Here is a 57,671-nt window from a genome sequence, read left to right as displayed (position 1 = left end):
GGTTTGCTCGTAGTGCATGCCTTCATTGCGAGGACCTGAAGCATCATCCATTGCCCAACGGTTTTCCCAATCAAAAATGATCGCCACTTCGGCCTGCGTGTTCGTTCCCGCCACATCATTAATTTGTTTAAGATACTCACCAACGGCTGTTACTTCTCGACCAGTGCGAGTATTTGCATGACCAACGTGGTCGATCACCGCACCATGGAACTTCTCTACAGAGCCGCGGCTTTTTCGCCACTGAAAGTACTGAACAGAATCAGAGCCATGAGCGACTGCTTGCAATGAGGAAAGCAGATGGACACCGTCTTTTTTGAGCTTAGTAATTGGCTGCCAGTTAGTTTGGCTTGGGGTTGATTCCATGAGTAAAAATGGCTGGTTTTTCAGTGTGCGCATCAAATCATGGTACATCCCGGTATAGCAAGCGAGCGCAACTTCATCGCCGTCACGGTGCCAAAGCGGATAGCTGTCCCAAGAAACAACATCAATTGACTTTGCCAATTCCCAATAGTTGTAGTCGTAAAAGTACTCCATGAAGTTTGCCGTCGTAGGCAGATCAGGATTAATCGACTTGAGCGGTGCAATCTCGTGCTCACAGAAGTTCGAGACGCGGTCAGTACAGAATCGTTTCCAATCTAACTTCAGTGCGTGAACGGAGTTCTCACCAACGGGAGATGGTGATTCAATTTGTTCCCAACTGGTGTAAGTATGACTCCAGAACGCACTCCACCACAGCTTATTAAGATTGTATAGGGAGCCGTATTTGTTTTTCAGCCACAAACGAAACTCTTCTTGGCAGTAATTACAGTGACAATCGCCGCCATATTCGTTTGAAACGTGCCAGCCTATCACCGCAGGATGTTGACTGTAACGTTCAGCCAATTTAGCGTTCATGATGCTCACTTTCTCACGGTAATTCGGTGAGCTGTAACAATGGTTATGACGTTCTCCATGCAGTTGTTTAATACGTGCGCTGTTGACTCGAAGGACGTCAGGGTATCGTTCAGACAACCAGGCAGGACGCGCGCCACTCGGTGTCGCCAGGAATACAGAAATCCCATTGTCTGCCAAGTTATCCAGTACGTTATCGAGCCATTCAAACTGAAACTCACCTTCAACAGGCTCAAGAGCAGACCAACTGAAGATACCGACAGACATAACGTTACAATTCGTCTGCTTCATCAGTTCAATATCTTTCGCTAAAATATCAGGTCTGTCTAACCATTGCTCAGGGTTGTAATCTGCTCCATGGAGCAAGCCTTTTATCTTTGGAATGATGTGTTCTTTATTGTTCATTATTGACCTTTAAATACTTTCAATGACGGTAGTGCGTTACCTTCAAAATCAAACAGTGCTTGGTTCTCCCATGAATTGCCCATGTCCCATTTGTCCCCGCTATAGTCCATGCCAGCGCCTGTTGACCAGGTTGCCCCATCGATTGGTAACCATGCGGGTTCCCAGTAATAAATCCCTAAACCTAGTTCGTTAGGCAGTTCATTCAACAGCGTCATGATGTCAGCCAGGTATTGCGCCTGGCCCTCAATTGATACACTGTAGCCCTCAATCGGCCCCGCCTCGGAGTAGCTATTACCTAACGAATCACCATTCTCAGTGGTAAACGGGAAAGACGTTTCGACCAAGACAACAGGCTTGTTGTAGCGACTGATGACGTCATTCATATTGGCTTTTACTTTATCAATTGGGCCGTGCCACCACGGGTAGTAAGACATACCAATCACATCAAAATCGACACCACGCTGGGTGATTTCATCAAACCACCAACGGAAAAGACCGTTATCACCGGCTTCAGCGAGGTGCAACATGATTTGAATGTCTTTACCACTGTCGTTGTCGTGAACCGCTTGGATGCCGGTTTTTAAAAGCAGTGACAGGCGGTCGAACTCCTTACCATCTTGACCCCAACTCTTACCCTCCGGCCAAAGCATGCCACCATTCAGTTCGTTACCAACTTGAACCATGTCTGGCACGACACCCGCAGCTTGGTGTGCTTTCATCACCTCTGCTGTATAGTCGTAGACTTTCTGTGTTAGGTTCTCAAACGTAAGTTGCTCCCACTCTTTTGGCTTTTGTTGCTTTTTAGGGTCAGCCCAAAAGTCGCTGTAATGGATATCAAGCAGGAATGACATACCGTTTTCTTGTGCGCGTTTACCAAGCTCAATGGAACGCTCTAACGTGTTATTACCGCCACCAAATACATCACCAGTGGCTGACATTGGGTCTACCCACAAACGTGCGCGAATAGAATTAACTCCACTATCTTTTAATATTTTAATCAGATCTTTTTCATTGCCAACTTGGTAATATTTCCCACCCAATTTTTCTATTTCAGGCAACATGGAGATATCCATACCACGAATAAAATCAGCTCTCAGTGTTGGAGCAGTTATAACAATATTATCCACATCAGCATTAATATCAGAGCTGTTATTATTTGAAGTATTTACAGATTGACAGCCAGCCAAAGCCACTGCCGCACTAATAAGTGCAACCTTAAATTTTGTATTCATATCTTTCTCTCTAGTATTAGCCTTTTGTACTACCTGCTGTTAAGCCAGATACAAAGTATTTTTGTAGTGATAGATAAAGAAGCGCTACAGGTATTGAAATAAGCACAGCACCCGCTGCATATGTAGTATAACTCGCCCCCATTTTTTCTACGACCAAATTATATAAACCGATAGGTAACGTATAATTTTCAGGTGTTCTTAGAATAGTTGTAGCGAGAATAAAATCGCCTAGAGGACCCGTGAAAGAGAATAAGGCTACTACTGCAATAATTGGTTTTGAAATAGGCAGTATGATTTCCAAAAAAATACGGATATTACTCGCACCATCCATTTTTGCTGATTCATCCAGGTCTTTCGGTATCGCGTCCAAGTAACCTTTCATTAAATACGTGTTCATCGGGATCATGCCACCAACATAAACCAGTACTAATGCAAGATGGCTATTAATCAATCCCAACATCTGAGCTAAGACAAATATCGCAATTAGGGCGGAGAATTGCGGGATCATCTGCAACAGAAGGAACAGCATTAGACCATTTTTCCTTCCTTTAAAGCGAAAGCGTGAAAACGCATATGACGTACATGACACACTGATCAGCGTTAGTACCATGGTCAAAAAGCTGATTTTCAAACTATTCCAGAACCAGGTCAGGTAAGCTACTTTGTCATTAGCAAACAAAGTGGCATAGTGACTCAGAGTCGGGTTATCCGGGAATATGGACTCACCCATGATACTGTTACCTGGATAGAATGACGCTCCAACCGTCCACACTAACGGGTAAATAATGATCACTGATACCAGCAAAATTAGGCCGTAACTCAATGTCAATCGGATGCGATTACTACGTTTAATACTCATATTTTTATCTCGCTTCTTCTTTGAATGACTTGGTCATACGGAATTGCCAAAGAGCAATGCCCACAACAAAAATCGACAGTAATAAAGTGATTGCAGATGCAATACCGTATTGCGATGAGGACATCGTCAGTTTATAAATCCATGACACCAAGATATCGGTGCCGCCCGCGTTACTACCAATGACAGCAGGACCACCATTGTTAAACAGATAAATAATATTGAAGTTGTTAAAGTTAAACGTATATTGAGTAATCAAAATTGGAGCGATTGAGTACAGAACCAACGGTAAAGTGATGGTTCTTAACTGCTGGAATTTACTTGCACCGTCCATCGTCGCAGCTTCATAAAGATCATTAGGGATCGCCTGTAGAACCCCCGTTGTCATGGCGAATACAAATGGGAAACCTAACCAGGTTTGGATCATGATGAGCGCGACTTTCGTCCAGAATGGGTCTGTCAGCCAAGCTTTAGGCTCAATACCAAAGAAGTCGAGAATCACGTTGTTGATGACACCAAAGCTGTCGTTAAACATCCCGGTAAAAATAAGGATGGTAACAAAGCCCGGTACCGCCCAAGGAAGAATAAAGATAGTACGGATCAGAGGCTTAAATTTAAGGTCTTTTTGGTTAACCAGAATCGCCAAAAGAACCCCGACTGTACATTGCAATGTTGATGCAACTAATGTCCAAACGACCGTCCACTGCAACACATCGATAAAGGTGTTACGCCACAAGTTAATTTGGAAAATGTTGAAGAAGTTCTTCAATCCAACCCAGTCCACCAGCTTCGCAGGCGGTGAGTTATAAAGGTTGTAGTTAGTAAAACCAATCGCAAAACCAAAGATGATCGGAAACACAACAACAAAGACTAAAAGGATAAAACCCGGACTTATCATCAGATACGGGAAGCCAGCATTGATGACATTGCGATACTGAACACGAAGTGAGTTCAGTGGGCGGCCTTCATCAAGCAGTTGACCGTTTTTGTAGGCGTCATTAATGCTGAGTACATAAACCGCTAAACCAAATACCACCACTAGCGAAGCAATAATGCCTTCTGCGAGTAGGAAAACTGAGTTGTCCTCTGGTAGGTTTTCGCCAAGTGTGACAAGCCCCCACATACCGTGGGAAATAAAATCACGAGTTACTGCATAAAAACTTGTTAGCAAGATGAAGAACATCATGCCTTTTACAAACTGTCGATTATAAAACTGGCCAAAGCCAGGAATTACTGAAAATAAAGAGGCAGTAAACCGTTGGGATCGATACAGCCCCGAGTTATGCTCAAAATGTTCACTCATGTCAGACATCACTTACAACTCCATTTCGGAAAACTTCTGGCGTCTGTCAGCCCCAGCCCAAGATGGTTATATAGGGCCGACAATTGCTTTCGCCAGAACAATATCTTTAAATTATTGGCCCATCATTGCGTGGTTAGCTTCTATTTGCATATTGATGCTGTCTACTGCAGAGTCGAGTGCACTTTTCGCATCTTGTTTATTCGTTGCAATCAACTGAAGTGCGCTGTTCGCAGGGCCCCACACTTCGTTCATTTCTGGAATGGAAGGCATAGAAGTAGCATGAATGGATTGCATCGCTACTGCACTTGCACCTGGGTCATTTTTGATAACAGGATCGTCCACCAATTTTGTCACTGCCGGAACCTCTCCAGTTAGCTCAAAGCGGCGCTTAGCATTATCATAATTATTGACGAACGTAATAAACTCTTGAGCTAAAGGTTTGTTTTTCGAGAAAGTGGAAATGCTGTAGCTCTTCACGCCCATAAATGATCCCATTTGCTCACCAGATGGCAATTTTGGAAGTGGGGCTACACCATAGTTGATCCCTGCTTCTTTGTAAGGCTGGAGCGCCCAAGGACCAGTTTGAACAATCGCTGCTTTGCCCGACGTGAATAGTGAATCGATAGCATTAAGCCCGTTATTGCCAATGATGCCTGTAGGGAATACTTTAGAGTCATAGAACTTCTGAATGAATTTTGCGCCTTCTACTGCCCCTGGAGTATTCAGTAATATTTTATTAGGATCGTACGAGCCGTCTTCTTTTTTAGCGAAAACATCGCCACCCATACCGTTTAAAATTCCGTAGGTGTAATAAAGCTCATCCCATTTAGCCAGCAAACCGTATTTATTTTCTTCGCGAAACTTTTTAGACAGCTCAAATATTTCATCCATAGTTTCAGGCAGCTCAGAAATAAGGTCTTTGTTATAAACCATAAATACCGTTTCAACGGATTTTGGCAAGCCATAGAGCACACCATTGTAAGTCAATGCCTCAATAGAAGATTGACTAAATGTATCGGTAACGGCTTTATCGACCTGAACTGGAGCAAGTAAACCTTGGATAACCGCCCCACCAATCTGATCATGTGGAATCAAGACGACGTCAGGACCAGTGCCCGCCGGGCCGTCCATGCGCAGAGATTCGACCTGACCGCCATATGGCATTTCAAGCACATTCACTTTCACATCGTGTTGTTTTTCAAACGCTGCTACCGCTTCTTCATTACCAAAAGACTTTTGAATGTCTTCCCAGACTAATAAGGACTGCTGCGCCAACACCATTGGCGAACAAAATAGAGCAGTTACTGCGAGAGCAGATAGTTTTTTACTAAATTTATTATTATCCATAAAATTTCACGCCTTTCGTTTTTGGTAAAAAATAAAATTTATGGTGCAAATATGCTCCTTTGTGTTATTTTTTCCATACAGGTTATTCATTGATGTGATTTCAATCACTATAGCTAGCAGTTATTGTGATAAAACAAACAAGTGAAAATAAAATTTACTAAATAAAAGACGAATTAGATCACACACTTTATTATCATTTAAGAGGAATATAAAATGTCTTCGATCCAATTATCCAATGTCGTAAAACGTTTTGACGATACCCAAACCATTCACAACGTAAACTTGTCGATAGAAGAAGGTGAGTTTGTGGTGTTTGTTGGTCCTTCGGGCTGCGGAAAATCAACGCTCTTGCGTATGATTGCCGGCCTGGAAGACATCAGTGATGGAGCCATATCTATTTCGGGAAATGTCGTTAACGACACTCCGCCATCAGAACGAGGGGTTGCGATGGTGTTCCAGTCTTATGCTCTATACCCGCATATGACTGTTGCAGAAAATATGGGTTACTCACTAAAAGTAAACAAAGTTCCAAAAGAAGAGCGAGAGAAAAAAGTGCAGTTGGTCGGTAAAGCACTGCAGTTGGAGCATTTGCTGGATCGTAAGCCTGCCCAACTTTCTGGTGGTCAACGCCAACGCGTTGCTATCGGCCGAGCAATCGTTCGAGATCCAAAAGTGTTTTTATTTGATGAGCCGCTATCAAACCTAGACGCAGAATTACGCGTCGACATGCGACTTCATATTGCAAAGCTACACCAAGAACTTAAGTCAACCATGATCTACGTAACGCACGACCAAGTCGAAGCCATGACATTAGCAGATAAGATCGTCGTGCTTCGTGATGGTAAAGTTGAGCAAGTTGGCTCACCAATGGATCTCTACCATAATCCTATTAACAGATTTGTTGCCGGATTTATTGGCTCGCCTAAAATGAATTTTCTTCCTTGTATCGTTGAAGCTTGGGATGAAACGAGCTTAACAGTGAGTCTGGATGTGGGCCGTTCAATCACGTTACCGATAAAAGCAGCACAGGTTGAAATAGGTAAACAGCTGACGTTAGGCATTAGACCAGAACACCTCACGACAAATCCAGATATGATCACACTCGCGTTCCAATGTGAAGTGGTCGAGAGACTAGGAGGCATGACTTACATCTTTGGCCAATGTGGCGGCGTGGATGACTTCAAATACCTTCATCATGGGGACACACAAGTACAGCCTGGTGAGTCAATTTCGCTATTTACATCACCTACCCATTTACACATTTTTGAACCTGATGGAAACGTCATTAAATTTGATTCTGTACAATCAACACATTAGCGCTTTAGTGCCAAAGAGCATTCAGAATGCTCTTTGGCATGCTAGAACCGTCCGATAAAAACAATATAGGGTAATCTTTTGGCTACACTTAAAGACATTGCACAAAGAGCGAAGATTTCTACTTCCACTATTTCTCGCTTTCTTAACGAAGACCCTACTTTGTCTGTAAGTGAAGACAAAAAACGGGCCATTTTGGAGGCAGTAGAGTCTCTTGGCTATCAATCCCCTAAACGCAGTAAAAAACAGTTTGTTCATCATGAAGTAACCAAAACGAATGAGCCATTTGGCGTACGTGATGTTGTTATGTTGAACTTTTTAACGCCGACACAGGAAATAGACGACCCGTATTTCACTTCTATTCGTGCTGGCATTCAAAATCGATGCTTAGAAAAAGGAGTCGATTTAAGAACACTCCATTTAGACCAGATCGATACTAATATAAATCTACTAGAAAACGCTCCAGCCGTCATTGCAGTCGGACATTTCTCCAAACATATTGTAGATACCTTATATCAAGCTAACCACAATATCATATTTGTTGATTCTAACCCTTTAGGTAGCAAAACCGATGCAGTCTTAATTGACCGGTTGGCGTTGTCCAATGACGTTATGCAAAATGTACTAAAAAGCCGTTGTAAAAGACCTGCTTTTATTGGCAATAACGAGGAGCGGTTACATACTTTTCGTAAAGTCACCAAAGAAAACGGCTTGTATCACGATGCGCTATGTAAAGTGAGTAAAGAGTATTGCATCGAGTCGGGGTATCAAGCAATGAAAGAAATGCTACAACTCGATGAGCTTCCCGACGTGGTCTACGCCGCGACAGACATGGTGGCCGTTGGTGTTTATCGAGCCATTTATGAGGCAGGGTTAACCATTCCAACCGATATACAAGTCATCGGCACCAACGATATCTCGTCAGCCCGACATATGAGTCCAAGCCTTACTACAATGCGACTGTTCCCGTTTGAAATGGGAGAGGTAGCAATAGATATGTTTATTGAAAAAATGGAAGGCAGGAAATACAAAAAAACGGTTTTATTTGGTCATGAGTTTATATGGCGAGACAGTTTTAAAATTAACTAACTGCGCGCTAATTTATGATTCTTCAACATCACGGATGATAAAATTGACTTAATAAATTTGTAGATGGATCATAATCACAATTATCTAAGTAAATTTACTTAGATAATTTACCCACAATCACAACTACATAAATCACCTTATATAAATAATCACTAACACTTTTATACATCACCTCAACACCAAAATTCCTTGCTATATTATTTACGTTTAAAAACAATTAAAACGTGAATATATAAAAACGGTGAAACGATGAACAATACCCTAAAAACACTAGCCATCTTCGGCTCATTAGTGGCCTCAAACTATTCTCACGCTTTTATTAAAGGTGCGGATATTAGTTGGATAACTCAGATGGAAGACAGTGGCTACGAGTTCTACAACGACTGGGGCTATCGACAAGATGTCCTTTCAATATTACGAGACCATGGCATGAACGCAGTGCGTCTTCGTGTCTGGGTTAACCCCAGTGATGGTTATTACAGCTCACTGAATGATGTAATTGTCAAAGCGCAGTGGGCCAAAGACGCGAATATGGATGTGATGATTGACTTCCACTATAGCGACACTTGGGCCGATCCAGGTAACCAGTGGAAACCCGCAGCATGGCAACAACTGAGCTTCGAAGATTTAATGGGACAAGTATGGTCTTACACTAGAGACTCACTCAACACCTTAAAAGCTGCAGGTATCACACCAAAATGGATTCAAGTCGGTAATGAAACCAACAACGGAATGCTATGGAATGAAGGAATGGCTTCAAGCAACATGCGTAACTATGCATGGTTGTTTAATAGCGGACGCAACGCAGCCAAAGAAGTATTCCCAGACGCTAAGGTCATCGTCCATTTAGCCAACTGTCACGACAATGCTAATTTCCGGTGGATTCTTGATGGGTTACAATCCAACAGTGCTTGGTGGGATGTTATTGGCGCATCTTCCTATCCCAAGAATGCTACTGGCCTTACTTGGCAAGAAGCAAACAATCAATGCCTCTCTAATCTCAATGATATGGTCGAGCGCTACGGAACGGAAGTGATGATCACTGAAATTGGTGTGCCTTGGGATGAGCCTCAAGCAAAGACTATCGTTGCCGATATGATCCAAAAAGTACGTAATGTTAATCAAGATAAAGGCATTGGGATTTTCTATTGGGAGCCACAGGCATATAGTTGGCAAGGTTATACGTTGGGTGCATGGGATCCAAATACGCGCCAGCCTACTCAAGCTCTTGATGCCTTTCTTGAATAAGTAAAAACATAAAATATTTTTTAAGCCCCTCTTTGATTAGAGGAGCATATTCGAAAGAACAAACTTAAATTAATAATTGTTTCTATCACACTTTCCATGCTGACAATATCATTTCATCATAAGATGATTTTTTAGTAGATCCAGAATATCTAAAGTCAGTTTTTGATGATGTTGCGGGCTTTGATGTGATGGACGCACCTCCCTTCTAGCACCGTTGTACCAAACTAATGGTGCCCGAATTCAGATAATAAGTGCGACACTTCATGGGTAGGACTGAGGAAGACAGCCAATTGTTGAGATTGGTATGCTCTTCTGACCAAAGAAACAAGCAGTTCCAACATGAAGTATCAACAATTGACTGAAGGGAAAAAATACCAGATTTCAGTTCTTTTAGAACAAGGTGTATCAATAAAAAACATTGCCCTTGCCATCGACTGCCATAGAAGCTCCGTTTATAGAGAACTTAGCCGTAATAGCGAAAAAGCAAACTACTGCCCTCAAACCGCTCATCGAGCTTGCATTGAGAGAAGGCGTCAGGCTCCAAAGTATAAAATACCCTCGGAGCGAGTTGAGTTCATCCGATTGTTGATTGAACACGATTGGAGTCCTGAGCAGGTTTCAGAGGTATTGACGGCTTCAGGGATGCCAGTCAGTCGTGAATGGATTTACCAGCGCATTGCAAATGACAAAGCAATGGGTGGTAAGCTTTATCGGCATTTGAGACAAGGCCATAAGCGATACCGTAAAGGCAAAAGAACCAAGCAGAAGCCATTAAGAATGCTGTCTCGATAGATGACAGGCCTGCCATTGTAGATAGTCGTGAACGCTTCGGTGATTGGGAAATCGATACGGTGTTAGGCAAGCATGGAACTGGTACTATCGTTACCTTACTCGAGCGGAAGAGTCGCTTCTTCTTGATAAAGAAAGTGAAGTCAAAATCAGCAAAAGATGTCACAGCAGCCACGATAGAGTTGCTCATGCCATATAAAACGCATGTATATACAATCACTGCTGACAATGGTAGGGAGTTCGCTAATCATGAAGAAATTGCGGAGGCGTTAGAGGCAGATGTTTACTTTGCCCATCCGTACAGTTCATGGGAGCGTGGAGCAAACGAGAATGCTAACGGTCTACTTCGTCAATATGTACCGAAAGGTTCTGATTTACGTGAAGTTAGTGATGACGTGGTATCCCTCGCCATGGCGAGAATAAATTACAGGCCAAAGAAGTGTTTAGGCTTTAAACAGCCAGCCGTGATATTCAAAGAAATGTGCATGGCTGCTTAAATGTGGAAGTGTCGCACTTCGGACTTGAATTCGGTTAGAGAACCAAACTGCCTGAAATTAAGCAATTCTTATACAACACACTGCGTTTCAGGCATACCAAGCCCTGTAAGTTTGTTCAGCGCATTAATCATAGCGTAAAGCAATGTCGTTTCTCAGGCTTAACCGGCCACCTAACAACTGCTTCACTCGATACATTGCTGTCTCCGATAGTGAGCGTTTATGATAGCCGTACCACTTTTTCCACTTTCTGTTGGATCCGTATGGCATCGTGGCAACCCCTTGTGCCATAAGCGCAATCACCAGATATCTCAATAATTCTTCGGCGTGTTTGCTTGAGCAAGTTAGAAAAGACTTCTACATCGGTAACATTAGATAAACTCAGTTCTGCCGCGACGATTTCGTGAGTGCTGGTGTCTACCGCTAAATGCAACTTTCTCCAGACTCTACGCTTCCCGTCAGTACCTTGTACCTTGACCTTCAATTCACCTTCGCCATAAACCTGAGGCCTGTTGCATCGATGGCTAGATGCTGTGTATTACGACTCTAGTCTTTGGTTTAAATAAAACCTCGACTTGTTTAGTTCTTCGACTGATACAACTGTAATGTGGACAGACTATAGGAACGTTAGCCAATGAAAAAACAGAATCGATAAACCCTTGCAATGCTCTCAACGACATTGAGAAAACTCGTTTCACCATAAGCACAGTGGTAATGGCTAAGTCGCCGAACTGACGAGGTCTACCACGTTTACCTTGTTTACTCTGCTTCCACTTGCGAATGGCTTCTTCATCCATCCAGAATGTCAGAGAACCATTATTAATAAGCGATTGATTGTATTGATTCCAATTAGTGGTTTTGTAGCGAGGTTTCGGAATTAGACTAAATTATGCGTATTCCGGCCCTTCTTGAACACTCATTCCGGCTCAATGTGAACACCTATTCTGGTTTAACGTGAACACCTATTCTGGTTTCAAGATGAACACTTTCCTCTGATTTCCGGAATCACTGTTCACATTCAACCAGAATCTTTTTCAACGTATTGATCTTCAACACTTTTGGTAACCTGTTTTTATTTAAGAACAGGAAAATGCCAGCAAAGAGGATTACAATGCGTAAAATTCGAGATGTACTCAGATTAAAACTTGAGGCAACACTATCCATCAGGCAGATAAGCGCCAGCACGAAATTCAGTGTTGGAGCCGTTTCAAAACTGCTTCATAAAGCCAATGAACTTAATCTTACCTAGCCACTTCCAGAGTCAATGACAGATGAAGATCTTTCTCGTCTGTTTTACGCGGCTTCTGACACGAGAGCCTCCAGCCGAGCCCAGGTGCCGGATTGGTCTTAGATCCATCAAGAACTAAAGCAAAAAGGGATAACGAAGCATTTACTCTGGGAAGAGTATACCGAGCAGTACCCAAACCGTTATCAGCTACTCCCAATTCTGTGACCGCTACCTTCACTTGAATAAAAAACAAAAACGCTCAATGCGGCAGATACATAAGGCGGGTGAAAAAATGCTTTATCGACTACTGTGGTCAGACGATTCCTATTGTCTGCGCCAGCACTGGGGAAGTCCGTTATGCTCAGGTGTTCATCGCTGTACTTGGGGCAGCAAATTACACCTATGCCGAAGCTACGGAGTCTCAGTCACCCCCTGACTGGCTACAAAGCCATGTCAGAATGTTTGAGTTCTTCGGTGGTGTTCCACAACTGCTGTTCCCGGACAACTTAAAAAGTGGAGTAAGCAAAGCATGCCGTTACGATCCTGAACTCAATCCCAGCTGTCATCAGTTGGCTGAGCACTACTGCGTAGCAGTAATGCCAGCCCGTCCAGATAGTCGAGCGTTGAATCTTAGCTAAGCTCCGGCACCATACCTTCTTCTCTCTGGCTGAAGTAAACCAATGCATCAGGATTTTGTTGAAAGATCTCAATCAGAAGCCGTTTAAACAGCTTCCAGGTAACTGGGAAGAAGCTTTCAGGTTATTGGACAAACCAGCATTGTCTCCTTTACCTCCGTACCCATACCGATATGTAGCAATCAAAAAAGCGAAGGTAAATATTGATTATCATGTTCAGTATGAACAACATAATTAACCTGAACTCGGGAAAAAAAGAAAGGGAACTAAATGCTGGTTCTGCGATCAGATCTCTCGAGCAAGATTGACCTATCGCAAAGGAACCAGCTATGCATAAACTAGTGGACTTATTTTGTCATGTCGATAACTTTTGTCAGGCTTTTCTACTTCAATGGAAAATAACTCAGCTTGAAAGTGGTGAGCGAAAACGTAATCACGAAAGACGAATGTCTGAAAGCGAAATCATGACCATTATTATTGCCTTCCACATGTCTCATCAGCGTGATTTCAAAAACTTCTACCTGGGTATCGTACATCGTTATCATAAGAAAGAATTCCCAGCATTACTCAGTTATACCCGTTTTCTGGAAGTCATGCCTTCCGTCTTAGTGCCACTAAGCTCTTTCTTTACTCATGTCAAAGGCGAGCCGTCAGGCATTGAATTCATTGACTCCACAAGTATTAAAGTCTGCCATAGCTTACGTATACTGAGGCATAAAGTTTTCAAAGGGTCGGCGGCAAGAGGTAAAGGAACCATGGCTGGTTTTATGGGTTTAAGCTTCATATCATCACCAACCACCTTGGTGATATCGTCGTAGCCAAACTGACTCTAGCAAATACGAATGATAGAAGCCCAGTTCGAGAGTTATCCAAAGGCTCACTCGATAAGCTTTATGCAGACAAAGGCTATATCAGTAAAGCCCTTACTGAAGATTTAAAAGAGGAAGGTATTACCTTGATCACGACTCATCGTAAGAATATGAAACCGAAAGTATTAGAGGCTTGGGATAGAGCGATGCATTCAAAAAGGTTCATTATTGAAACGATTAATGATCAACTGAAGAATATCTCTCAGATAGAGCATTCTCGCCATCGAAGCTTGCATGGGTTCATGTTGAACCTACTTGGAGGGTTAATCGCTTATTGTCTAAAACCAGAAAAGCCATCGCTCAATATCACCAATACTGAAAGAACAGGCTTGATGGCGATGGCTTAAACCGATATGAGGTTAACTAGTAACTTGCCGTTCTCTCAATGGTCGAATGCGTTCAATGACGATACAACGCTAACGGCAGCACTACTTGATCGACTTCTTCATCACTCACACATCGTTCAGATCAGTGGTGAAAGCTATCGGCTAAGAGGAAAGAAAGCGGCTGGAACCATACCAGCGGTTCTAGAAAGTCTATCTGGAAATAAGAGTTAATAACGTGGGTGGGTCAGTTTTACTTCGGCGATACCGTCGATAAGTGGGTCAAATTTAAACTGGCGTTGACAATAGCAAAGCCTCTAATGTAGTGGTTCAATTCACTTGGCCACTACAGAAGTGCTTCAGACAATACAAACCACTAGTAAAGTGGTTTGTATAATTGTAACAACTTAGTCATCTAGTCCTTTAACTGGGCTCATTGCGTGATAAACGGTGTTCACGTCACCAGTCATCGACAATGAACCCAAAGCATCAATGAAGAAACGGCTGGTCATTGTATGCTTACCGCCATTGATGAAGATCTCGATCACTGACTTATCAACATAAACTTCGATAGTTTGTTTACTGCTTAACCTCGGTGCTTTTCTCACAGAGCCAAACTCTTCCGCGTAAAGTTGAGACATCTTACTGCGATCAAGCATGAACTCCGTTTCCGTGGCACTGAACACGATGTTATTGCCCGCAGCATTAGCGAGCGTTAACTCAAACTCGTCCGTTTCTGTTTCGAGTTGAACCATGAAACTGGTTGTATCCAACTCAAGAACGCCTTCAACCGGAACCGCGTCGCCTTGCAACGCTTTCAATTCAGGTAAAGCCGACTGCACCAGATAGCCATCTTGGATGTGAAGCTCGCGTGGTAACGACAACATACCTGCCCACTGATGCTCATTAGATGGTGTATCAATCTCAGGCAGACCAATCCAAGCTATCAGAATACGGCGGCCTTTATCATCTAAGTAAGTCTGTGGTGCATAAAAATCAAAGCCATAATCTGGCTGTGCAATATCTCGGTGGTTTTCCAGTTCTACCGAATCTAGATTTAGGCGGTCACCGACAATATAAGCCACCGAGTAGATGTTTTTGAAATCGTATGGGTTTTCGCCAGACACACCTTGTGGAGAAAACAGCATCACCGACTGATTCTCTATTTCAAAGAAATCTGGGCATTCCCACATATAGCCAAGGTTGTTGTAACGAGTTTGAATTGGACCTTTGTGTTGCCAATCCATCAGGTCTCTGCTGCGATATAGCGCCATTGAACCAGTCTCTTGAGGCGTTTGAGCACCCACAACCATCAGGTAATCGTCGCCCTGTTTCCACACTTTTGGATCGCGGAAATGTTCGGTGTAGTGATCATTTTCGATAACCACGCCGTACTTTTCTATTTTGCCGTCAGCAGACATCTTAGCAAAACATTGAGTGGGTACTCGCAGCCAATTTTCATCGCGCTTGTTACCCGTAAAGAACAACAATGCATTGTCGTTTTCAACCAATGCACCACCAGAGTAAACACCATGAGAGTCGTAATCTTGGTCTGGGTGCAGGCCAATGCCGTGGTCTTCGAAATGAACGAAGTCTTTAGTAGAAAGGTGGTACCAGTACTTCATACCATGGACTGGGCCAACTGGCGTCCATTGGTAAAATAGATGGTGCTCACCATTAAAGAAACAAAGACCATTCGGGTCATTAAGTAGACCAAACTTAGGCGCAATATGGTAGCTCGGATAGCCAGCGTCTTGTTTGCGAAGATTGACCATCTCATCAATGCTGCCTTGTGAAATCTCTTCTATACGACGATATCTTTGCTCTACTGTCCAGTTCGAGTTCAAACTCATACACTCTCCTCGACGACGTTCGTATTTGAAGAGTCTTTTTGAATAAACTGAGTGAGAGCTTCTTGCGTTGGAAGTGCGGTCATTGCGCCTTTTTGTGTTGTAGCCAATGCACCGCAACCATTCGCCCACAGGATCGCAGAATCAACGACTCGTTGATTATTCCACTCTTCATATTGAGAAAGCTTTGCTAGCAAACCGCCAACAAAAGCATCGCCTGCACCTGTGGTATCCACTGGCGTCACTGAGCGACCTGAAATCAACACACCTTGGTTTTCAAATACTCGCCAAACGCCTTTCGCGCCCTGCGTAACCAGAACAAGCGTGTTGTTAAGATCTGCAATGTTAGCCAAACCTTGTTCCATCGAAGTTGAATCTGTTAAGAAATCCAGTTCTTCTTCTGAGAATTTAACCACATCAGCCAATTCAATCGCTTTCATGACCACAGACTTAATTTCAGATGGGTTTTGCCACACTTCATCACGAAGGTTTGGATCGAAGCTGATGTAACCGCCCGCGGCTTTCATGCGTCGGATCGCTTCAAAGGTACTGCTTCGGCTTGGTTCATTAGCCAAAGAGATTGAGCAGACGTGTAGCCACTCAGTTTTCTTAAATTCGGGAATGTCTTCAACAGACATAAACTGATCGGCACTTGGCTTAACCATAAACGTAAAGCTGCGCTCGCCTTGGTCATCAAGATCAACCACCACGGTTGATGTGCGTTGTTCAGGGTCCTTCACCAAACGCTCGGTATTCACACCTTCCTTTTGCAGAGTCACTTCCATAAAAGTGCCAAACGGATCGTTACCCACTCGGCCGAAAAATGCGCTTTTGCCTAAAAGGCGAGAAATAGCTACCGCGACATTGGCAGGCGCACCGCCCGGACATTTCAATAATGTCGCGTCAGTCTCCGGAATGAGGTCGACGACGGCGTCTCCAGTTACCCAAACTTGATTCATCTTTCTTACCTTAAAACTGAAAATTATGACAACCGAAAGCAAAGTTACACTTCACGCTGTCATGTAAAAATATAAAAAGGCTAGCTAAGCCAAATCACCTAGCTAGCACCCCAAAGCTTAGGAAATGAAGTGAAAAGGGGGGGCTTCACTTCTAGGGAGAAACGTTAAGCTGTTTCTTTAATGTTTTGCTTGCTGCTCTCACGTAGACCTAATACGACGGTCAGCGCAAATGCAGTTACGAACGCGATAATCATACCTACCACGTAGTAGCCAATTTTTTCTGGTGATATTGAGATGATGCCTGGAATACCCGCCGCACCCAGTGCTTGCGCTTTCACATTGAACATCGTGAGAAATGCGCTTGAAACCGCAGCAGCACAAACCGCAGCAATGAACGGGTAGCGAAGCTTCAAGTTCACACCAAACATTGCAGGTTCAGTAATACCAAGCAAACCGGTCACACCAGAAGGAATCGCGATACCTTTCATTTTCTTATCTTTACTCATGAAACCAACCGCCAGTGCCGCTGCACCTTGAGACACGTTAGACATCGCCGCGATAGGGAAGATGAACGTACCGCCAGTCGTTGCGATATCCGCAAGCAGCTGAGTTTCAATAGCAATAAAGCTATGGTGCATACCAGTAATAACGAACGGCGCATAAATCAAACCAAACACCGCACCACCAATGAAGCCCGCGCTGTTGTATAGCCAGTTAAGACCGTCACCCAGTAGGAAACCGATATCACGTGTAAATGGACCCACAACCGTGAATGTCAGTAGGCCAGTCACGAAAATAGCCAGTAGCGGCGTTAGCAAGTTATCCAGAACCGAAGGAATAACTTTACGTAGGCCAAGCTCAACTTTCGCTAGAATAAACGCAGAAACAAGAACGGGCAATACTGAACCTTGATAACCCACTTTCTCGATTTCGAAACCTAGAATGTTCCAAACTGGAATGCTGCCCGAAACCGATGCACCACCGAAACCCCAGCCGTTAAGCAAGTCTGGGTGAACCATCAACATACCTAAAGCCGCGCCAAGGTATGGGTTACCACCAAACTTCTTACTCGCTGAAAATGCTAATAAAATAGGTAAGTACACAAAAGGAGCATTAGCAAATGTATTGATCATATTTGCTAAGTCGGTCAAACCCGGATTAGCGTCGATTAAAGATTTGCCATCAATGAACAAGCCTTGAGCCGTCAATAGGTTGTAGATACCCATCAAAAGACCACCAGCAACAATCGCCGGAATGATTGGTACAAAAATATCAGACAGGCCTTTCACCGCGCGTTGCAGGATATTTTGGTTGTCAGCACCTGCAGACGCCACATCGTTGGTCGACATTTCCGTCATTTCAGTCAGCTGAGCCAACTCAGTATAAACTTGGTTTACGATGCCTGAGCCAAAGATGATCTGATATTGACCTGCCACTTTAAACTGGCCCTTAACCCCTTCTAGGTTATCAATCGCCTGTTCATCAATTTTATCTTGGTCTGCGACTGCAAGACGCAGACGAGTCGCACAGTGTGCAAGTGCGGTGATATTACTTTTACCACCTAATAGAGAAAGCAGCTCTTTTGCTATTTTTGGATAATTCATTACATACCCCATTGGATTATCATTTGAGCCTTTGAATATTCGGGAACGTTTGCAAAACAAATTATTGCCTAGAAATAACAAATGATCAAAGATAACTGCTCAATACTGTGAGAATGATCTTCAAATTATCTCCCTAGGATAAGAAGGCAGAGTTAAAATCTCCAAATAACAGGTACATTTGATGCTCTATTTGCAAACAATCCCAAAACTAAAAATACAAATGGATAATGAATAATGGCTAGTCTTCATGATGTCGCTCGTCTCGCTGGAGTTTCCAAGTCGACGGTTTCAAGAGTAATCAACGATGAGTATGGCGTAAAAGACGCGACCAAGGTGAAGGTACGTAAAGCGGTTGAAGAGTGTGGCTATCTCCCAAACCAAGTCGCTAAAGACTTAAAGTCTCAAAAAACCAACCTGGTTGGCGTGATTGTTCCTAGGGTTTCATCCCATGCCACCTCTCAAGGTGTCGATGGCTTAACCGCCGTCTTAGAGCAAGCGGGCAAGCATGTTTTATTAGCGAGCACACACCAAACGCACCATAAAGAACTTGAATATATTCAGATATTTAACCAAAAACGTGTTGAAGGTATCATCCTGTATGCGACCCACCTCGACAGCAAATTAGTCAAAGCGATTCAAAGCTCAGCAGTACCGGTGGTATTGGTTGGTCAAGACGGGTCAATGTTTAACATCCCAAGCATTGTGCACGACGACACTCGCGTAGGGTTTGAAGCGGGTAATCGCCTCATAGCGAAAGGTTGTAAACATATGGGGTTCATCGGTGTGCAAGGCGATGATATTGCGGTTGATAAGATGAGATCGGAAGGCTTCGCTCAATCGCTTCAATTTAACGACCTCACACTGCAGTTTCACGCCCGTGGCCACTTCACCATAGAGTCAGGTTACCAACTGGCTAAACAGTCTCTAAAAGAGCACACCAAGCTCGACGGCCTGTTCTGCGCAACTGACCGTATCGCAATCGGTGCGATCAGAGCCATTCAGGAAGCGGGCCTCGTTCCAGGAAAGGATGTCTTGGTACTCGGCGTGGGTGACGATGAACTTGCTTCAGTATGCACACCAACGCTGTCTACGTTTAACTATGCGTTTGATAAAGCGGGAGAAAATGGAGCTAAGCTGCTGCTTGACCGCATTGAGAAAAAAGGCTTTGAAATGAGTAAGATGGTGTTGACCTTCACCACTATTGATCGAGAGTCTTGCTAGCACTTTATTTCAGGGATCAGGTTATCCCAAGATAAAAAAATGCCAACCTTCGAGTTGAAACGATAAGGTTGGCATTTGATGATGCGACTGTCACATCATGATTAACACTCTCTATCTAAACGATATATCAGGTAATTAGAACCAAGTTTCCATCTGCAGTGCAAACAGAACCTCGCCGCCCTCACCCATCGTTGCAGCATCTGATTCAGTGCTGATCGAGTAACCACTCAGGTCTTCACTCCAATCCACATAACTCACAGCGAAACGCAGTTCTGGTCGGTCAAAGAAACCTGTGCTGGTTGAAAGCTTAAGTGTTGGTGCCACTGTCGCTTTGTAGAAACCGCCGCTTGCTTGCTCTGTCGAGTTGTCTAAATCCATGTACTGCAATGAACCTTCGTAAACCATCTCGAAGTTCTCTGTGAACTCTTGAGCTAATCGAACGTTTAAAGAAGCCCATGTGAACTCGTCATTCTTCTTCAAACGGTCTTGGCTATGCTCTGCCATTAATGCAGGCGCTAAGCGCCAGTTGTTGCCAATGCGTGTGACACCGTAGCTAAACAGGCGTACGGCTTTTGCGTCATCCAGTAAATCACCATTTGAACCGATGCCTTTTAGCTCAGCACCTAGGCCGCTACCCACTAACATGCCCGTTTTAGAGAAGCCTTCGCTCAGACCAAAGAAGTTGTCTCCATGGTACGCAAATATTGCGTGTACACCGCTTTCAGCTGCGCCATTTAAGCTGCTATCGTTGTCTGCTGAGGTCATGCCGCTCAACATCACTTGCCATTGGCCAATACGGTTATTCATGGTTGCAATGTAGTTTTCGACATCTGTTGATGAGCTATCAATCTCGCCGAAATCTCGGCCATAAATAGAGAAATTCGCTTTCCAGTTGTCGCTCATCTGAACATCGTAAACGCCCGCACCAGTACCTGATAAGAAGACAATATCCGAATCGAAAAAGTGAATATCAAAGTTGTCGCGATCGAATCGTTTACCTGCCCAAAACGTTGCTTCAGAAAACGCTTCAGATTCAGAGAACATGCTCAGACGGTTCAGTTCGGAATACACTTGTCGTACATTCAACTGGCTTTCGCTGGCTGTCCACTCGTTATTTGTTTCAGTACTGTCGGCTAACATGATACGAAACAAGGCACTAGATCCATCATCCGCAAAGCGCTTATGAATCAAGTTCGCTTCAACGTAATGATCATCTTCCACACCAAGTCGCCCAATAGGCGCACCAATCGCACCCGCCGCTGTCATGTAAGGGCCAGTACCTGTCGCGCCGTTTAGGTCGTCGTTGATCAATAACCCAGAGCGTGCATACCCGTGAAACTCAAACGAAGAAGCCTTTTCATTGGCTTCGGTAGAAACCTGCTCCGTTTGTGCAACTCTTTGTTCTAATTCATTAATACGTTGCTCTAATGCTGCAACGTCTTCACTTGCTAATACCGATGTAGTCATTAGCCCCATTGTTACAGCAACCGCTAAAGTGTGTAGTTTCATTCTTATGTTCTCACGTTAATTGTTTTGGATTGTTTGCAATCGTTCCCAAAATAATTCGTAAGCGCATTTCGGCTTATACTTTTGATGTACAAGCTCTATATCGAAGAAGAAATAGAAATCAGTCGTGTTGATTACTTCACTTTTGTGTCTGAGTGGATGATAGATCAATACTTTCGGGAACGTTACCTAAAATGCATAATTCTGATAACTTTGTCACAAGTGAAATTGATTAATGGGCGAAAAATATTATATCGTGCACATTGAAGGCTTTTCGAAGGTTTGAGGAGGGAGGTGCGCTCGGACAAAATAAACAACTTCTGGCACATACTTTTCAGTATCAAAGACCGGTGCCCTGTGACCAACACCTTGTTCAACAAAAAGTTGATTCTCTACACCGTATTTGTCTAATAATTGCTTGCTGCATTTGTATAGCACTAATTAGTAGTTTCTCAGGCTTAATTTCCCACCTAACAACTGTTTCACTCGATACATTGCTGTCTATGATAGCGAGCGCTTGTGATAGCCGTACCGCTTTTTCCACGTCTTGTTCGAGCCGTAAAGCTTCTGACAACCTACCGCTAAATTGCGAGGATGCCCACGTTCCCAGAAGGCTGCCCCTTCTCGTAGCGGAATAAGCGGAACCGCTCGTTTGATTCGTATAGCATCATAGCAACCCTTTGTATCATAAGCACCATCACCTGATATCTCAATGATTTTCGACGTGTCTGCTTTAGCAAATTAGGGAGCACTACGGCATCGGTTACGTTAAACAAACTCAGCTTTGTTGCGACGATTCCGTGGGTGTACGTATGTACTGCGATGTGCAGCTTACGCCATACTCTGTGTTTCCCATTAGTACCATGCTTCATGACCTTCCATTCACCTTTGCCATAAACCTTAAGACTAGTAGCATCAATGGCTAGATGTTGTATTGTTCCTCTGTTTTTGGTTTTAAATGAAACCTCAACTTCCTTAGTTTAACGGCTTATACAGTGTAGTATGGGCAAACAAGCGGGATGTTAGCCAGCTTAAATACTGAGTCTAGAAAACCTTGCAGCGCTCTCAATGGCATAGAGAAAATGCGCTTTACCATCAGTGCGCTAGTAATGGCTAAGTCGCTGAATCGGCGAGGTCTACAATGCTTGCCTTGTTTGTTTTGCTTACACTTGGCTATCGCTTCCTCATCAATCCAAAAGGTCAGAGAAGCACGGTCAATTAAGGCTTTATTGTACTGCTTCCAGTTAGTTGTTTTATAATGAGGTTTAGGCATGAGGCTACGACGATTGATGGGTGTAGTCGATCAAATCGCCGCATCTTGATTTAGTTCCATCGATTTAAGCAACATATATGGACGCACCTCTGGATGCAATGGCTAATTGAATGATACGGTCGCTAACATATATCCGACGTCTTTCTAGGTCGATAATAAACCTGCGCCATGATGTAATCCGCCCCTCACTGTCTTTTCAAAGCCTCGGTTTCAATAACCATGTTGCGTTATCAGAGTGTAGTAAGGATGGTTCACCGTTTATTCATCAGCTATTGCAAACTCAGTTGCTTCTCTAGAACTTACTATTTTTAATCAAACAGGTTTAAAGGCCTGATTAATATCGTATTCACTATTTTTCACCAAGATGCGCCACGCTACCCGACCGAGCTTGTTTGCAAGAGCGACAATCGCTTTTGCTTTGCCTCGGCGTGCAATGAGTCCTCTCAACCATGTTCCCATAGAATCCGCTTTGTTAGCTCCACACCGAGCCACTGCGCGAGCACCGTGAATAAGTAATGCTCTTAATTCGCGATTACCATTCTTCGATAGAGAGCCGAGACAACTTTTTCCACCTGTACTATTTTGTTTTGGAACCAGGCCACACCATGCTGAGAACTGGCGACCATTTTGGAATTGGTGTCCAGCACCTACCTCACTAATCAGTGCCGCTGTCAAAATCGGACCAAAACCAGGAATATTCCGAAGAGCCTCATACCTTGGATCTTGCTGACTCAACATGGTGACACGTTGGGTCATTTCATCTATCTCTTCGCTAAGGCTGACAAAGTCACAGTATAAAGTTTGCAGTAAGTTCCTCATTACTGGGGAAAGAGCATTCTCTGCATCTTCAAGAGCTATCGGTAAATGACTTCGCAAAGCTTTAATAGACAAAGGGAAAACCACTCCGTATTCAGCGGCGAGTCCTCTGATCTGGTTCGACAAGGCCGTTCTGTTCTCCACCAAGCGTTTACGGACACTGCGTATTGCTTTGAGGTCTTGTTGCTCAACAGACTTAACAGGAACAAAATGAATATCAGGCCTAGAAAATGCTTCGCAAATTGCTCTCGCATCATTAGCATCGTTCTTTTGTCGCCCAACAAATGGCTTTACGTGCTGAGCTGGGATAAGAGCTACGCTATGTCCAAGCTCTTGAAATATTCTGCCCCAATGATGCGAAGTTGCGCATGATTCCATCGCAATATCCGTTTTCTCTGGTAATTGACGGACTGTATCAAGAAGCTTGTCACACTTTACCTTTCGGTTTGACAAGATTTGTCCATCAGAACTCAACATGCATACTTGGAAGAGGTTTTTGGCCATATCGATACCGACAACTTTAATAGACATAATGATTACTCCTGCTCTTACTGGTTGCACCATTAGTTTGGTACAACGGTGCTAGAAGGGAGGTGCGTCCATCACATCAAAGCCGTTCGCTAAAGTCTAGAATTACGGATAAATTTCAGTTATTAAAACCAGCATCTTCAAGTTGAATGGGTATAACTTCTTATAAAAAAATCAAATTTCTTAAATCCCCACTCCCAATCCTGCAATAAATATTTATAGGTCTGGCTTCCTGAGGAAAACTCAAGTTTGTAAAACAGTATTCCCCATCCTGTAGAAGAAGTTCGCTCGAGCAACGATCAACAATTAACGTAAATTGCAAACAGTCACTATCAGGAATAGTTAAACTGGTTTCGTGACTGAACATATTATTATAATTATCTTCACCTTCAACACCCACTTTTCGAATCGTAGTTATAACAATACTTTTTTCGTCACGTTCAATATTATATGTTAAACATCTATTACCTAACGGCGAAATAGAAATTGAACTTCCTCTATGCAAATACAAATTGCCATCTAATATCCCTGCATGATAATTCTGAGATATAACTAAGCAATCTCCCGCATGGAGTGTTTTGTCGTGAGAAGTAATGTTATCTCTTTCATTGAGCCATGGTTTAGGTAAAGAAGATAAAAGGCGCAAACCCGACTGAGTTCGTGATAGTTTTAAATCTCGAGGAACGCTCATTGCGCTTCGCCATGCCTGAGTTGGAACATCGTTAGCGTACAACCAATTGCTCATCCAAGCGATTGAGGTACGACGACCATCTGTCACATCAGACCAAGTTTGGGCGGCATAATAATCTCGGCCATAATCAAGCCAAAGAACCGTTTCTGCATCATGGTGGTTGGTAAAGCGTTCTCCATCAAATTGGCCGATGAAGTATTGCGTGCCTGAACCACCTGCGTGACTGCAACGTTGAACACCAACAATTAATACCCAATAACAAGTCTCGGAGCCTTCTAATTGAATTGGGAAAAGATCCGGACACTCCCAAGGCATCTCGTCATGTTTACCCTCTTTCAATCCAAAGTTAGACGTTTTCTCCCACTGCTTAAGATCTTTGGAACGATAAAAGCCTATCTCCTGCCCCTCTGTTACCACCATCACCCAGTGCTGGCTTTGCTCGTGCCAAATTACCTTCGGATCGCGGAAATCTTTTAAACCTGGATTAGGTAATATCGGATTGTCAGTGAGTTTATTCCAACTAAAACCACCATCTTTGCTGTAAGCGAGGCTCTGCATTTGTTCACTGTCTCTGCCGTCATCGTGGGCAATACACGCGGTGTAAAATGCCAGCACACCTGGCTGTGCTTCGCTGTCAAACAGGCCACTGGTATTACGCCAATCCACCACAGCACTGCCTGAAAAACACATGCCTTTTTCATCTGGAACCAACGCTGGAGGTAAGTGTTGCCAATTTCGCAGCTCAGCACTAACAGCATGTCCCCAATGCATCGGCCCCCACTTATTCGCATAGGGATAGAACTGATAAAATAAGTGGTACTCATTATTGATGTAAACCAAACCATTTGGGTCGTTCATCCAACCGAACGGTGGCGTAAAGTGCATTGTTGGACGAAAAATATCTTTTGCTAGTTGTTGCATGTTATTTATTTCCGGGATTTAACCTTTGCTATTTAAGTAAAATCGAATAACCATTCAAGTTATTCTTAAACTTATTTAAGGAATAAGTGCACGTTGAATTTATCTTTCAAGTAAATTCAACGTGCATCATAACGATCATCTTGAATATAAAATCGGGATGAAAAATATAATATGAATTATCTTTACGCCGCTATTTCAAAAGCCGCTTTTATTAGTTTCTGTGTATATTCCATTTTTGAATTTTCCAACACATCAATAGTTAAACCTTCTTCCACAACTTCACCATGTCTCATCACTAGCACTCGGTGACAAAGCGATTTTACCACTCGTAAGTCATGGCTAATGAATAGATAAGAGATGCCACGTTTTTCCTGGAGCTGCTTAAGTAATTGGACAATCTGGTTCTGAATGGTTAAATCCAGAGCCGATGTTGGTTCATCCAATAAAATCACTTTTGGATCAAGCACAAGAGCTCTTGCAATGGCAATCCTTTGACGCTGACCACCAGAGAATTCATGTGGGTAGCGGTTGAGAATATTAGCGGATAGCCCTGCATCCAATAGCGATTTTTCCAGTTTCAGCAAACGTTTACTCGGATCAGGATACAGGCCGTTGACGATCAGCCCCTCTTCCAATATCTGCTTCACCGAAAGACGAGGATTTAGCGATGAGAATGGGTCCTGGAATACAACTTGAAGCTCTTTGCGCAAAACGCGAAGTTGTTCGTTGGTAATGCTGTTCAGGCACTGCCCGTCATAATTGACGTTACCTTTGATGTAGCCAGAATTGAGCAGCTGGAACATCGCCATTGCGAGCGTCGTTTTGCCTGATCCACTCTCGCCAACAATGCCCAGTGTCTCACCACGTTTGAGCGACACGGAGATATCATCAACCGCGACCAGCTTTTTCTCTGGCTCACGACTAAACCAACCTTTCTTGCCTAATTTAAACTCCACTCGCATTTTTTCAGCATGCAAAATGACCGGAGAGGCCTGAGGCACCGGTGACGCAACGCCTTTTGGTTCAGAGTCGATCAGCATTTTTGTATAAGGGTGCTCGGCTTTGGTGAAGATATTCTCGGTTAATCCGTGCTCCACCACTTCACCACGCTTCATCACATAGATGTAGTCTGCAAACTGACGGACAATGGTTAAATCGTGGGTAATTAACAACACACTCATACCCGTTTTTTCTTGCAAGTTCTTAATCAGGCGTAAAATATTGGCCTGCACCGTCACATCCAGTGCAGTCGTAGGCTCATCAGCGATCAGTAAGTCTGGGTTATTGGTCAGTGCCATCGCGATCATGACTCGCTGACGCTGGCCACCAGAAAGCTGATGAGGATATTGATCAAAACGTTCTTCCGGATGAGGAAGTTGAACTGCTTCAAAAAGCTCAATGGTTCGCTTTTTCGCCTCAGCTTTGGATATTTTCTGGTGGACCAATATCGCTTCACTGACTTGTTCACCAAGCGTATAAAGCGGGTTTAGCGAAGTCATCGGTTCTTGAAAGATCATTGAGATCTTATTTCCACGTAGCTTCAACAACTGACGCTCGTTTGCTGCTGTGATATCGACATCACGATACGTTACCTTACTCTCTGCTCCGACTTGCGCATGTTTAGGTAATAACCCCATTAGCGAGCGGGCTGAGACCGATTTACCCGATCCACTCTCACCAACCAGCGCGACCATTTCACCCGCTTTAATGTTGTAACTCACGCCTTTCAGTGCTTCCACCAAACCATCTTCGGTTTTGAAGCTCACATTAAGGCCTGCCACTCTCGCAATTGTTTGTCTGTTAGCCGCTTGACTATCAGGTGTATTTCTATCTTGCATAATCTTTCCTCAACATCAGCGGTTAATTAGAGTACGGGTCAACGGCGTCACGCAGACCGTCACCAAGTGCGTTAAAACCTAATACAGCAACTAAGATGAAACCAACGGGATAAAGCAGCCACGGATAAGAACCGATGGTTTGGAATTGTCCGGCTGCATTAAGCAATGAACCCCAGCTAAACATGGGTGCTTTTACCCCTACAGCCAAAAAGCTGAAGAAACTTTCGGTCAGTACGATGGTTGGCAACATAATGGTCGCAAGAACAACTACGTTACTGGTGACGTTAGGCAAAATATGACGAAGTACAATACGCATATCTTTTGCACCCACTGATTTCGCTGCTCGAATGTAATCCAGGTTACGCATCGACAGGGCTTGCGCGCGAACCTGACGAGCAACAAATGCCCACTGCAGTGACGACAGGATAACGATGAGCATGATAAAGACACTCAGTGAATCGGCTGTTTTTGGTAACACCGCGATCAGCGCTAGATAGAGTGGCACCGCAGGGAATGCTAAAGCCAACTCTGCAATACGCTGTACAACGAAATCGAATCGGCCACCATAATAACCAGACAGAATACCGACAACTGTACCGACAGAGACCACAACGAACACAACCGTAATTGCAAAGATCAAGGTAATTCGGCTACCGAAGAAACAACGAGCAAGCAGATCTCGCCCTAAGTTGTCTGAACCAAGTAGAAAAAGTGGTGAGCCATCTTCTAACCCAACTAAATGAGTATTAAAGCTCATACCCAAAAATTCGTATTCCCAGCCCTGGTGAAAGAATTCTAAATGAATGCGACTGTCCTTATTTTCTGTGACGACAGGTAAGAAAGTAACAGGATCAAGATCAACGACTTTCTCGTACACAAAAGGACGTAAATGAAAATTACCTTCAGAATCGAAGAAATTAATATTCGCTGGCGCGTCATAAATATTTTCACTAAAGCGCACCGTTGGATCGTTAGACGAAAAAAACGGGGCGAAAATAGACGTCAGGCCAAGAAGAGTAAGCAGAACTAAACTCATCAATGCCATTTTATTTCGTTTGAAACGTATCCAAACTAAGCTCGAGTAACTTTGTGATTGTTTCATGAGTACTACCTACGATAAACGAATTCTTGGATCTAAGATGGCTAACAATAAATCGGAGATTAGGTTGCCGATAATGAGCAAAGCAGCGACCAGCAACATAATCGTGCCGATAACATACGTATCCTGCTCTGCCATTGCAGAAATGATCAGAGGACCAATGGTTGGTATTCCAAGAACCATCGCCGCTTCCATCTCGCCGGTAATCATGTAAGGCAATGCAACACCCTGATAAGAAATCAAACTATGTAAGGCATTCGGTACTGCATGTTTATAAATAACTTTGCTTTCACGTAGCCCTTTTGCACGAGCCGTTTCGATGTATTGCATTTTTAGAATATCGAGCAAGTTACCGCGCATCAGTCGAAGGTTGAATGCCATACCACCGAAGGCTGCAATAAAGATTACCGGCCAGATGTGAACCAAGGTATCGAAGAACTTATTCCAGGACATCGGTTCAAATAGATATTCGGGAGAGTTCATCGCGCCTATCGAACCAATGTCCCAGGCGAATATCATGAAATAAACGATAATGATGGCCATAACGAATCGAGGCACAGTCATCGCGATAAAGGACAATAACGTCGCCACTCTGTCCCCGATTCTATTTTGGTTAGTCGCAGCGAAAATCCCCGCAAACACCCCTAATAAAGTCGCTCCTATATGACACCCCAGCGCGATAAAAATCGTTCTTGGTAAACGTTCTCCAACAACGTCCATAACGGGTTTGTTGTAAGCAAACGAGTAGCCAAAATCAAAGTGGAAAACGATATTTTTTAACCAATTCGCGTACTGAGTCAGAACTGGTTCGTTTAAGCCATAACGCTCCCTGGCAGCATCCGCTAACTGCTGAGCCTGCTCCGGAGAAGCCCCGCCCATAGAAATCGCTTGGTTTTTAATTAAATCGCCGTAATCTCCATCTGGCAGTTGGATGATGACGAAAGTGATAGCACTAAGTACAAGCAGTAAACCGATAGTGCTAAGTATCCGTTTAGTAATAAATTCAATCATGTTACATCCCATATTCAGGCGGGAGATTGCTTCCCGCCTTATCCTTGTATTACTTCTTAGTATCAAGCTTGTACTCAGGAACAGTGTGTGGCTGCAGTTCTTTCAGCTGCTGATCTTGTGGTACCCAAAAACGTTCGCGCATGACGGCATCTTCGGCCCACTGGTATGCCGTGATTGGTGCGTTAGGCACGTTCTTAATACGCTTGTTAACGAGTAAAGCCCCTGGATAGGCGACCAAGCCGACGTGGTACACATTTTTGGTCATTTCATGGTTTAACTGACCAATAAGATCCGCTTGTTTCGCCGTGTCACGCTCAGCGAATATCTGATGAGCTAAGGTCACCATCTTTTCTTCAAACGGCTGAAGTACCTGCGGTTTATTTTCGGTACCTCGGTGCCATACCGGACCACTCTGCGCAATTGGCGCTAACCACTCCATACGTTGCATTGGAACGATTAATTCTTTGTCACTGCGATTTAAGCGCCAGTCAAAATCTGCCGCATCACGCGATGAGTCACCCTGAACGCTATCGAGTAACCTTGGGATCAGTTTGATACCAATGTCAGACATCATAGAAACCAGGTTTTCATTGAAGACTCCGTCCGCAGTACCGTTGCCGCTGTTTAGTACAATTTCAACGTCATCGCCGCTATTCACCTCTTTAGGGAAGTTCACAACACCATTGCCGTCAGTATCAACCAGCCCTAACTCTGCTAAATACTGTTTAGACAAGCTTGGGTTGTATGGAAAATAAACGACGTCATCTGCTCGATAAAAGGCCGTTTCCGGATGCAAACCACCGGCATATTCAGCCGTAAACGGACCTTTAACCAAGGCTTGTCCTAAGCTTTTTCTGTCTATGGCATGAGAAATCGCTTTACGGAATTTGAGGTCTCGATTCAATTGTCGAATCGCCGCTTCTCGGTCATCGCTGACAGATAATGTCGGGTTCATGTTCATCTGAATCTGGAACGCCAGGTTACGTGGCCCAAACATGGCTCGAGTTGGTGAATTAGGCGAAGCGAGTTTGCGTAACGTTTCAATATATATTGGCGGGTTTTCCATATTGGAAAAATCCGCACTGCCTGACATGGTCTCTAATGTTCGCGATTCCCACGTAGAAAGCTTGTAACGCATTTCGTCGATATAAGGCAGTTGGTTACCCGCTTCGTCCACTTTCCAGTAGTAAGGGTTACGGCGCAGCACAATAATCTGATCTTCTTTGTAGCTGACTGGTACCCATGGTCCCATCGTGACCGTAGGTACTGCATTGGCAGGTAACGCGTTGCTAAAATCCTCAAACGTGACGTTATCGTTATACTTAGGATGAAGTGGTTTTAGAATATGTGCCGGCCCCGGACAGAATGTCATAAAGGCCATGTTATAAAGTGCCTGATTCTGAAATGCTTTCTCGAAGTGCCAGCGAATGGTGTATTCGTCAACGATTTCCAGAGTAGCCCCTTCACCCAATGCGTTTTGCGAAGAGAACGACGGAATTCTTGGTTCTAAAACGGTATTTTCCCAGTAGAAGCGTACGTCTTCGGAGGTAAATGGTTCTCCGTCTGACCATTTAGCTCCTTTAATCAGATGCATGGTTAACGCCATGCCGTCATCAGACCACTCCCAACTCTGAGCCAGATTCGGCAGAACTTCTAGCTCATCAGGTTTAATCTGATACATCGGACCAGTGCGTGTTAAACATTGCTGCACGGTATAATTGATACCGCCCCACCCTTGAGAGTGTGCAGCAGACCAGTTCCAGCCCTGTGGTCGGCCACCGATAACATGGCGAAGAACGCCGCCGTAAACGCCGACGCCGTCAGGCATAGACGCCGTTTTTAATACCATTGGAACATCAGGCAAACGTTGCTCAACTGGCGGCAATTTACCGGTTTTTACGTAATTATCGGTGAGCCATTGAGGCTCTGAATAGTGGTCAAGTTTTTTGAACTCAACCATTTGCTCAGGAGAAAAATATTCAATAGATAAGCGATTTGGTATTTCCGAAGCCTTCGGAATTTTCGTCGCTCCTGCTGGCAGCGTTTCCGATAATGCAGGAAAGCATATGCATACAATTGAGAGTCCAAATAGATGCTTCTTATAATTCATTATGCACGGTCCTTTAATATATGGATGGTAGAGTACGTGTTATTTCTTTTTGTTTATTCAAATTATCCGACTCTTTAATTATCATCAAATCCAGTTCTGACCTCACATCACCAATTCTTACTTTTCCAGAGTAAATGGATTAATTCCTTACACAATCAAATAAAACCACGAAATAACCGACACTATCCATGGTATAGACTCAAACAATCGTACACTCCAATACCTATAAACCGTGTTTACTTCACCTTTTCATTCTTACTTTTTGTCATTAAAATCCATAAAAACATTATGTAGATCACAGTATTATTTATCTGGAATAGTCAGGTTTTTTATGTAGAAAAATGCCCCTCCTTGGCTCCCGTACAAGATTTGTATTAGTTATTAACAAAATAATAGACCGACGATGAGTATTTAATACTTATACATTCATATTTGTTCATGGATAACACCTGAATCGTGCAATGTTCGTGTGCGATTTTGACCTACAGGGCTTTTAGTCTATTAATATGATGAATAAATTAAGGGGGGGGCTCAGGAAGAGAAGAAAAGGAGCGTATTAGTTGATGCAGAATATTAACGCGTAGGTAAACAGTGTAAGTATTGACAATTATTAAGCAGAGGAAGGCGTTGTATAAGTTATAAGGTACTTGAACACAGTTAAACCACCAGAGAAAAGATGGATAAGCCATAGCTAATACCCATGCTGGTATTAACTATGGCTTAGGTGATGTCACACCCAATCAGATTTAAAACGCATAAAACAGACGAACTCGAGCACCAAAATCATCATATTCTTTAAAATATTCATCAGATTGTGATTGAGTTAGCTTATTCGAAATGCAGGTATAGTACGAACCTAACAGGATTGAGAAATCCTTAACGTCTAATACATCTCTCAAAGCATATGATGCGTAAATGGTTGATACTTCAACATTGCCATCCACCCATCCTGAAAGCTCTTTGTTGTCGTATTCGTTGTCTGCATACACATAGCCAATACCGACATTGTTCCAGAGCGCGTTGACGCCAGTACTAAAGTTGGTCTCATCAACTGCGTCCAGATAAGCAACATTGACGTTAACTGACCAACCATCGTTAGACCAGTTACCAGTGACGCCATAGCCAGTACGGTCGGAGATATCGACACCATTGGCCACAACTGCATTAGAAACTAAATTTGTTTCCATCGCTGCGGCAATGCGGAATTGACCTAAATCGTAAGCGATAAGAGGACGAACTAAAAATGAGTCTTTGCTTTTATCGATTTCATTTCCATGATAGGTGCCATCAACACCATCCCTAAACAGGTTGGAGCGGTCGCCCATCATCGAACCCAGTTCAACATATAGGTTGCCAAACGTCTGGTGATACATCAATTGACCATCAGACCCACGACCACGCGCTTCTTTCAGTTGGTAAGTGTATGCCCAGCCATCGGTGTAAAGATCATTAGAGGTATCGCCCGAATATTCGAGGAATACATCCAAACCCACAGGGAACATATCTGTTCCCTCAAAACGACCTGCTTTTATTGCCCAGCCATCCTTTTTACCAAACTCAAAGTAAGCATCATCCAATACAACCTTACCAGTGCTTTCAAATAGTGGCTGTGCCTTAACACCGACAAAGTAATCTTTATCTGTGTATTTTTCGCCTGCAAATTCAATCAGCACACGACCGTCCTGGTTAAACTCTTGGTCATCTGACGCATTCGACTCGCGATCGCGGTAGTTAAAGTTTAATTCAACATTACCAGCAATAGAAAAGTTACCTAGTTCATTATCAATGATCTTAACACCAGCATTTGCTGATAGTGCAAATGATACACAGACGGCGCCCAGAGATAGTTTAAATGTTCTGTTCATAATTTTACCTATATTTGTTTTTATTAAATCGTGGAATTTAAACAATATAAATCCCGCCCTTTCGTAAAAAGACAATATTTCCGTTACTGAATTAAATTCTGTTACTTTTATTATCTTATTTTAAATTAAATAACTTAGTGATTTTTTATCCAACAAGTTAATTAATAATAAATAAGAAGCAGTGTTAATATAGTGATAATTCACTATTCATTAGTTTAGGTAAGGTACTCGCTCGATTATAAAATTGTTATCCTTTCCCTCAATATTATTTAATCAGAGGGAAATTTACGGTTTATTTACTTAGTTGCTAAGCAATATTGGTCGTTTAAAGCCATATCTCTCCATCGCCGTTTCAATTTTGTTTTTATCAAAACCGTCATGAAGACGATAGAATTTTCGGTAAACAACGATACTGGCTATCATTAATAATGCCGGAAGCCCAATCATCATAAATTCCAAGCCTGCAATGGTTTCGCTACTTTGAACTGCATTGGGGATATACCCAACGAATGACAGGCCAACACCGACAACGAATCCGCCCGCTGCGCCTGCAAACTTAACCAACATAGTTTGTACCGAGAAAATGACGCTCTCGCTTCGGTGACCTGTCTTATATTCCCCATAATCGACAACATCAGCTAACATTACGGTCTGAAGTGCATTTACAATGCCCACACCATATGATTTCGCGGCAGCTCCTATGGCTATCAGAAATACGCTACCAGGAACAAAAGCACGCATTACATACAATAGAACGCAAGATAAGACCGCAAGACCACATGCAATTAGCCATAAGTTTTTACGAGGGAATAACTTTGCTATATAAGGAAAAGTAATAACACCGATGAATTCAGCAATCCCTGACACCATCATATAGGTAGAAAACAATTCAGCCTTATTCAAAGCATAAGTGAAGTAGTAGATTGCAAAGCCTCCAAATATCATATTGGCAATCTGGAACGTCAGTACAGAACTGATTAATACTTTGAGTTGGTCATTAGACTTTAAAATATTAGCCACATCTTTTAAGTTAAATCTTTCCGTTGTTTTATCAACAGTCACACTCTCTTTAACATTTCTTGCGACTAAGAATGCGCTCATAATAAACAGTACGGCTATTAGCATTGCGAGATTGGAAAAACCTTCCCCCTGATCGCCGTTACCTAACTTGCCAATGATAGTCAGACCGTAAGTACCAGTTAGAAACCAAGCAAGACTGGCAAACATACGCGGCCAAATGACTAATTTCTCTCTTTCCTCTCGGGAGCTGGATAATGCTGGTATCATCGACCAATACGGAATATCCATGATTGTGTAAGTTAAGCCCCACAAAATATAAGCCGCTGCGGCATAGATATAAAGAGGAGTGCCCTCAAACGTGTGAGTGCGGAATAAAGCGATCAGAACGACGGCATTCAAAAGTGTTCCAATGACAATCCAAGGACGGAACTTACCAAATCTTGAGCGGGTGTTGTCTACTATCATCCCATCATGGGATCTGTCACAGCGTCGATAATTCTCGCAGCTAAAAAGATAGTGCCGATAAAGCCTGCCGAGAGACCGGCTACATCGGTAAAGTAAAACATTAAAAAAATATAAATAGGTGCACAGGCGAAATCTTTACCTAATGCAGCAAGTCCGTAGGATGCTTTGGTTTTTATCGTTATTTGATTAGACATGTTACTACCCTGTTCTTTGTCTTCGGCATAATTGGCTACCAACGACATTTCATTGATAGCCAAAGCCGTTTTATTTATCCGAGATACCGAATCAATTTATCTTCTCGACTTTAATTAACATCGCAGTTTCTGGATCGAGTAGCGGCATGCTTAAACCAACCTCTTTGCACCACTCACCACTGAGTTCGCAACCAGCTTCAGTCCAAGGCGGCTGGAATACGACAATGTCGTTGTAATTTGCCGGCGCGTCCAAAACATAAATACGGTAAGTTGCTGAATCATCCAAGCCTAATATTCTCAGGTTGCCACTTAGTGAATGTGTTGGCATATCCAATTGAGCAACCATCACAACCGCTTCGGATTGATCTTCCGATACGACTGACATTATCTGATGCGATCTATCATCGGTCGGGGTACGCCACATTTTCCCAGTATGTAACAGATCACGTAACTGCTTGTGTAGCGCGACATAACGAGCAAAGTTCGCTTTTTCATCACTATCTTCTTTCACCGGATCAAGCTCTATTCCCATATGGCCAAACAGTGCCGTCAATCCACGGAACTCAATACTATGACGGCGGCGAGTACAATGACATTTATCAGATCCAATATGGCTGCCCATCACTTCTGGCGGGAAGAAGTAACTCATACCACGCTGGATCCCTTGCCTTTCTAACGCATCGTTATTATCCGAGGGCCAGAAACGGTCAGTGCGTTTCAAAATTTCGTAGTCAATACGGCCACCGCCACCCGCGCAGGACTCAATACTGACGTGAGGGAATTTGGCTCTTACCTTATCGACCAACTGGTAGTAACGCTCTGTCTGCTTGCGGCCAGATGCCACGCCATCATGCGCAGGCTGAACGATTTCTCGGTTCATATCCCACTTGATGTAGCGAATATTGTAGGTGCTTAAGAAATGATCCAATCGTTCGTATAAGAAGTTGAACGCATCATCGTTTTGCAAATCAATAACATGTTGATGTCTGCCTGTCGGTTGTTCATAACCATCGACAGCTAGCAGCCAATCCGGATGTTCGCGGTATAAACCTGAGTCTTTATTGATCATTTCTGGCTCAAACCACAAACCAAATTCCATGCCTAATGCATTAACGTGATCGACAACTGGCTCAAGGCCATTTGGGTATTTGCGCTCATCCAAGAACCAATCCCCTAATGCCGCTGTGTCATCATCGCGACCTCTGAACCATCCGTCATCAATGATAAAACGCTCCACTCCCATTTCTGCTGCTTGCGAGGCCATTTCCATGATGTATTCAGGATCGTGGTCGAAATAGATCCCTTCCCATGTATTCAAATGCACCGGACGTAACTTCTTCTGAAAGTCTTCCGCGATGATCGAGTGTCTTACATGCGAATGGAATTGATGACTCATCTCATTGAGTCCGTTCTCACTGTAACTTGCATACAACCATGGCGTAGCAATGCTTTCCCCTTTTTCCAGCGCGACTTCTCCAGGAAAATAGATCACTTCAGCTTGCATCATACGACGACCATCCGTTTTTACATCGGCACGTAATCGATGGTTACCGCTCCAAGCAAAGTGGAATCCCCAAACATCGCCGTGGGTCTCACTGAAGTTAGACGTACCAGCCACCATTGCCGGATAGTGTTCATGGGAAGTCCTACCGCGTCTGTTCTCTTGCTGATAGCCGTTATGAAGAAGCGGCTGACGTTGTGTTTGGAATTCTCTTGCCCAACGGCCGTGGAACGTCATCAATTCATTGACTCTTACAGGTAATGGCATTGAGTTCGCAAAGCGGTTGACGAAATATTGACCGGACTTGAGGTTAGTTAAGGTGTGACGTGTTTTAACTACATCAAATTCATCTAAACAAATCTCTGTTAACAGTTGTAGCCCAGCCTGCTCATCTTCACTTGAAATACTGATTTGAGTATTACTTTGTTGAATATCTTTTAGGAAGAATACTGGCGCCCAGTCCTGCCCATCACGATGCCCTTCCAGCCCCGGGCTGCTGAATACACCACGACCAAGTTCAGGTAACGTTGTCATGGCTACGTCTTTATCTAAGCGTCCATGTGGAACCGGACGATGCAAAGCGGAGCGAAAGTTTTCTAGGCTGCCACTTAGCTTTTTACCCCAGTGTAGAATTTCTGCAAAGTCGCCTACCTCGATAATCAGTTGGGACTCTGTTCCGCTTAACTCAATTAGTTTTTTCTCTTTCATTACACCTTACTCGACATGTGGCAAACGATTAACTTGCAGTCAAATTAAACGACTCTTCTTTTGTCATCAAATCGAAATAAACACCCACGTCACCAAACCTTACTTTTTAAGATTCTTTAGATGAAAAGCAAAACCAAATTACATATTCCACACTAAGCATAAAACCTTACTCCCCCTTACAAACAAGCTCACAAAGCAAATATGGATCACATTTCAAACAAACACCATCTGATAGGCTTATCCAGAAAACTTACTTTATGGCACCTAATCAAACGCTATTTGGACAATTTAACATGCTTAACCTAGAAGTATTTCAGTCTGAAAACGTCAACTATTTAGTCAATGATTTGCGCTCAGCACCTTTACTTGATGTCGACACCGAGTTGAGTTTTGAGCAGCGCAAACCTTTTTGTATGGCTGACTATCATTGGCACCAGCAAGTAGAAATCAATGTATTGCATGAAGGGACGCTTGAATACGCAATCAACAATGCTAACGTCCAAATCTCTTCTGGAGAGATGGCTGTGTTTTGGGCGGTGACGCCTCATAGAGTAAGTATGGTCAGTGACGATGCTATACTTGGGATCATTAATATACCATTGAGTGCTTTTCTTGGTTGGGTGTTACCCCAAGAGTTTGTACAACAAGTGATGCATGGTGGGGTTATCACGTCTCAGACTGATGGGGTTATCAGCCTTTCAGAAAGTAATCGTTGGCTTAACTGCTATCACAGCGAAAATAGCGTGAGGAATGGGATAGTCAGTGACGAAGTTTGTTTAATGTTACGCCGCCTCTGCTCGTTCGACTATAATGTGGAAATGTTCAGCTTCCTGCGCAATGGGTCTACTCGTCACCCAAGTGATACAAGCTATAAAAACGTGCAGCTCATGCTTGATTACATTGCTAAGAATCACAATAAAGACATTAAAGTCGATGACATTGCTGCCCATGTAAAACTGCATCCAAAATATGCCATGGGGTTATTTAAGAATATGCTGAGTGTCTCAATAAAGCAATATTTGATTATTATGCGTATAAACCATGCAAAAGTGTTACTGAGCAATACTCGAAAACCAATAAAAAATATTGCCAATGACAGTGGCTTTAAACACCCGGGGTCCTTTTTTTCAGCTTTTAAAAACCATGTAGGTATTACACCTCAGAAATTCCGAGACCAAACAATATAGGAAGTAACAGCTTAAATTTCCCAAAAATAGTAGGAATTTACTTACCAGCTAATCAACATGGTCTTTTTACTACTTCCATTTGATGGTTTTACGAAATTTTAGGCATGAACTACAGCATTCAGACTGTAGTTCATAAGTTCATAAGTTCATAAGTTCATGGAATCCTATTTTTCTTGAACCATCAGGGGAAATCGATTAAACCTAAAAATATCATGGGATGATAATTACTTAATTCTCTTACATTTCCTCTGTTCAAGGTATTTAATAACCAATATTGGGAATGCAAAAACAAATGTTATCACATTAGCAAAGACAACAACACTATTGTTAATTATTACCCCATAAACAAACCACAAGAACACACCTAATACAAACATAATATACATTGTAATAGAGATACTTCGTGTATCCCTAGTTCTAATGACCACTACTGCCTGAGGTAAGAATGATAGTGTCGTTAAACACGCTGCTAAATAACCAATAATGCTATAGTACTCCATAATTAATCCTTTTAATACGAATGCTATTTTTATTAATTTTCTTGAGAGTTAATAGTATTTATTACCTATTCGTAACATGGCTTATGCACATATTACATACCTTAACTAATTTAATATTATTTTATAAAAACAGACTGGACAGTACTAACACTGACCAGCCTATAATCAGTTTTTCCTATGGTCTATCTTATGACCGTAACCACGCTGGTAGCCAGTCTCCATGGTTTTCTACTAAGTTATCCACTAATGCATAGATTTCATCTATGCTCAACACTGCTGCTGTATGAGGGTCTAACATAACTGCATGATATACACGTTCCTTGTTTTCAGTTAACACAGCCTCAGTAAGTAAAGTCTGAACATTGATATTCGTTTGCATAAGTGCAGCTAGGTGCGAAGGTATTTGCCCTACTTTAGTTGGATGAATACCATTGTTGTCAACTAGACATGCCACCTCAACACAACATCCTTGTGGTAAATTATCAATTAACCCATCATTTCGAACATTACCATAGATTACACTAGGTTCTCCTGTCCATAGAGAGTGAATAATCGTACTAGCATACTCGTTAGACTGTTCAACATCGATTCGGTCAACAGATTTATACTCTTTTAACTCTTGGTTCCAACTACTTAATTGTTCAATGCAACGCTTAGGGTATTCATCAATTGGAACTTTATAGCGCTCAATAAGATCAGGGCGATTGGCTTTAAGAAAGTAAGGAGTATATTCCGCAAAGTGTTCTGAAGATTCAGTAACGAAATAACCTAACTTCTTAAACATTTCGTAGCGTACAATGTTCTCGCAGCGTGAGTTACCATGTATATTTGATTTTGGTGCGCGACCTTCTTCATATGCATTTAGTAGTTCTGGATAGATATTTACATAGTTTCCGTTGCTATCTTTACGCTCAAGCTCCAAATAGAAAGCCATATGATTTATACCAGCACAACGATATCGTAGGTCCTGATATTCAATATCCAGATCTCTTGCCAATTCTTCAGCAGTACCCTGAACTGAGTGGCAAAGCCCAATCTGTTTGATGTGCGGATATTTGGCATATATTGCCCAAGTATTCATAGCCATAGGGTTGACATAGTTGAGCATCGTGGCTTTAGGACACACTTCCGTCATATCATCACAAATTGACCATAAGTGGGGAATGCTGCGTAACGCTCGCATAATACCTCCAGGGCCAAGTGTATCGGCAATAGTCTGCTCTATCCCATGTTTTTTACATACTTCAAAGTCAGTAACTGTACATGGTTCATACCCTCCGATCTGAAATGCTACTACAACAAAGTCAGCATCCACCAAAGCTTCTCTCTGATTGGTATGGCAAGTAATTGTGCCGGTTGCTCCGGCAGAGTCCATTAGCTTTTGCACAACAACTTGAGACTCTTCTAGACGAAACTCATCAATATCCATCAAAGCAATATGTGATTGTTTTAATGCTGGGCGATGGAAAACATCTCCTAGAATGTGCTTAACAAAAACAGTAGATCCTGCACCGATAAAAGTAATTTTTGGGTATTTCACTTTTCACTCCTTAAAGATTCAATGATTGGTTACGAACTTAAATTTGTCATAAAAAGTCAGAGAATTCGTGCGGATAAATGAACGATGATTCCCAGATCCTCAGATTACCTCTTTGACTTTGATGAAATATTAGAAATTGGGAAAAATTTAAGTAGGAATGGGAAATGATTCTATTTACTAGGAAATTGTTTTTAGGAAACATATTGAAAGTAGAGTCAAATTTTTCCCTAAATCGTGGTAGTATAATGTTCATTACCTAAGCTAAATTAATTACTTTGATCATCATGACTAATTCGTCTATAACCGTAAACGATGACATTACATCTAGTAAAGAGCATGCTAATACAAGTCCACTTTCACTTTACTCCGAGTATCAACGCTTAGGTGTAGAGTTAAGAACACCTGTAAAAATGAACATGAGTCATTGGCATGGGCAAGTCGAAATAAATGTACCTTTTGATGACAGCGTGGAATACCTTATTAATGGTGAGCTAGTAAAGCTTAAACCTGGACACATAACGATGTTCTGGGCTTGTGTACCACATAGGCTTACCAACCCAAGGAATTGCTGCAATATGGCGATATTTACTCTTCCAATGCATCTCTTCCTTTCTTGGCCAATTAACCACGAGCTAGTTAACTACATTACTCACGGACGAGTTGTGCAATCTAATCGCTCTCAGCAGATATGTGAGTTTGAAATTCTCCGTTGGCAGGATGAACTAGGACAAAGAAACGAGCAAATAAGGCAAATAGCCATTGATGAAATTGGACTTATGATTAAACGCTTTGGTTTATCAGGCTGGACACCTTTGCTAACAAAACAAACATCAAAAACTCTGCCCAACGGAGTGTCAAAGCATGCTCAATTCTATGTTAGTCAAATGTTAGAGTATATCGCTAAGCATCATAGCCAACCTTTGTCCATTCAAGATATATCAAATCACGTTGAATTAAACCAAAATTACGCGATGGGTATTTTTCAGCGAGTAATGCAACTTACAATCAAACAATATATTACAGCTATGAGAATCAATCATACGCGAGTACTTTTGAGCGAAAGCGACAAGTCGATATTAGATATAGCTCTTACGGCAGGTTTTAGTTCCAGTAGCAGATTTTATGATTGCTTTAAAAAATATGTAGGTTTAACACCACGTAAGTACCGCATACTATGTCAAGGTAAGAATGATAACATTTCCACACCTAACAAAGATTTTTAAATATATCAATATATTAACAAAAGTTTGATTGTTTCTTGTGTTTTTAAGCTATCACTAGTACTGATAATTATATGTTGTGTTTACAACTATCAAAGATCGGTTTAATAACACGTGTTCCGATCCCGCCAGACCGGACAACAAGTTAAGCCACTTCTTTTAACTCGAATTGCTCTGGGCTCAGATAACCAAGAGTGCTGTGTTTTCTAACCCGTTTCTAATCCACTTTGATATATTCAAAAACGTTTTTCGCATTTGCTCCCGTGTCATTAACGGATTATATTGAATAGCTTCAATCTTTAGAGAGTGGAAAAAGCTTTCAGCACAGTATCTCAGCGATCACCTTTTTTACTGATACTCTGCTGCAATCTAATCAGCTCAATCAGACTGTGATAGTCATACGAACAATATTGGCTTCCTCGATCGCTATGCACGACAACGCCTTCAGGGAAGCCTCTACGAAACAACGCCATAGATATAGCATCGCATACTAAATCGTCATTCGCTCACTCATAGACCAACCAACAACCTGTCGGGAGTAGAACGCTATGATAACAGCAAGGTAGAGCGAGCCTTCACTTGTCACTACAGAGGTGATATCTCTCACCCACTTTTCATTTGGCTTCGTCGCATCAAATTTTTACTCGAGCAAATTCGGAGCAACAGTCACCTTATGACTACAATTTGTTGTCCCCTTACATTTGCAAGCCGCCTTTGCAACAAGCCCTCGACATTTCTGCTATTTAGGATGGTTTTAATATCCTCGCTATCTCCATGTTCTTCTGCAATTTTTTGATACGCCTGCACCATCACGTTCTTTGCTCTCATTGAAAGCATCTTTTATCGCTTGGTCGAGCTGCTTTCGACGGTGGTTACGCTGACTCTCTTTATGCATGTTTATAATCCAGTGATAAAACCCACTTCTTGAAACACGTAAAACACTAGCCATTCTGGTTATCGAGAACTGGATCAAATGCTCCAGCATAAACTCATAGATGACCACTTTCGATTTTTCACGAAGTAGGTTGCCTTTTTTACTATTTCTAGCTCTTCGGCTTCCTCTGCGAGTTGTCTTTTCTACTTAGCGATCTCAGCAGCCATTTCCGATTCATGGTCGCTATTGTCGGATGTCATGTTGACCTTCCTGCACCATGTATAGATTTGGGACAGGGAGAGATTTAGTTGCTTTGAATTCTGACGTATGAACGGTACGCTTTTTATTGTTATTCATGTTTAGTGGACAAACTGATAGTACATTTACCAGTCTCAATACGGAGTCAATAAAGCCTTGTACCGCTCTTAAAGGCAAGGGGAAATAGCGCTTCACCATTAGATTGTAGCTATCGTGAGATCACAAAACTGTCTTAGCCTATACCGATTTTACTGGTTAGATTGCTTCTAATCATCTATCACTTCTTCGTCAATCCAAAATAGTGAACTAAACTCGATTGATAAGAGAGGTATTGTACTGATGCCTGTTGTTGGTTATATCTTAAGGCTTTCTCATGAAATCGTAGCCAGTGAGTGAGTATTATTATTCTGATCGTAAGGTTCTGATTTAGTTCACTCGAATTCGCTAAAAAAGTCCTGTTCACTCCAATTCAAATTAGGAAAAAAGCCATTCTTGCGACAAAATATCAAGCTCTATTCCCAAATATGGAGTAATTGTAGATATAATGAGATACCTATTTGTAACGGATATGCCTATTTAATGAACAAGAAAGTAAATGTATCGACCAGTAGTGGGGCTAATGTTGAATCTGTCAGCTTGGCAGTTTCATCAAGGCTTAAAGAACATCGAAAGAAACAGAAACTATCTCTGGACTTTTTAGCCAAAAAGGCTGGAGTCAGTAAAGGGATGTTAGTTGAGGTAGAAAAAGGTACAGCAAATCCAAGTATATCAATCCTGTGCAAACTATCGGCAGCTCTAGGCATTTCTGTTGCTGAAATAGTCAATGTAGCACAAGAGCCTAAAATTAATGTAATTCAAGCAGAAGATATCCCTGTTCTCTGGCAAGGCCCGTCAGGTGGCAAAGCTTGCTTGTTAGCAGGGACTAAAGGGCCTGATATGATAGAACTATGGCAATGGACAATTATGCCTGGTGAAAAATTTGAGTCTTCTGGACACCCTCATGGAACCAATGAGCTATTACATGTGGACCAAGGTAAACTTACGTTAGATATTGATGGTGAAAAAACCGAACTAAAGCAAGGCTCATCAGCAATTGCAAGAACAGATATGCCTCATCAATATATAAATAATACTAGTGATATTATTATTTTTACAATGTGTGTTGCAGAATTACATCGATAAAAAAATCCTACATAAGCATATCTTATGTAGGATAAAAACTCTAACTAGATTATTGCTTTGCTAACAATTTGGCTCGAGTTAATAAACAACCATATAGTGAGGTATATATGCTAGTTAAAGTTAAATACAAGAATGGAAACACAGTGAACTATTATAAAATAAATCATCACCCTATTAATGCATTAAGACAGACAAATCAACCTGTTTAATTTTTAAGCCAGCCTAAACCAAGCCAACTATCTAATCAATAATTAGTTTTTAGAGAATGTTATTTAAACAAATCACTCGGGGTTGTGTCATTTCTTCATATGCAAAGCGCACTCCCTCTCGCCCCATGCTTCCATATTTAAAGCCTCCAAAAGGCATTGCATCAAATCGGTAATCAGAAGAGTCATTAATCATCACCCCTCCAGCTTCAATGGAATTTGCAGCCGTTAATGCTACATGTAGGTTATTCGTAAAGATTCCTGCATGTAAGCTGAATTCAACAGAGTTGGCAAACTGAATGGCTTCATCTACAGAGTAAAACTTTTCCAAGATAACTGTAACCCTCCCGGTTTTAGTGGCACTCTAAATTAGAGTTTTTCCTACTTTCATGCCTTGCTAAATACTCCCAAGGAGTCAAATCATCGAGTGAGTCATGAGGGCGTTCATCGTTGTATTCCTTCATCCATTTTTCTGTCAGATCTCGGACTTCGCTCAGGGTTTTGAACACGTACATGTTGAGTACTTCTGTCCGATAAGTTCGGTTAAATCGCTCTATATAAGAGTTCTCCGTTGGTTTGCCTGGGTGAATAAACTCCAGTTCAACTGAGTTATCTTCAGCCCAATCAGCCAAAGTGGTTGAGATAAATTCAGGGCCATTATCCATGCGCAGCTTACTGGGGAACCCTCGCCAGGCAATAATGCGCTCTAGCACCCTTATAATGCGTGGTGCTGGCAGATTTAAATCCACTTCAATCGCTAGCACCTCACGGTTGAAATCGTCCACGACATTGAACGTACGAAAGCGCCTGCCGCAGATCAAAGAGTCACTCATGAAGTCGATAGACCAGCAACTGTTGATCGACTTTGGGCATGCCAGTGGCGCTGGATTTCGTTTCGGTAGACGCTTTTTACCCTTGCGCCGTAGATTTAACTTGAGTGAACAGTACACCCGATAGACTCGCTTATGATTCCATCGGTGTCCCCAACGTCTAAGTACTTTAAATAATTTGCCAAATCCGTATGCGGGATACCGCTCTGCTGTCTCCTGCAATTTCGCGATAACCTCATCATCTCGGTGAGGATCTGGTCGGTAGCGATAGACTGAGTCGCTAATGCCAACTGCGCGGCAGGCCATTCGCAAACTGACCTGATAGTGTTTGCGAGCGTAATCGACAAGCTCGCGTTTAACCGCTGGCCTTACAGCTTTTTTTCCAGGATATCTTTAACGATACGGTGCTCGAGACTGAGGTCGGCAAACATTTGCTTGAGCCTCCGGTTCTCATCCTCAAGCTCTTTAAGCCGTTTAACATCTGACGCTTCCATACCACCATACTTGGATTTCCAGTTGTAGTATGTCGCATCAGAAATGCCATATTCACGACAGACTTCGTTGACCTTTCGGCCTGCTTCGACTTCCTTCAGGATCTTTACGATTTGCGTTTCTGTGTAGCGTGATTTTTTCATCATGCGTTCTCCGTTTATTTCAGTGTAAACGGAAAAACTCTAATTGCTAATGACCAGTTTTTTGGGGAGGGTTACAATAAGGTTAATGTGAATCTGATCAATAAACCAAGCCCTATATCCAGCTCATTTGTGATCAAAGCCCACATATGAAGCACTTGTTAAATGTGATCAATTACTCATTGTCGTACATCAAAGAACAAATCGAAACGTTACGAATTAAGATTCAAATCTTCGGCGATATCGTCTAGGTGACATACCGTAGAATTTACGGAAACGATGGGTGAAGTTATTTGGATCTTGGTAGCCTAATCTTAAAGCTATCATTTTGACAGACCAGTCTTTGTTCCCCAATAGATCAGCAGCTTTACTCATTCTTAAATGAATTAAGTAGTCTCTAGGAGTCATACCTACAATTTGTTTTACTACTCGATTTAATTGCTCTGTACTTAAGAACACTGAAGCTGCGATATCAGCAACATTCCAATCTAAGTGAAGCTGCGATTCAATTGTATTTAACATACTAAGGACTCGCATTTGAGTGTCAGAAACGTCTATCTCAACATTAGAGAGTATTTTAACCAACTCACTCAACATCATTTTCCTAAACGCAGCTCTTCCACCTATTTCGTTATAAATTAACGATACAAGAGACCAAACAGATTCGGCAGCATCAAAGTTTAAGACCGGGCGGAAAGACTTACGCATATTCGTCCATCTTTCAACATCATTAAGCAATATCCAAACCATATCCCAGGACTTTGACTGATCGTTTAGTTCAAATCGAAAAGGCTTGCCTGCGGGTAAGAAGGTAATTGTATTCACGCTTATTTCAACAATGGATTCAGGAGTATGTAAAACACCACCACCATCTAGCGTAATTAGAACTGTGTGCACTTCAGGAGAAACTCTTTCAACGCCATACCCATTGTTCAGTTTTGCTAAGCCTGCCATAAAAATATCAAATTGTTTCATTTCAGGTATATCTGACAAAACGAGAAAGCGTTCCTGGCATTCAGGCGCTAGAAATACGTCGTCTTTCCACTTTCTCGGTAACTGATCAGCATCTCTAATGACAGATTTGCACAGATTTTTATTTGTTTGGAACATTTCGTTTCATGCCTCAAATGCTTAAAGTTGAACAGTCTCATTTTCTTATCAAGGTTACCAATTTGTCATGAATAGAATCTACTTAACACCAGAAACTTCTAGAGTTTTGTCGAAAACAATCAAAATTGGTGTACCCGTAGCAATTCAAAGTGCTCTAGTAGCTATTTTAGCTTTAGCTGATGTATTGATGGTTGGTAACTTTGGTAAAGAGGCTACGGCAGCGGTAGGCCTCGCTTCTAAGTGGCATTTCGTCGCTATTATGATAATGGCAGGGCTTTCAACCGCTAGTAGTATTCTAGTTGCCCAATATTGGGGAAAAGGTGATCGCAGTACAACTAAAGCTGTAACCTTAATGGCGGCTAAAGCTGGTGTTTGGATTTTAATTCCAGTCACCGCAGCTTTTATCATATTTTCAGATTACATTCTTAACCTTCAAACAAGAGATATAGATGTTATTGCTTTAGGAAGCGATTATCTAATCTATGCTTCACCAGTCTTAATACTCACTCATTTAGTGATTGTTCTGGAATCAACGCTAAGATCTACTGGTGATAGTTTTAGTCCCTTGGTCATTGCAGCAATCACCATAGTCATCAATATTTCTCTAAACTACTGCTTAATTAATGGCATCTATACGTTAGAACCAATGGGGGTAGCTGGCGCGGCATTAGCAACCACTATATCTAGAGCGGTACAGATTATTGTCTTTCTCGGCTATTTAGGATTCAAACAACATTGGCTTAAGAATACCAACATCAGCAATCTGCATGTTAAAGGCCTACATAAGAAATATGTTTCCTTGGCGATACCCGCAGTTTCTGGCGCTGTTCTTTGGGCTATGGGCACCATGTTGTATCAAGTAATCTTTGGGCATATGGGAACTCTGGAGCTTGCAGTCTTTAGTACTCTAGGGCCTTTTGAATCATTATGCTTCTCCTTATTTTTCGGTCTATCTGTAGCGTGCTCAGTGATAATTGGACAACACCTTGGGCGTGCAGAATTCAATGACGCTCAAGCTGTATCTAGACTCTTTACAAAAACTTTCGCGATACTGGGTATCGCGACAACAGTTATCTTATTAGTATTTCAACCTTGGTTCTTATCAGCTTTAGGTTTAAACACCCCTGACTACGCATTACTGTCTAAACCTGCAATGACATTACTTAGCATCGCTGTGAGCCTTAAAATGCTTAACATGGTAATTATCAACGGTATATTACGAGCAGGCGGTGAAAACAAATTCTGTTTGCAGATGGATTTTGTAGCCATGTGGATGTTCGGTCTTCCATTTACGGCAATTGCAGCCTTTATACTTCACTTAAGTTTCGAACAAGTTTACGCGATGATGTTATTGGAAGAAATCATCAAATTGACTTTATGCTGGCGTCGATACAACAAGAACTTATGGTTAAGAAACTTAACCGAACCTGTTTCGGCTTAGTTATTCGCAGACGACATGAATAACCACCTACTTAATAGACACCTTTTAGTTAACTCTGGAGGAAAGCGTGAGCAGGTAGCTTTCTGTGAATACACATGTTAGGTATATATCCTGCTTCACTTCGGATTTTCACCCTGCATCCAATCTCCAAACGTAACCCAAGATCCAACGCCTCTATGTATATAAAAACTATCTCCTGTTAAATCCAAATAAGGATATAAACCAAGGTATTCTCTTCCTTCAAACTCTTCATCATCATCTTCGATAATTGGCGCTACTGATACTCTTCCAGTACGCGCATCCATATATCCTAATTCCCATGGCATCCAAACCGACTTTTCTGCTGAATCTGAAGTCAAATAGATTAATGATGAGCAGTTATTCATCCTATTTCGCAGTACTGTTGCCGTATGTTCGCTTACTTTCCCTCTATCTAACTGCTCATCCTCAATCCAGTCAACATATACGGAATAACCTTTTTCTATTAGCATACTTCGAATTTGCTTTACTATTCGCGCATCCGAATATGCATGAGAAAGAAAAATGTCGTAATGCTCAGAAAAAGAGAATGATTCAAAAGCCTTTTGCAGGCTTTCTGCGGCCCAGCGCCGTTCATTGACCTCATCTAATAATGTTGTCTGTGCGGCGTTATAGCGGCGGAGTATCTCAGATTTACGAATTATAGCCATTCTTCTTCTCTAAACTTGGCATCCTATCCGTCCACAAGGTAAAGACATGATGCAGGTGTTTGGTGACTTTACTTCACTATAAGCTTGATTTATGAATACACGTTACTTCTTCAACCGCATTTAGAAGATGCTTAGCAATCAAAGCGCATTCCTCTTTATTGGTAGCATCTACCGAGGTATAGCGCACTTGCCCCAATTTCGATGACAAGAAACTCCGAGGCGACTCACATGTGGTTCAGAAAAATATTGAGCCTCAGAATGAGACTATTGGGCAGATAAATAACGACTAAATAGCGTAGCGAAATCTATATCTTCAAGCTCTCGCCCAGTAAAATAGCCGTTATCCCGAGCGAGATTAAGCGCTGCACCACCTGGTGCGGCTACTGGGACAACGAAAGCCTCAGGATTGAACCGTCTGAAAAGATCGTACTCAACTTCAACGCCATCCATCCCCCCCCAATGAATACGGCTCCTATCAGATCTTCCCTAGAGAGCATCTGTTCCCGCATCAGCTGTAAGCTACCTTTAATGTCGCCGGGTACAGAATCAGTGTATACCACGTTGTCAAACCATTGGTTTTCTTCCGGATAGCTACCCTCGAAAAAGCGGCTTTGATACAGGATAACTGAATCTGTGTAGTCAGCTCCTAGATCTTCGCAGATATTCCAGATCATAGGGGTAATTGCAGGATGGCCGCCCCACACAATCTTGTGTCGTCGAACAGTAGAGATGGCCAATTCACGAACGGCGCACTGGATAAGAAATGGATCAGCGGTTTTATAGTATTGCCTTCGTCCGATCACGGGAATACTTGCTGAAAGGAAAATCTCTCCCATATCTATGCCCTCCAATCTGCAAATTGCCAGCCTGCTTCGCAAGCCTTAACCCAACGCGTTTCCTGAATGTACTGGCCCAGCCAGTCAAGATGGCTTAACCACTGAGGATGTAAACCTACATGATCATAGAGTATGGCTACGGACTCGTCAGGTGAATTCATTGAAGCTTCGTGCATTGTCATGGAGGTCGGCACACCTACCGTTGGGTAGACCACGACCATCCGGTTATCTGGAAGACGTACTCGAATCCCTCGACCAGAACCCATACCGATCACCTCGCCACCTATAGTTTCAATACCTATTCGCAAATTGCTCACTAGGTTAACCGTTCTCACCGCATGACTTTTGCTGCGGACTTCCTCTAGCTGAAGACAGATACGGTCAATCGCGGAATCACTAATCCGTCCTGATCTAAGATCTAGCTCGCCTGTATCGAGCTCAGCGAGGCTTGCAGTTGCCAAACGAGCGGAGCACTTGGCTTCAGGCCACCCAACTCGAAGAACGCTGATACCCTTGGCAAGAGCCCTTCCAAACTCTGCAGCCGTCCATCGACTGTTGAAATAGTCAGGCGTATCGAGCATCAACAACACATCAGAATCGCAAAGCCGATGCCACAGCATGGTCTGAAAATCTTCTGCCGGAGCGATACTATGGGTATCTAGAAAAACGTCGAAATGCCTTGCAGAGAGCGCGTCGAACATCTGCAGCGCTGCCTGCCTAGCCTCATCTCGTCGATAACTAACAAAAACCCGACGTTGCTTGGGAAGCAGACCTGCACATTCCAATAGTGCAGTGGCTACCCGCTTCGCCCCACCATTTGCATACGACAAACAATTTAAAGGCCGAAGTACTTCTGGGACTTCTGTTGCAACTCGACCTAGGTCAGGCACTACAGGGACAACTGGAACACCGCTTCGCAGCAAGCTTTGTAGACTGGGGTGATCCGCTCCTACACCACCGAAAAATACAACGGCAGCAGATCGTTGCTGATTAGGAGTGAAGTCAGCAGGAACGACTTCCCAGCCAATCTCCTGTCCCAACTTCAAACCAAACCTAGAAACCGCATCAGCTACAGCCGTTTCAAGCTCAGATACTTGCTCAGCCGAGGGAGCTCCAAGGACAGCAAGATGGTAGATGAATGACATGACAATGACAGCCTCTTTCTCAGTTTCGATTAAACGCTATTAACCAAACGGGTGCTTCGAGACTATGTTCCAAGCGCCCGTGCATTCTTAGTACCGTTCCCACGGTTCAACATGTTGACCGTCAAAGAATCTGGAACGTACCTCCACAAAGTGATCTTTACCAACGTCATTGCCACGTTGAACCATCTCTTGGAAGGCCTCGGCATCATCCAATTTGATTTCGTTAGGGGTCTGCTGGTTTACTCGCACGTGACGCGTTGGGCCTAGGAAACTCTCAGCTAGTACTAGAGCGCCATGCTCTTGAGCTGCAAAAAATAGATCCACGCTGTGAGGAGCCCAACCAGCTTTACCCTTCCCGAGCTGTTCGGTGAAGTCACTTTCGCTGCTGAGTGTACCAATACTCAGAACATCGATTCTGTCTAGTGGGATCTTCAGGTACCGAACCGCTTCAGCCAAGGCGGGGAGAATAGGGTTGTTGGCCCAGACACCACCATCTAGGAATGTCTCCAATGCAACAGGCCCATCGATGGTAACCTCATCAAAATAGGTAGGTGCAGCGGAGGAAGCCAGTGCAGCGTCTACGGCTGAAATACCGCGGAAAGCTGTACGATCTGGGCTATGTGGGGTAGAGATCGACTCTGCCTGTCCGTGCTTGGCTCTCACGGTTGGAATCACTAAGCGACAGCGGGAATCTGCTTCCAACGTTTTGTCCCCGAACACATCAGTCAACAAACCTCGAAGTGTCGCTGAGTCATGCTTGGATTTGAGCCAGTGCCGCAGTTTCCGATCCTTCGGAAAAATCTGAGGGCCATTTTCTTTGTAAAACTCAAGGATTTCACGTGGCGTCAAGCCATAGCCAACCCAATAGCCAAGATCGCCCCCGTAGATGTGCCAGCAACCAAGTCAAAGTGAGCAATCAGGTCATTCCCACCACCGGCCTTAAGCATATCGTCCCACTTGGCCAACACCGCCGCAGTAAATGTGCCTCTAAGCCCTCCGCCGTCTAGAGCCAAGATGCGGAAGTTTCGGCCTCGTGATATGTTACGACGAGTAAGCGGTAGGTTTTTCAACTGACTGGAGATCAGACCTACGACTTGTTCAACCGATGTACTGTTGGCAATCATCGCATTCGCCTCGTGAGATAGTCCGTTTCGCAAACGAGATAGTAATGAAGGATCTTCTTCGAGATAGCCTGCGATAGCACCACCAAATCCCGCAACAACAAAGCCAGGTTTTCCAAGATCAAGCATTGTATCTAGCTCATTGGGGACACCTGCTTTTACTTTATTAACGTCCCACCATGCACCACCGACGCAGATGACTACATCGGAACGTTCAGCCATCCAATCGCGCATTGGGGTCAAGCCGTCTGCAGCCTGGTCATCGCTATTATCTGCAGGCACAATCTCTACAGAGGCGAACGCTCTTTGCTCTTCAATTTCAGCAGTGTACTCGTCAATTGAGTAGCTCTTCGCCCGCACTAGAGTAAGTGCACCCTTGGTCCCACCGGCTCGAATGAAGCTCTCAGCAGCTTTACGCAATGGCTCAATGAACGAAGGATGACTCCCATGGACGATCGAGCCCCCTTCACTGAAAATTTTCGCTGCAAATTTCTGCACGAAATCCGCAATATCTTCTCGCATTTCGTTGTTCGAACCGGACAGATGAACTCTAACTCCGGACAGTCGCTGTGTGGTTGCCATGTGTAAGACCTAAATTATCTGAAATGTCGAGTTCGATCAGCGAGAACTCCCAAGGACGCACTTTCAACGACCGGCCAACTTAGCCGCGGCTTCAATCCAGTCTGCGATGTTTTCTCTACCATTTTGTGCTACGAAGTCGTATCTCTTACAGTACTTGGACAGTTTGACAACCACATTGCTTGTGGGGGCGTCAAACCACAGATCTGAGGCTGGGACAGCAGAGGCGTAATCCGAGTACTTCACCCATTTACCGTTCTGTCGCTCCGCAAAATAAATTTTGTCGTTGGCGAGATAGACACCCACTTCATCCAGTGGATTTGTACCTTTAACACCAAGCTTCTTCTCTTTATTTTTGACGCCATGAATATCGACCGTGAGAAGCCCATTTCCCTTTAAAACACTACGCACAATCTCGTAACGGACCCACCGCCTAGCAGCGGTATACTGGCCGGCAAGGACACACGTCACTGAGGTGTTCTTGATACCATTACGAAGGAAGGTCTTTAGCGCTTCATCACTTTCCTTTTTAGAAGCTTCAAACACACTGCCGTCATAGAACCCTTCCGCTTCTTGATCCTTACTTACGACCCAGCAATTCCTGACATTCCAGACTCGCCACACGTCTTCCTGATAATGGAAGGAAAAAAAAGTTTTCCGTGTCATCCCTTACTCCAATTCGTTTCATTGACAATACCCCTCACCCGCAGCGACTACAGAACACTGTGAAATATGTTGTAAGCGCTCGTTATGTAATACGAACCCATTAAACATTGAGTGGCTTAAAATCCGCAAAATCCATATTAATTATTAAAAATCAATGGGATAAGTCGCATAACTTAAGTTGTTGTTGCTTTTAATTTGAATTAAATACAGTCACAAGCATCTCAATTTGCCTTATGTCGAATGGCGTGTTCAATCCAGCTTGAAATATTACCTGCTATGTCCTGGTAAGCATTGACAGAGCTAGGATCGTAACAAGGCACAACACTTGACATTGCTCTACCATCAGTGAATTTAATCAGATCAAACGGATTTCTTCCTTTCCTGCTAATTCCATTCCTAGGGCATTTTAGGTTATGAATGTGAATACCTAGCAGGGCTTTTCCGTCATTCCATGCCTTGATAATTTCATGTTCAACCCATGGTCTTGAAGCAGTTTCGCTACCGATCAAGACAATAATACATCGTTTGTATTTCATATTTTGATCTATCCAGTTCTCTACCGCTTTCTTACCAGTACGCTTGAGTGTTTCCCATTCATTTGGAGAGGTTGGAGGGTTACCGTCAATGCTACCAATGTTACGTATTTGTTGAACTCTCATTACGTCATTATCAAAATGAAAGCTGTAAAAAACAGGAATTTTAGCCATTTTAGTTTCCTTTAAAGATTTTCTACCCAAGTCCCTGAACTTGTACCTGCGTCAAACACCGCATACCCAAACTTACCCGTTAGTGTGTTACTTCCTTCATCCATCCTTTTATATAGCTGAAGGTATTCGTTGCCATACCAGTTTCCAGAATCATCTGCCGTAGGAACAATCAATATCTTTTCATAACCTTTGGCTGAATCTGCAAAACCAATTTCCCAAGGGCACCAACGTGATTGAGTTGAATTACCTGTCGCTAAAAACAAGAACCAGTCTGTAGTCTTAATTTTTTTCTTAATTATATTTGCAGTTTCTTTGTTGGGAGTACTCGGCATTTCGCTGTCTTCCCAGTCTATGTATAAGTCCCAACCATTCTCTTTCATTAGAATTTGAAGACCTTTAGCTAGATCATGGTCTTTGTGACTATGGCATAAAAAAGCCGTTTGCTGATTTTTGGCTAAAGCTTCATTAAGTGATTTAGCTACAAAAACTCTTCCGGAACGACTAGCTGCTGAACGTAAATCACTTGCTTTAATAGTCATTTATACTCCTGTAATACATCGCACTCTTTGTCACCTGAAGCCTAAAGAAATAGTGAGCAACACTACCACCTGCCCTAAACTATTACACCGTATACGCGAAGTCCAACCTTGAACTGAAAATGCCAAACGTCTTAAATGTTATATTTATATCGACTCATAGTCTTTAAGGACAATACAATAGCCCATAATTTTAAGCTGAATTGTCGGTAAGTTCACATGCATGTCGCGGGTGGTTGGTAATCCCCGGTACAGCTAAAGATGTCAAATTTTAATCTCAACCTCTTTAATAATCCGATAATCAGGATTAAAGGAATCCTCAATAAACACTTCAAAATCAGGATCATAGAGAATCTCAACGGGTCTGACTGTAAGATAAACACTTTGCTTCTCTTCAGCACGTACTAACCTGTCATACGCCTCGAAATCGTCACTATCTAAAGCCTTTGATACTAAGTCTGTTGGTGCAATCGCGCGTACCATTAATGTTGTTCTATTAGCTAGCAGCCAGAGCATTATATCGATGTCATTTCGTCCTAAACGAAGTTCTTTTAATCGCCGCTGAAGACATTCGCGGATCTGCAAGTTTTCATCGAACTGGAAAATTGGGTAAAAGCACCAACCGTTGATGTTAATACACAACGCGTCATCATGTTCATCCACATTAGGTACTTCTTCCTCAGTGTAAAAAGTCAGTTCATTAAGTAACGATTTAATCGCCGTCAGTTATCTTTGACCTAAAATCATCTCAATTTCTATATCCAGCATCATCCGTCCCCCGCACACATCGACTCAAAGCTCGAATGTAACAGCCCCAATCGTGTCTTTACCGTTGTTGCATAACATTTGAAATGTATCTCTTTCGTCAATTTTTTGATGCTTTGAGTATTGCTTTAAAAGCCATCCTTCTGAAGCCAAACATAGAAAGAAAGGATGTAGCTCTTTGCTATGATATTTTTTCTTAGCCACAGGGAGACTTATCGATAAGGGAGGACCATTATAGTTCTCATCATATTCAAAAGTGTAACCAGAGCTATCTTCAACAAGAATCCCGGTATATACCACCATACAAAAATACTTTTACGCTACGACTCATATAGAGACTCTCTTATGTCGAATATCTACGATCACGGCACGTTGTTGACTACCGATTATTTGTGTAAATTCTGTTTTAAGTCGTTATAAACGGCTAAGCAACTCATAGTTCATCGAAATTATGATAATTAATGGTGTACGACTCTAACTGCTTGTTATCAAAGTACTAACTTCAGAATTATTTTAGCAAACACCCCCATAAAAACAAGGAGTTAAAATGAAAGTCTACCTCGATGATGAACGGCAAACTCCAGAAGGATGGCATAGAGTTTACTGGCCCGAGGAAGCCATTAACTTACTTAAGCAAGGTATCGTTACTGAAATTAGTCGCGATCATGATCTTGGAGACGATGAACATGGAACGGGCTATGACGTGATCCTGTGGATTGAAGAGGCGGTTGCAACTCAAGGCTTTCAACCACCTTTAATCCGCGTTCATAGTGCTAATTCATCGGCAAGACAGAAAATGGAATTCAGTATCACAAATATTAAACGATTAAGTATGTTAGATTGAACTAGGAGATCCTCTGCTGCTTCTATGTAAACGTTGATATATATACAACAACTTCTACAGCAAAAATTGCTGCTACTTTTACCGAAAAAGATATCAATTGTCTTTTGTATGAATGATAAATCGCTTGTTTAACTTCTTGTAGTTCTACCAGCAAGCGCAGTTCTTGATACGATAAAACCCCATCAAGTATCTTTTGTGCAGTTCCTGGTTTCCACTGTTCGTACAACTTTAATCTTTCAAGAGAAGGAAAATCGTCAGTGCAATTTCCGCTTTCAAAGGAAGCTAAAATCTGCTCTACAGTTCGTCTTTTTCTAAAAAATATCGACACTATTCCGTAAGTCAATTTAATAATCCGCTGATTTTAAGCCGCGTATTTTAGAGATGAGTTGACTAGTGACGCCCTTTCCAACTTCTGAACGTAAGTAACTTTCTGGATAGGGTTGTAATAGTTCCTCAGAACCGATTTCTCCGCAGACATACCATTGAGCATTCAATCCATATGAGTGAGCTATCATCCTACGCACAGAGTTGTTGTCGTCCATTTGCATCCTGAAGGGCAACTCTGTCTCCGGTGCTAATTCATCACTGGAGAATACACCATGTTCAATAAGATATGCTCGGTCATAACAAGTTCCCAAAGGATAAAGAAGTAGACCCGCTTCTGACGCTGCATTTCTTAGTTTGTCGATAGCTTGAAAATCCGGTTCCACCATTTCTAAAAGAGTCTTTGTTCGAGTATTGAACCATTCTTTATACTTGGCGTGTACACTTGCATTACGGAGAAAATATTCATTCGAATAGAACAAACTAAGCATGTCGAAATATAAAATCTTCATTAAGATCCTCTACTTCACATTAGGCATAGTTAAAATGGTGCTTCATGAAAAAATCCAGATAACACCCTCTTTCCAATGCTCTTTCTTCAATTTGCTTCCATAACACTGGTAAATAGGCTTTAAGAACCTCCGCATCAGATTGATAGTATTCATCCTCATAGTCCCCTGCCGCTGCTTTTAGCCACTCAGAGGGAGTTAAAATAGTGAGCCCTTGATGAAAGTACTCAGGAATCGATTCCCGAATGCTTTCTTCGCTACCGCTAGCGACATAAATGGTGACGCCTTCACCCGTCGCGTAATAATGACTAACACCGACATAAAACATATCGACTCCTAACAAAATTAACTTTTATATCAACTCATTAAGTAGCTACAGTTAGTACAATACCTCAACAAACTGAAGAATATATTGAACAATGCATATTGAGGATTATAATCCTCAATATGCATTTATGACAACCTCTGATAAGAACACCAATGCTTAGACAGAACTACTTTAGATATTCACACGTTAGCTTAGAGCTCTCTCGGCTAGCCTTCATTGGCACAGAAGCTCGAATAATTTATGAAGAATATAAAGACACTTCATTGCTCAATGATTGGATTACAATCATAAAAACTGAAGAAAGTAATGCTCTTAGTGAACTGTACACCCATGGACGCCTGGATAGTTGGGATCTATTTGAGAAAACCACAAGTATAGATGAAAAAGAAACATTGAGTGATTTTCTTATATTTTGCAGAGAGTTAGTGAAGCCTCAAAC

46 protein-coding genes and 9 pseudogenes (2 of these 55 cut by a window edge) are annotated in these 57,671 nt (G+C 42.6%); 14 read left to right on the top strand and 41 right to left on the bottom strand.

The window, feature by feature from the left end:
- From B853_RS21610 to B853_RS21590, 5 genes are all read right to left on the bottom strand, one after another.
- Positions 1-1,296 carry the 5' portion of a beta-galactosidase gene (locus B853_RS21610; protein WP_038885669.1) on the bottom strand. It extends 771 nt beyond the left edge of the window, so only the first 1,296 of its 2,067 coding nucleotides appear in the window; the start codon lies at positions 1,294-1,296; its stop codon lies beyond the left edge, outside the window.
- A complete protein-coding gene (locus B853_RS21605; RefSeq protein ID WP_038885671.1) occupies positions 1,296-2,528 on the bottom strand; it encodes a glycoside hydrolase family 53 protein in 1,233 nt (410 codons plus the stop codon). Before B853_RS21605 ends, B853_RS21610 begins: the two co-directional genes overlap by 1 nt.
- Before the next feature lie 16 nt (positions 2,529-2,544).
- Entirely contained in the window at positions 2,545-3,387 is an 843-nt protein-coding gene (locus tag B853_RS21600; RefSeq protein ID WP_025789580.1) for a sugar ABC transporter permease, read from the bottom strand.
- Between the two features lie 4 nt (positions 3,388-3,391).
- On the bottom strand, positions 3,392-4,696 hold the full coding sequence (locus B853_RS21595; RefSeq protein WP_038885673.1) for a sugar ABC transporter permease: 1,305 nt from the start codon (positions 4,694-4,696) through the stop codon (positions 3,392-3,394).
- A gap of 102 nt (positions 4,697-4,798) precedes the next feature.
- Positions 4,799-6,034: an extracellular solute-binding protein gene (locus B853_RS21590; RefSeq protein ID WP_038885674.1), complete on the bottom strand. Its 1,236-nt coding sequence runs from the start codon at positions 6,032-6,034 to the stop codon at positions 4,799-4,801.
- Between the two features lie 213 nt (positions 6,035-6,247).
- On the opposite strand from B853_RS21590, the gene B853_RS21585 reads away from it, so the two are divergent.
- From B853_RS21585 to B853_RS21570, 4 genes and pseudogenes are all read left to right on the top strand, one after another.
- A complete protein-coding gene (locus tag B853_RS21585) occupies positions 6,248-7,351 on the top strand; it encodes an ABC transporter ATP-binding protein (RefSeq protein ID WP_038884505.1) in 1,104 nt (367 codons plus the stop codon).
- A gap of 78 nt (positions 7,352-7,429) precedes the next feature.
- On the top strand, positions 7,430-8,437 hold the full coding sequence (locus B853_RS21580; RefSeq protein ID WP_038884507.1) for a LacI family DNA-binding transcriptional regulator: 1,008 nt from the start codon (positions 7,430-7,432) through the stop codon (positions 8,435-8,437).
- A gap of 249 nt (positions 8,438-8,686) precedes the next feature.
- Positions 8,687-9,685, top strand: coding sequence for a glycoside hydrolase family 53 protein (locus tag B853_RS21575; RefSeq protein ID WP_025789585.1), 999 nt, complete (start codon positions 8,687-8,689; stop codon positions 9,683-9,685).
- A gap of 339 nt (positions 9,686-10,024) precedes the next feature.
- A pseudogene (locus B853_RS21570) lies at positions 10,025-10,971 on the top strand (IS30 family transposase).
- Between the two features lie 68 nt (positions 10,972-11,039).
- Here the strand turns inward: B853_RS21570 and B853_RS21565 are convergent.
- Positions 11,040-11,846 (bottom strand): annotated as a pseudogene (locus tag B853_RS21565) (IS5 family transposase).
- Between the two features lie 212 nt (positions 11,847-12,058).
- Here B853_RS21565 and istA point away from each other — a divergent pair.
- From istA to B853_RS21550, 3 pseudogenes are all read left to right on the top strand, one after another.
- Positions 12,059-13,066: pseudogene (gene istA / locus B853_RS21560) on the top strand (IS21 family transposase); the annotation flags it as partial.
- Between the two features lie 94 nt (positions 13,067-13,160).
- Positions 13,161-14,047, top strand: a pseudogene (locus B853_RS21555) (IS982 family transposase).
- Between the two features lie 12 nt (positions 14,048-14,059).
- Positions 14,060-14,257: pseudogene (locus B853_RS21550) on the top strand (ATP-binding protein); the annotation flags it as partial.
- Positions 14,258-14,430: 173 nt separating this feature from the next.
- Here B853_RS21550 and B853_RS21545 read toward each other — a convergent pair.
- From B853_RS21545 to B853_RS21535, 3 genes are all read right to left on the bottom strand, one after another.
- The gene (locus B853_RS21545; protein WP_038884511.1) at positions 14,431-15,876 is read right to left on the bottom strand and encodes a sucrose-6-phosphate hydrolase; all 1,446 of its coding nucleotides are present in this window, start codon (positions 15,874-15,876) and stop codon (positions 14,431-14,433) included.
- Complete coding sequence (locus tag B853_RS21540; protein ID WP_038884513.1) at positions 15,873-16,832, bottom strand: aminoimidazole riboside kinase; 960 nt, start codon at positions 16,830-16,832, stop codon at positions 15,873-15,875. Before B853_RS21540 ends, B853_RS21545 begins: the two co-directional genes overlap by 4 nt.
- 164 nt (positions 16,833-16,996) lie before the next feature.
- On the bottom strand, positions 16,997-18,436 hold the full coding sequence (locus B853_RS21535; RefSeq protein ID WP_038884515.1) for a sucrose-specific PTS transporter subunit IIBC: 1,440 nt from the start codon (positions 18,434-18,436) through the stop codon (positions 16,997-16,999).
- 234 nt (positions 18,437-18,670) lie between these two features.
- Here B853_RS21535 and B853_RS21530 point away from each other — a divergent pair, with 234 nt between their 5' ends.
- Positions 18,671-19,657 (top strand): LacI family DNA-binding transcriptional regulator, encoded by a 987-nt coding sequence (locus B853_RS21530; RefSeq protein ID WP_038884516.1) that lies wholly within the window; start codon positions 18,671-18,673, stop codon positions 19,655-19,657.
- 135 nt (positions 19,658-19,792) lie between these two features.
- Here B853_RS21530 and B853_RS21525 read toward each other — a convergent pair whose 3' ends face one another.
- From B853_RS21525 to B853_RS21470, 11 genes and pseudogenes are all read right to left on the bottom strand, one after another.
- Positions 19,793-21,166, bottom strand: a complete 1,374-nt coding sequence (locus B853_RS21525; protein WP_038884517.1) for a carbohydrate porin — start codon at positions 21,164-21,166, stop codon at positions 19,793-19,795.
- A 501-nt stretch (positions 21,167-21,667) separates the two neighbouring features.
- Positions 21,668-22,436: pseudogene (locus B853_RS21515) on the bottom strand (IS5 family transposase); the annotation flags it as partial.
- 312 nt (positions 22,437-22,748) lie between these two features.
- Positions 22,749-23,783, bottom strand: coding sequence for an IS110 family RNA-guided transposase (locus B853_RS21510; protein WP_038884518.1), 1,035 nt, complete (start codon positions 23,781-23,783; stop codon positions 22,749-22,751).
- Positions 23,784-23,943: 160 nt separating this feature from the next.
- Positions 23,944-25,392, bottom strand: coding sequence for a glycoside hydrolase family 32 protein (locus B853_RS21505; RefSeq protein ID WP_050568951.1), 1,449 nt, complete (start codon positions 25,390-25,392; stop codon positions 23,944-23,946).
- A gap of 182 nt (positions 25,393-25,574) precedes the next feature.
- Positions 25,575-27,230, bottom strand: coding sequence for an ABC transporter ATP-binding protein (locus B853_RS21500; protein WP_038884519.1), 1,656 nt, complete (start codon positions 27,228-27,230; stop codon positions 25,575-25,577).
- A 22-nt stretch (positions 27,231-27,252) separates the two neighbouring features.
- Positions 27,253-28,332, bottom strand: coding sequence for an ABC transporter permease (locus tag B853_RS21495; RefSeq protein WP_038884520.1), 1,080 nt, complete (start codon positions 28,330-28,332; stop codon positions 27,253-27,255).
- Between the two features lie 9 nt (positions 28,333-28,341).
- On the bottom strand, positions 28,342-29,340 hold the full coding sequence (locus B853_RS21490) for an ABC transporter permease (protein WP_038884521.1): 999 nt from the start codon (positions 29,338-29,340) through the stop codon (positions 28,342-28,344).
- 49 nt (positions 29,341-29,389) lie between these two features.
- The gene (locus tag B853_RS21485; RefSeq protein WP_038884522.1) at positions 29,390-31,450 is read right to left on the bottom strand and encodes an ABC transporter substrate-binding protein; all 2,061 of its coding nucleotides are present in this window, start codon (positions 31,448-31,450) and stop codon (positions 29,390-29,392) included.
- Positions 31,451-32,196: 746 nt separating this feature from the next.
- Positions 32,197-33,315 (bottom strand): carbohydrate porin, encoded by a 1,119-nt coding sequence (locus B853_RS21480; protein WP_038885262.1) that lies wholly within the window; start codon positions 33,313-33,315, stop codon positions 32,197-32,199.
- Between the two features lie 300 nt (positions 33,316-33,615).
- Positions 33,616-34,994 (bottom strand): annotated as a pseudogene (gene melB / locus B853_RS21475) (melibiose:sodium transporter MelB).
- Between the two features lie 91 nt (positions 34,995-35,085).
- The gene (locus tag B853_RS21470) at positions 35,086-37,203 is read right to left on the bottom strand and encodes an alpha-galactosidase (protein WP_038884810.1); all 2,118 of its coding nucleotides are present in this window, start codon (positions 37,201-37,203) and stop codon (positions 35,086-35,088) included.
- A 257-nt stretch (positions 37,204-37,460) separates the two neighbouring features.
- On the opposite strand from B853_RS21470, the gene melR (B853_RS21465) reads away from it, so the two are divergent.
- Positions 37,461-38,390 (top strand): transcriptional regulator MelR, encoded by a 930-nt coding sequence (gene melR, locus B853_RS21465; RefSeq protein ID WP_081641183.1) that lies wholly within the window; start codon positions 37,461-37,463, stop codon positions 38,388-38,390.
- A 224-nt stretch (positions 38,391-38,614) separates the two neighbouring features.
- Here melR (B853_RS21465) and B853_RS26940 read toward each other — a convergent pair whose 3' ends face one another.
- Together B853_RS26940 and melA are read right to left on the bottom strand one after the other, a co-directional pair.
- Complete coding sequence (locus tag B853_RS26940; RefSeq protein ID WP_038884808.1) at positions 38,615-38,890, bottom strand: SemiSWEET transporter; 276 nt, start codon at positions 38,888-38,890, stop codon at positions 38,615-38,617.
- A 187-nt stretch (positions 38,891-39,077) separates the two neighbouring features.
- Positions 39,078-40,430: an alpha-glucosidase/alpha-galactosidase gene (melA, locus tag B853_RS21455; RefSeq protein ID WP_038887594.1), complete on the bottom strand. Its 1,353-nt coding sequence runs from the start codon at positions 40,428-40,430 to the stop codon at positions 39,078-39,080.
- 284 nt (positions 40,431-40,714) lie between these two features.
- On the opposite strand from melA, the gene melR (B853_RS21450) reads away from it, so the two are divergent.
- Positions 40,715-41,653, top strand: coding sequence for a transcriptional regulator MelR (gene melR, locus B853_RS21450; protein ID WP_038887596.1), 939 nt, complete (start codon positions 40,715-40,717; stop codon positions 41,651-41,653).
- 142 nt (positions 41,654-41,795) lie between these two features.
- Here melR (B853_RS21450) and B853_RS26610 read toward each other — a convergent pair.
- Positions 41,796-42,841, bottom strand: a pseudogene (locus B853_RS26610) (IS3 family transposase); the annotation flags it as partial.
- A 46-nt stretch (positions 42,842-42,887) separates the two neighbouring features.
- Positions 42,888-43,139, bottom strand: a pseudogene (locus B853_RS26605) (transposase); the annotation flags it as partial.
- Between the two features lie 222 nt (positions 43,140-43,361).
- Between B853_RS26605 and B853_RS21440 the strand changes: the two are divergent.
- Positions 43,362-43,964: a helix-turn-helix domain-containing protein gene (locus B853_RS21440; protein ID WP_038887598.1), complete on the top strand. Its 603-nt coding sequence runs from the start codon at positions 43,362-43,364 to the stop codon at positions 43,962-43,964.
- Positions 43,965-44,222: 258 nt separating this feature from the next.
- Here B853_RS21440 and B853_RS21435 read toward each other — a convergent pair whose 3' ends face one another.
- The 3 genes from B853_RS21435 to B853_RS21425 all read right to left on the bottom strand — a co-directional run bounded on the left by B853_RS21435 (position 44,223) and on the right by B853_RS21425 (position 46,742).
- Entirely contained in the window at positions 44,223-44,501 is a 279-nt protein-coding gene (locus B853_RS21435) for an aldehyde dehydrogenase family protein (protein WP_038887600.1), read from the bottom strand.
- A gap of 22 nt (positions 44,502-44,523) precedes the next feature.
- Positions 44,524-45,635, bottom strand: a protein-coding gene (locus tag B853_RS21430) for an IS3 family transposase (protein WP_282957165.1) whose coding sequence is annotated in 2 segments (ribosomal slippage) — positions 44,524-45,383 and positions 45,383-45,635 — 1,113 coding nt in all. Because the reading frame shifts where the segments join, the coding sequence is not laid out codon by codon here.
- Between the two features lie 216 nt (positions 45,636-45,851).
- Entirely contained in the window at positions 45,852-46,742 is an 891-nt protein-coding gene (locus B853_RS21425) for a helix-turn-helix domain-containing protein (protein ID WP_038887605.1), read from the bottom strand.
- A 67-nt stretch (positions 46,743-46,809) separates the two neighbouring features.
- Between B853_RS21425 and B853_RS21420 the strand changes: the two genes are divergently transcribed.
- Positions 46,810-48,183: an MATE family efflux transporter gene (locus B853_RS21420; RefSeq protein WP_038887607.1), complete on the top strand. Its 1,374-nt coding sequence runs from the start codon at positions 46,810-46,812 to the stop codon at positions 48,181-48,183.
- Between the two features lie 116 nt (positions 48,184-48,299).
- Here B853_RS21420 and B853_RS21415 read toward each other — a convergent pair whose 3' ends face one another.
- From B853_RS21415 to B853_RS21375, 11 genes are all read right to left on the bottom strand, one after another.
- Complete coding sequence (locus B853_RS21415; protein ID WP_050569020.1) at positions 48,300-48,872, bottom strand: toll/interleukin-1 receptor domain-containing protein; 573 nt, start codon at positions 48,870-48,872, stop codon at positions 48,300-48,302.
- Between the two features lie 264 nt (positions 48,873-49,136).
- Positions 49,137-49,322 (bottom strand): SLOG domain-containing protein, encoded by a 186-nt coding sequence (locus B853_RS26755; RefSeq protein ID WP_282957164.1) that lies wholly within the window; start codon positions 49,320-49,322, stop codon positions 49,137-49,139.
- On the bottom strand, positions 49,253-49,708 hold the full coding sequence (thcA, locus tag B853_RS21410) for a Thoeris type III anti-phage system protein ThcA (RefSeq protein WP_282957163.1): 456 nt from the start codon (positions 49,706-49,708) through the stop codon (positions 49,253-49,255). The genes B853_RS26755 and thcA overlap by 70 nt, the downstream gene beginning before the upstream one ends.
- Before the next feature lie 2 nt (positions 49,709-49,710).
- Positions 49,711-50,853, bottom strand: coding sequence for a Thoeris type III anti-phage system protein ThcB4 (gene thcB4, locus B853_RS26750; RefSeq protein WP_038887612.1), 1,143 nt, complete (start codon positions 50,851-50,853; stop codon positions 49,711-49,713).
- 87 nt (positions 50,854-50,940) lie between these two features.
- Positions 50,941-51,702, bottom strand: a complete 762-nt coding sequence (locus B853_RS26935) for a patatin-like phospholipase family protein (protein ID WP_428843301.1) — start codon at positions 51,700-51,702, stop codon at positions 50,941-50,943.
- A complete protein-coding gene (locus tag B853_RS26930) occupies positions 51,699-52,556 on the bottom strand; it encodes a patatin-like phospholipase family protein (RefSeq protein WP_282957161.1) in 858 nt (285 codons plus the stop codon). Before B853_RS26930 ends, B853_RS26935 begins: the two co-directional genes overlap by 4 nt.
- A 63-nt stretch (positions 52,557-52,619) precedes the next feature.
- Positions 52,620-53,219, bottom strand: a complete 600-nt coding sequence (locus B853_RS21395; protein WP_038887616.1) for a TIR domain-containing protein — start codon at positions 53,217-53,219, stop codon at positions 52,620-52,622.
- A 221-nt stretch (positions 53,220-53,440) separates the two neighbouring features.
- A complete protein-coding gene (locus tag B853_RS21390) occupies positions 53,441-53,926 on the bottom strand; it encodes a TIR domain-containing protein (protein ID WP_038887618.1) in 486 nt (161 codons plus the stop codon).
- 11 nt (positions 53,927-53,937) lie between these two features.
- Complete coding sequence (locus B853_RS21385) at positions 53,938-54,465, bottom strand: toll/interleukin-1 receptor domain-containing protein (protein ID WP_038887620.1); 528 nt, start codon at positions 54,463-54,465, stop codon at positions 53,938-53,940.
- A gap of 261 nt (positions 54,466-54,726) precedes the next feature.
- Positions 54,727-55,125 (bottom strand): hypothetical protein, encoded by a 399-nt coding sequence (locus B853_RS26595; RefSeq protein ID WP_038887621.1) that lies wholly within the window; start codon positions 55,123-55,125, stop codon positions 54,727-54,729.
- A 129-nt stretch (positions 55,126-55,254) separates the two neighbouring features.
- Positions 55,255-55,530, bottom strand: coding sequence for a HipA N-terminal domain-containing protein (locus B853_RS21375; protein ID WP_050569021.1), 276 nt, complete (start codon positions 55,528-55,530; stop codon positions 55,255-55,257).
- 244 nt (positions 55,531-55,774) lie between these two features.
- Between B853_RS21375 and B853_RS21370 the strand changes: the two genes are divergently transcribed.
- Positions 55,775-56,071: a cyclic-phosphate processing receiver domain-containing protein gene (locus tag B853_RS21370; RefSeq protein ID WP_038887623.1), complete on the top strand. Its 297-nt coding sequence runs from the start codon at positions 55,775-55,777 to the stop codon at positions 56,069-56,071.
- Positions 56,072-56,093: 22 nt separating this feature from the next.
- Here the strand turns inward: B853_RS21370 and B853_RS21365 are convergent, their stop codons facing one another.
- From B853_RS21365 to B853_RS21355, 3 genes are read right to left on the bottom strand one after another with little or no spacing between them, the layout of a single operon-like run.
- Positions 56,094-56,414, bottom strand: coding sequence for a hypothetical protein (locus B853_RS21365; protein ID WP_227741946.1), 321 nt, complete (start codon positions 56,412-56,414; stop codon positions 56,094-56,096).
- 1 nt (position 56,415) lies between these two features.
- A complete protein-coding gene (locus tag B853_RS21360; RefSeq protein WP_038887625.1) occupies positions 56,416-56,907 on the bottom strand; it encodes a hypothetical protein in 492 nt (163 codons plus the stop codon).
- Between the two features lie 19 nt (positions 56,908-56,926).
- Positions 56,927-57,232 (bottom strand): hypothetical protein, encoded by a 306-nt coding sequence (locus B853_RS21355; RefSeq protein ID WP_038887627.1) that lies wholly within the window; start codon positions 57,230-57,232, stop codon positions 56,927-56,929.
- A 152-nt stretch (positions 57,233-57,384) separates the two neighbouring features.
- Between B853_RS21355 and B853_RS21350 the strand changes: the two genes are divergently transcribed.
- Positions 57,385-57,671: the 5' portion of a hypothetical protein gene (locus B853_RS21350; protein WP_038887628.1), read on the top strand. 172 nt of this gene lie beyond the right edge of the window; the window shows 287 of its 459 coding nt (coding positions 1-287); its start codon is at positions 57,385-57,387; its stop codon lies beyond the right edge, outside the window.

It is taken from the genome of Vibrio rotiferianus CAIM 577 = LMG 21460 (assembly GCF_002741985.1).
Taxonomy (GTDB): domain Bacteria; phylum Pseudomonadota; class Gammaproteobacteria; order Enterobacterales; family Vibrionaceae; genus Vibrio; species Vibrio rotiferianus.
Note: the sequence above shows the minus strand (reverse complement) of the source record. Positions and strands in the feature narration are given on the sequence as shown.

What these genes read in the sequence shown, in the direction of transcription:
- melR (WP_038887596.1), top strand. Translation starts at nt 40,715, where the DNA reads ATGACTAATTCGTCTATAACCGTAAACGATGACATTACATCTAGTAAA.
- B853_RS21510 (WP_038884518.1), bottom strand. Translation starts at nt 23,783, where the DNA reads ATGTCTATTAAAGTTGTCGGTATCGATATGGCCAAAAACCTCTTCCAA.
- B853_RS21595 (WP_038885673.1), bottom strand. Translation starts at nt 4,696, where the DNA reads ATGTCTGACATGAGTGAACATTTTGAGCATAACTCGGGGCTGTATCGA.
- B853_RS21370 (WP_038887623.1), top strand. Translation starts at nt 55,775, where the DNA reads ATGAAAGTCTACCTCGATGATGAACGGCAAACTCCAGAAGGATGGCAT.
- B853_RS26755 (WP_282957164.1), bottom strand. Translation starts at nt 49,322, where the DNA reads ATGGATGGCGTTGAAGTTGAGTACGATCTTTTCAGACGGTTCAATCCT.
- B853_RS21480 (WP_038885262.1), bottom strand. Translation starts at nt 33,315, where the DNA reads ATGAACAGAACATTTAAACTATCTCTGGGCGCCGTCTGTGTATCATTT.
- B853_RS21395 (WP_038887616.1), bottom strand. Translation starts at nt 53,219, where the DNA reads ATGACACGGAAAACTTTTTTTTCCTTCCATTATCAGGAAGACGTGTGG.
- B853_RS21470 (WP_038884810.1), bottom strand. Translation starts at nt 37,203, where the DNA reads ATGAAAGAGAAAAAACTAATTGAGTTAAGCGGAACAGAGTCCCAACTG.
- B853_RS21530 (WP_038884516.1), top strand. Translation starts at nt 18,671, where the DNA reads ATGGCTAGTCTTCATGATGTCGCTCGTCTCGCTGGAGTTTCCAAGTCG.
- thcB4 (WP_038887612.1), bottom strand. Translation starts at nt 50,853, where the DNA reads ATGTCATTCATCTACCATCTTGCTGTCCTTGGAGCTCCCTCGGCTGAG.
- B853_RS21575 (WP_025789585.1), top strand. Translation starts at nt 8,687, where the DNA reads ATGAACAATACCCTAAAAACACTAGCCATCTTCGGCTCATTAGTGGCC.
- B853_RS21545 (WP_038884511.1), bottom strand. Translation starts at nt 15,876, where the DNA reads ATGAGTTTGAACTCGAACTGGACAGTAGAGCAAAGATATCGTCGTATA.
- B853_RS21485 (WP_038884522.1), bottom strand. Translation starts at nt 31,450, where the DNA reads ATGAATTATAAGAAGCATCTATTTGGACTCTCAATTGTATGCATATGC.
- B853_RS21490 (WP_038884521.1), bottom strand. Translation starts at nt 29,340, where the DNA reads ATGATTGAATTTATTACTAAACGGATACTTAGCACTATCGGTTTACTG.
- B853_RS26930 (WP_282957161.1), bottom strand. Translation starts at nt 52,556, where the DNA reads ATGGCAACCACACAGCGACTGTCCGGAGTTAGAGTTCATCTGTCCGGT.
- B853_RS21525 (WP_038884517.1), bottom strand. Translation starts at nt 21,166, where the DNA reads ATGAAACTACACACTTTAGCGGTTGCTGTAACAATGGGGCTAATGACT.
- B853_RS21440 (WP_038887598.1), top strand. Translation starts at nt 43,362, where the DNA reads ATGAACAAGAAAGTAAATGTATCGACCAGTAGTGGGGCTAATGTTGAA.
- B853_RS21535 (WP_038884515.1), bottom strand. Translation starts at nt 18,436, where the DNA reads ATGAATTATCCAAAAATAGCAAAAGAGCTGCTTTCTCTATTAGGTGGT.
- B853_RS21600 (WP_025789580.1), bottom strand. Translation starts at nt 3,387, where the DNA reads ATGAGTATTAAACGTAGTAATCGCATCCGATTGACATTGAGTTACGGC.
- B853_RS21385 (WP_038887620.1), bottom strand. Translation starts at nt 54,465, where the DNA reads ATGACTATTAAAGCAAGTGATTTACGTTCAGCAGCTAGTCGTTCCGGA.
- B853_RS21495 (WP_038884520.1), bottom strand. Translation starts at nt 28,332, where the DNA reads ATGAAACAATCACAAAGTTACTCGAGCTTAGTTTGGATACGTTTCAAA.
- B853_RS21420 (WP_038887607.1), top strand. Translation starts at nt 46,810, where the DNA reads ATGAATAGAATCTACTTAACACCAGAAACTTCTAGAGTTTTGTCGAAA.
- B853_RS26940 (WP_038884808.1), bottom strand. Translation starts at nt 38,890, where the DNA reads ATGGAGTACTATAGCATTATTGGTTATTTAGCAGCGTGTTTAACGACA.
- B853_RS21605 (WP_038885671.1), bottom strand. Translation starts at nt 2,528, where the DNA reads ATGAATACAAAATTTAAGGTTGCACTTATTAGTGCGGCAGTGGCTTTG.
- B853_RS21540 (WP_038884513.1), bottom strand. Translation starts at nt 16,832, where the DNA reads ATGAATCAAGTTTGGGTAACTGGAGACGCCGTCGTCGACCTCATTCCG.
- thcA (WP_282957163.1), bottom strand. Translation starts at nt 49,708, where the DNA reads ATGGGAGAGATTTTCCTTTCAGCAAGTATTCCCGTGATCGGACGAAGG.
- B853_RS21505 (WP_050568951.1), bottom strand. Translation starts at nt 25,392, where the DNA reads ATGCAACAACTAGCAAAAGATATTTTTCGTCCAACAATGCACTTTACG.
- B853_RS21355 (WP_038887627.1), bottom strand. Translation starts at nt 57,232, where the DNA reads ATGTTTTATGTCGGTGTTAGTCATTATTACGCGACGGGTGAAGGCGTC.
- B853_RS21415 (WP_050569020.1), bottom strand. Translation starts at nt 48,872, where the DNA reads ATGGCTATAATTCGTAAATCTGAGATACTCCGCCGCTATAACGCCGCA.
- B853_RS21390 (WP_038887618.1), bottom strand. Translation starts at nt 53,926, where the DNA reads ATGGCTAAAATTCCTGTTTTTTACAGCTTTCATTTTGATAATGACGTA.
- B853_RS21590 (WP_038885674.1), bottom strand. Translation starts at nt 6,034, where the DNA reads ATGGATAATAATAAATTTAGTAAAAAACTATCTGCTCTCGCAGTAACT.
- B853_RS21360 (WP_038887625.1), bottom strand. Translation starts at nt 56,907, where the DNA reads ATGAAGATTTTATATTTCGACATGCTTAGTTTGTTCTATTCGAATGAA.
- B853_RS21585 (WP_038884505.1), top strand. Translation starts at nt 6,248, where the DNA reads ATGTCTTCGATCCAATTATCCAATGTCGTAAAACGTTTTGACGATACC.
- melR (WP_081641183.1), top strand. Translation starts at nt 37,461, where the DNA reads ATGGCACCTAATCAAACGCTATTTGGACAATTTAACATGCTTAACCTA.
- B853_RS21500 (WP_038884519.1), bottom strand. Translation starts at nt 27,230, where the DNA reads ATGCAAGATAGAAATACACCTGATAGTCAAGCGGCTAACAGACAAACA.
- B853_RS21425 (WP_038887605.1), bottom strand. Translation starts at nt 46,742, where the DNA reads ATGTTCCAAACAAATAAAAATCTGTGCAAATCTGTCATTAGAGATGCT.
- B853_RS21375 (WP_050569021.1), bottom strand. Translation starts at nt 55,530, where the DNA reads ATGGTGGTATATACCGGGATTCTTGTTGAAGATAGCTCTGGTTACACT.